Consider the following 57090-nt stretch of genomic DNA (forward strand, 5'->3'; position numbering starts at 1 on the left):
GCAGAAGGATTACCAACGGCTACACCACGCATTGGGGCTTGACCGTTGCCGCCGTAGATGGACGTAGCGTTCGCCGCGGGCGGTGAGCGAAAAGGCACCCTGACCGGGGGGATAAAGAAACCCCCGTGTGTAGAAGCCACACGAGGGTTTCAGTGGCTCCGACGGGCGTCGATCCCGTGACCTCACGATTTTCAGTCGTGCGCTCTACCAACTGAGCTACAGAGCCGAGTGGCATCCGAGAATGTCACTCCTGAAACGAAAGGCCCTCTCATAAGAAAGGGCCCGTCGCTCAGAGCGACCCTGACGGGACTTGAACCCGCGACCTCCGCCGTGACAGGGCGGCACGCTAACCAACTGCGCTACAGGGCCATGCGTATTGAATTGTATGCGGTATGTGTGACCCCAACGGGATTCGAACCCGTGCTACCGCCGTGAAAGGGCGGCGTCCTAGGCCGCTAAACGATGGGGCCGAATGAACCCTGGACCGTTCAGACCCGCCGTTCACCTACCGACGCTCAAGCATACGAGATGAATCGGCAATGTGCCAATCGAGCGCGCGCCGCCGCCTCTGCGGGGGTGTCACGGGGGAGACTTGCCTGGTTCTGAGCCGCGGAAAGTTGCGGGCGGACTCGTTGCGTCTGTGAACGGTGTTGCTAGTGTGATCGAGGTTGTTTCTCTCGGCAGGAGGTTGCGGTGGACTCCGAGCAGGCCCACGACGAGTGCGGTTGCGCGCCCTCCGAGAAAGAGCGACGCAGCCTCTGGCCGTCGCTCAGCCGGCGCTCCGCGCTCGGCCTCGGTGTGCTCGGTGCCGCCGTCGTCGGTGGCCTCGGCGGACCCCTCGTCGCCCCCGCATTCGCCGCTTCGTACCCCACGTGGGACGAAGTGCAGCGTGCCAAAGCCAGTGAAGCGGCCAAGGCGGCACAGGTCGCGAAGATCGAGGGCCTCATCTCGTCGCTCACGACCGAGGTCGCCCGAAAGAATCAGCTCGCCGAGCAGGCCGCCGATGAGTACTTCGTCGCACAGCAGGAGTACCTCGAAGCCGCCTATCGCACGGACCAGCTGCAAGCCGAAGCCGACGCCCAGGCGGGTGTCGCGAAGGATGCCGCCGACAAGGCCGGCCGCGTCGCAGCCCAGCTCTACCGCAACGGCGGAGATGACACGGCGCTCGAGCTCTTCTTCGCAGGGTCAGCCGCCTCGGCCGATGACCTTCTGGCACGGCTCGGCACGATGGACAAGCTCCTCGAGCGCAACAACGATGTCTACGCGCAGGCGGTCACAGCTCGCGACGCCGCGCAGGGGATCACCGACCGAGCCGAGATCCAGCGCCAGGAGCGCGACCGGCTGCGGGTGATCGCAGAAGACAAGATGGCTGCCGCGCAGCGGGCGGCCGACGCCGCTGCCGCCGCGCTCGCTGAGCAGCAGCAGTACCTCGGCACCCTCGAAGCGCAGCTTGCGGCGCTCAAGGACACGACGGCCAAGACCGTCGCCCAGTACGAAGAAGGCGAGCGGATCCGCAAGGAAGCCGAGCGCAAGGCCCGTGAAGAAGCTGACCGCAAGGCCCGCGAAGAAGCCGCCGCGATCGGTGGCGGTGGTGGTGGCGGCGGCGGCGGTGGTGGCGGCGGCGGTGGCGGCGGCGGCTCCGTCGGCGGAAGCGGGTGGGCGCGGCCGTCGGGCGGACGCCTCACCTCGGGGTACGGACCTCGCACCGGCCAGTGCGGCCACCAGGGCTGCGCGAGCACGTGGCACCTCGGCACCGACATGGCAGCAGGCTGCGGAGCGGGGATCTACGCCGCGGCGGCAGGCACGGTCTCGATGTCGCAGGTCTACAGCGGGTACGGCAACTACATCCGCATCGAGCACGGTGGCGGCATCGCCACGGGGTACGCCCACGCGTCGCAACTGCTGGTCGGCCGCGGGCAGTGGGTCAACGCAGGACAGCTCATCGCCCGCGAGGGAATGACCGGGCGCTCCTTCGGATGCCACCTGCACTTCGAGGTCTACACCCCTGGCGGCACCGTCAACCCGCAGAACTTCATGGCGGCCCGCGGCGTCTGGCTCTGATCGCCCTCGCACGACCCGCAACGAAACTGCGCCCTATCCCTGCGGCGCACGGGGCGGCGCAGGGATAGGGCGCGAGTCGACTCAGGAGTGCGCGTCAGAGCGTGTTCGGCGCGACGCCGCCACCCTGGGTCTTGGTCTGTCCTTCGTGCTCGGCGAACCGCTGGAACGCCTCGGTCACGAGACGCTCGGCCTCGGCGGCGCCTGCCCAGTCGTCGACCTTGACCCACTTGTTGGGCTCGAGGTCCTTGTAGTGCTCGAAGAAGTGCGCGATCTCGTTCTTGGTCCACTCGTCGATGTCGTCGACGTCTTGGATGTGGGCCCAGCGCGGGTCCTTGGCGAGCACGGCGACGACCTTGTCGTCGCCGCCGGCCTCGTCGCTCATCTTGAGCACGGCGACGGGGCGCACGCTCGCGAGGATGCCGGGGTACAGGTCGCGGTCGAGCAGCACGAGCACGTCGAGCGGGTCGCCGTCTTCGCCGAGGGTGTTCTCGAAGAAGCCGTAGTTCGTGGGGTATCCGAACACCGTGTAGAGGATGCGGTCGAGGAAGACGCGGCCCGTGCCGTGGTCGACCTCATACTTGACGCGGCTGCCCCGCGGGATCTCGATGACTGCGTCGTACGCGCCCATGCTGCTGCTCCTAGGGTCGGGGAAAAGTCCGCGACCAGCCTAGTCGCGGGCACTTGGCCGCGCAGACGGCGCGGCTGCGCCGTCGCGGCCCGGATCGCCCGAAGCCGCGCACACGGCCCCCCCGGTACCGTGGTGAGGTGACCGAGCACAGACCGGGCCTGCACCCCGCCGTCGCCGAGGTTCGCCGTGCCGTGCGCGGCGCGCTCGCCGCGGTGCCCGCTGATTCTGCCGTCGTCGTGGGGCTGTCGGGCGGGGCCGATTCGCTGGCGCTCGCCGCCGCGACGGCGTTCGCCGCCCCGGCTCGGGGCATCCGGGCGACGGCGGTCGTCGTCGATCACGGGTTGCAGGACGGATCTGGCGACGTCGCCGCCGCGGCGGCCGGTCAGGCCCGGCGTCTCGGCCTCGACACCCGGATCGTGCGCGTCGACGTCGGAGACGCGGGCGGTCCCGAGGCGGCGGCGCGCGCCGCGCGCTATGGCGCTCTCGGTGCTGCGGCGCTCGAACTCGGGGCGGCCGCGATCCTCGTCGGCCACACGCGCGACGACCAGGCCGAGACCGTTCTTCTCGGGCTCGCGCGGGGATCGGGCGCCACGAGCCTGTCGGGCATGGCGCCCTCGTCCGACCTCGGGGGAACCCCGCTGCTGCGCCCCCTGCTCGATGTGACGCGTGCGACGACCGAGGCGGCGTGCGCCGCCGAAGGACTGACCCCGTGGCGTGACCCGCACAACACCGACGTACGGTTTGCCCGCGTGCGGGTGCGCGAGACGGTGCTGCCCGTGCTCGAGCGAGAGCTCGGACCTGGCGTCGCCGACGCGCTCGCCCGCACGGCGGCGCAGTTGCGCGAAGATGCCGAAGCGTTCGACGAGATGATCGCCGAGACGATCGAGGACATCGTCGAACACGCTGAGGCCGGCATCGCGGTCTCGGTCGCGGCGCTCGCCGCCAATCCCGCGGCGCTGCGGCACCGCATCATCCGGCACGTCGTGGCCAGTGAGTTCCACGAGAGCCTGACGCGCGCCCAGACCCTCGAGGTCGCCCGCCTCGTGACCGGATGGACGGGTCAGGGCCCTCTCGACCTGCCGGGCTGCACGGCCCGCCGCGTGGGCAGCCGCGTCATCTTCACCGCCCGAGGCTGACAGAGACCGCGCGCCGCCTCGGTGGCGGCGGCGCGCGGTCGAGCAACTCTCGTGCGTGCACGAGGGCTGTCTGGCGCGCCTTGACACTCTCGCGAGCCTCGACCTACACTCGCCGATACACCCTCCATTCATATGTCGAATAAGTATGCGGGACGGTGGTTCGCAGTTCGAAGGTGAAAGCAGGGGCCATGAGTGCGTTCTCGGATATCGACGATCCCACTGATCTGACCGCGGTTCGCGCGGCGATCGCAGCAGGCGAACGGCCCGATGCGCTCACGCCGCTGGGCCTCAAGCGGCTCGTGATCGAAGACAACGCATCGGCGCGCGCAACGGCCGAGATGCGCGAGTTGCTGCGCGGCGAGCAGCACGGGTCCGGCGAGACCGTCATCGCCGTTCTCGTCGATGCCACGCCCATCCTGTCGGGCGAGACTCTGCTCAAACCGCGTGTCATCGAGCAGCTGTCGCGTGATTTCGAAGTGACCGAGGTCGTGCTGGGCACGCCCGGGCACCTCCACGTCGACGACGACGCGCTGCGCGCGGCGACCGACGCGGTTCGGGGGGCCCACGGCATCGTCTCGATCGGCTCAGGCACGATCTCAGACATCGCCAAGCTCGCTTCAGCGGCGGCCGGCAACCTCCCCCTGGTCATCATCCAGACGGCGGCGTCGGTCGACGGCTACACCGACAACGTCTCTGTCGTGCTGCGCGCCGGCGCGAAGCGCACGATCGACTCCCGCTGGCCCGAGGTCGTGCTCGCCGACACCGCCGTCATCCGCACCGCGCCGCGCGAGCTCAACTCCGCAGGCTTCGGCGAGGTGCAATCGCTCTTCACCGCTCCGGCGGATTGGTGGCTCGCGTCGCAGGTGGGCACCGACACGAGTTTCCACACGACCCCGCGCGATCTGCTGCAGGAATTCGCCGGCGATCCCGCGCAATGGGGCGTCGGGCTCGGCTCGGGCGCTCCCCATGCCGTTGAGCAGCTCACGCGGGTCCTCGCGATCCGGGGGATCGGCACGGGCATCGCAGGTTCGACCGCTTGCCTGTCCGGAGTCGAGCACCTCGTCAGCCACATGCTCGACATGTACGCCGTCGCGACCGGTCGTGAGGTGGGTCTGCACGGCGCTCAGGTGGGTGTCGCTTCGGTCGTGGCCGCGAGTGCCTGGGCGCACCTGCTCGAACAGATCCGCGCGGGGCGCGAGATCACAGCGCCCGAGGGCGACGCACGCGCACGCGTGCTCGAAGCCTTCGCCGTGTGCGACCCGAGCGGGGCGCTCGGCGAAGAGTGCTGGAAGGACTACTCCGCCAAGCGCACGGCCTGGGCCGCCGCCGGCAATGCCCCCCTGCGACTGCTGGCCGACGCGGACGCGCTCGTGTCGCGACTGGGGGGCATGCTTCCCGACGGCCAGGCGCTCGCTTCCGCGCTCGCTGCGGCCGAAGCTCCCCTGCGCGTGCCGGACCTCGGTGACTGGGTCACCCCAGAGGTATGGCACTGGGCCGTGGCGAACGGCCTGTACATGCGTAACCGCGTGACCGTGATCGACCTGCTCGCTGAAGCGGGCTGGTGGACCACGGGCGACGTCGCCGCCGTGATCGCCCGCGCCGAAGACGCCGCCGCGAAGGCCGCGGGAGCAACGCCGTGATCGACGTCGTGCTCGCCATCGACTGCTCGACGACGGGCGCGAAGTGCATCGCGTGGGACCTCGAGGGCCGTGCGATCGCGAGCGGGCGCAGCGAGCTGCCCCTGTCTATCCCGCAGCCCGGATGGGGCGAGCAGGACCCGCGTGATTGGTGGGGTGCCACGACCGCGGCCGTCCGCGAGTGCCTCGCGCAGATCGACCCCGGCCGCGTCGCAGCCCTCGCGGTCACGCACCAGCGCGAGAGCTTCGCGTGCGTCGACGCGGACGGCGAGGCGCTGCGTCCTGCAATGCTGTGGCTCGATGCCCGCGCTGGCGCGCAGGTCGATCGCTTCGGCTCCGAACGCATCCACGCGCTCACGGGCAAACCGCCCAACCCGACGCCCGCGCTCTACAAACTGCTGTGGCTCGCCGAGAACGAGCCGGACGCGCTCGCCCGCACGGCGAAGGTCGTCGAGGTGCATGGCTATCTCGTGCATCGCCTCGCAGGGCTGTGGGTGACCTCGACCGCGAGCGCGGATCCGCTCGGGCTCATGGACTTCGCCGCGGGCGAGTATGCGCCCGAGGTGCTCGACCTCGTAGGTCTCACCACGGACCACCTCGCCGATCTCGTGGCGCCGGGCACCCCCATCGGCACGCTGACCGCCGCCGCTGCCGACGAGCTCGGGCTCGCTGCATCCGTCCTCGTGGTCGCCGGTTCCGGGGACGGCCAATCCGCGGGCCTCGGTGCGGGCGTCACCGCACCCGGAGATGCCTATCTCAATCTTGGAACCGGACTCATCGCAGGCATCTTCAGCCCGACCTATCGGCCCCGTCTGTCACATCGTTCGATGGCGGGGGCCATGGCCGGGAGCGTCAACAACGAACTCTTCGTCGGAGCAGGGACCTTCCTGGTCTCGTGGTTCCTCAATGAGATCGCCGCCGGGGAGCCGGCCGATGTTTCGCGCGAGGAGTACTGGCAGACTCAGGCCGCCGCCATCGCGCCCGGGGCCGAGGGTCTGTTCGTCGCGCCGTACTGGAACGGCCAGCTCACTCCGCTGTGGGACCACCGGGCGCGGGGCGTCATGATCGGGTTCGGTGGCGTCCACACGCGCGCGCACATCTATCGGGCGGTGCTCGAGGGCATCGCGTTCGAACTGCGCTGGTGTCTCGAGCACGCCGAACCGCACTTCGACGAGCGCGTACGCGAGTTCGTCGCGATGGGCGGAGGCGCGCGCAGTCCGCTGTGGTGCCAGATCTTCGCGGACGTGCTCGGTCGGCCGCTCGTGCTCGCCGGTCACGATGAGGCGACGGCGCTCGGTGCGGGCATCCTCGCGGCCGCGGGCGCGGGGCTTCACGCAAATGTGGCGGATGCCGCGGCGACGATGACGCGGCGTGGGCGTCGGTACGAACCCGACCCCGCCGCGGTCCGGCGATACGACGCGCTCTACGGGGTGTATCGCGAGGTCTATCCCGCCGTTCGCCCCCTGTTCCCGGCCATTGCGGAGGTGGCCGATGTCTGACGCAGACGTGCGGCGCCGGCGCCCCGACGACTGGTTCGACGCCTACCTCTTCGACCTGGACGGGACGGTCTATCTCGGCGATGAGCTGCTTCCGGGCGCTCGGGAGCTGCTCGACGGGTTGCGAGACCGCGGGGCTCGGCGCGTGTTCCTCTCGAACAACCCGACGCGCGATCCGCAGATGTACCTCGACAAGCTCACGCGCCTCGGCATCGCGGTGTCGCACGAGGAGATCGTCAATACCATCGTCAGCACCGTCGCGTGGTTGAAGGCGCAGCATCCGAAGGCCGTCGTCTACCCCATCGCCGAAGCGCCCCTCGTGCGGGCGCTCGCCGCGGCCGGGATCGCGATGAGCGACGATCCCGCCGAGATCGACATCGTGATCGCGAGCTACGACCGCGCATTCGACTACAGCAAGCTGCAGATCGCTTTCGATGCGCTGTGGCAGCACGGGCGAGCAATCCTCATCACGACCAACCCGGATCGGTACTGTCCTTTTCCGGGTGGGCGAGGAGAACCCGATGCCGCGGGCATCATCGCCGCTCTGGAGGCGACCACCGGGGTGCGCTGCTCGGCCAACATGGGCAAACCCGACCGCATCATGATCGAGTCCGTCCTGGGGCTTCTCGGCCCTGACGTCGGGCGCGTCGTCATGGTCGGCGACCGCCTCGAGACCGATGTGCGGATGGGAATCAACGCCGGCATCAGCACGGCTCTCGTCCTGACCGGCGACTCGCAGCTTGCCGATGTCCAGCGCTGCGAGCCCCGCTTGCGGCCGGACTTCATCCTCGACCGCATCGATGACCTTGTACCTGCCGGGGCGCTTGCACGGCCAGGGCACGCCACATAGAATACTCATACACACGCGGAATAGTTATTCCCACGACGGAGAGGGTCGACCGATGGACGGTTTGTCCGACGAGTTCCTGCTCGAGATGCAGCGCCGGATGCTGCGCATCCGCGCGTTCGACGAGCGCGCATCCAAGATGGTCAAGCGTGGGCACATCCCCGGCACCGTGCACACGTCGATCGGTCAGGAAGCCCAGGTCGTCGGCGCGACGATGGCGCTGCGCGACGGCGACTACATGACGGGCAACCACCGCAGTCACGGCCACCCCATCGGCAAGGGCTCTCCGCTCGGACCGCTCATGGCCGAGCTCCAGGGCAAGGCCACGGGCGTCTGCAAGGGCAAGGGCGGTTCGCTGCACCTCGCCGACTTCTCGGTCGGCAGCCTGGGCGAGTCTGGCATCGTCGGCTCCTCCATCCCGATCGCGATGGGCGCTGCGCTGTCGTCGCAGGTGCTGGGCCGCGACTCGGTCGCGCTCGCCTTCTTCGGTGACGGTGCCGCCAATCAGGGTGTGCTCTACGAATCGATGAACATGTCGGGCGTGTGGAAGCTCCCCGTGATCTTCCTGTGCGAGAACAACCAGTACGCACTGTCGACCCCGGCGCACACCGTCACGAGCGGCGTCATCGCCGACCGCGCCGCCGGCTTCGGGATGCCCGGTGTCCGGGTCGAAGAGGGCCAGGACGTGCTCGCGGTCTATGCGGCCGTCGCGAGCGCCGTCGAGCGCGCGCGCAGTGGTGGAGGGCCCACCCTCGTCGAGGTCGTCACCTACCGCTACAACGAGCACTCCGAGGGGCTGCGACTGGGCACCGACTATCGTCCCGCCGACGAGCGCGAGGCATGGCTCCAGAAAGACCCGCTCGTGCTCTTCCGCGAGCACCTCGTCGCGAACGGTCACTCCACCGAGGCGATGGATGCCCTGGAGGCCGAGGTCCTCGCCGAGGTCGACGAGGCGGTCCGCTTCTCTGAAGAGAGCCCCTTCCCCGATCCTTCTGTCGCCTTCGAAGACCTCTACACGGATACGGAGTACTCAGCATGAGCGTCATGAGCTTCCTCGGCGCGATCGGCGCCGCCCAGCGCGAGGCGATGGATGCCGACGAGCGCGTCATCATCATCGGCGAAGACGTCGAGGCCAACGTGTACGGCACGACCGGTGGCGGGAAGGCGCGTCGTGAGACGGGTGACTTCGTGCAGATGTACGGGTCGAACCGCATCCGCAACACCCCCATCTCTGAAGAAGGCATCGTCGGGGCGGCTGCCGGTGCCGCGATGACGGGCCTGCGCCCGATCGTCGACCTGTCGTATTCGAGCTTTCTCTACATGGCGATGGACCAGCTCGTGAATCAGGTCGCCAAGAACCGCTACATGTTCGGCGGTCAGGCCTCGATGCCCGCGGTGTTCCGCTCGGCGATGTTCTACGGCCTGAACACCGGCGCCCACCACTCCGACCGTCCCTACCCGATGTTCATGAACGTCCCGGGCCTGAAGATCATGGTGCCGTCCAGCCCGACCGACGCGAAGGGCCTCCTGCGCGCCGCGATCGACATGGACGACCCCGTCCTCACCTTCGAAGCGTGCCTCCTGTGGGGCAGCAAGGAAGAAGTGCCCGACGAGGAGTTCCAGATTCCGTTCGGTGTCGCTCGCACGGCCCGTGAGGGAACCGACGTGACGATCGTCGCGATCTCCAGCTCCGTGCCTGAAGCCCTCGCCGCTGCCGAAGAGCTCGCCGCCGAGGGCGTGTCGGCAGAGGTCATCGACCCTCGCACGCTCGTCCCGCTGGACCGTGACGCCATCCTTCGCTCGGTCGCCAAGACCGGCCGACTGGTGATCGCCGAGCCCGCGCACCGCACGTGCGGTGCGGCCGCCGAGATCAGCGCGATCGCCTCGGAAGAGGTCTTCGACGCGCTCACCGCGCCGATCGTGCGCCTCACGGCTCCCGACATGCAGATCCCCTTCAGCCCTTCGCTGGAGAAGCAGATGTACCCCAACAAGGACGGAATCGCCGCCGCTGTACGTCGCGTGACCGGCCTGACGGCTCCCGCCGCAGCGGGCGCCTGATTCGACGCAGAACCAAGGAGAGAACGATGGCACGAGTAGAAGTCCTGCTCCCGCAGTGGGGCATGGGAATGAGCGAAGGCTCGATCATCGAGTGGCACAAGAAGGTCGGGGACCGGGTCACCGAAGACGAGCCCTTGGCCGAGGTCGAGGCAGAGAAGGTCGAAGAGACCCTCGAGGCGCCCGCGACCGGCACGCTGACCGAGATCCTGGTCGACGAGGGCGACTCCGTCGAGGTGCGCAGCATCGTCGCGATCATCGAGACGGACTGACCCGCACGAGTGTGGATGGGCGAAGAAGCCCAGAAGGAGAAAAGCATCATGGCTCGAGTCGATCCTCTAGGTCTGATCACCGCCGCGCAGGAAGGCGGCTACGCCGTCGGCGCGTTCAACATGCACAACCCCGAGACGACGCAGGCGCTGATCCGCGCGGCTCAGGCTGCCCAGGCGCCGGTGTTCCTGCAGGTCGGTCGGGCGATCGTGCCGCACATGGGTCTGCGCGCGGCCTATGAGATGACGCGCCGCGAGCTGGACGCATCCGGCCTGCAGGCGCCCATCCATCTCGACCACGGCACCTACGACGAGGTGTTCGAGGCGATCCGGCTCGGGTTCGACTCGATCATGTTCGACGGCGCGCACCTCGACTTCGAGGAGAACATCCGCGTCACGGCAGAGGTCGTCCGCGTCGCCCACGCCTTTGGCATTCCGGTAGAGGCCGAGCTCGGCCGCATCCCGGATGCCGCTGACGACATCCGCTGGGAGGACTACTACACGAGTGTCGAAGAAGCGGAGCGCTTCGTCGCCGAAACAGGTGTGGACCTGCTCGCGATCTCAGCCGGCGTCATGCACGGCGTGACCGGAATCGAACCGCAGCCGCTCGACATCGACCGGATCCGCGCGATCCGCCATGTCACCGGCATCCCGCTCGTGCTGCACGGTGCCTCGGGGGTCCCCGTCGACCAGCTGCGCGCGGCTACCGAGGCAGGCGTGCACAAGTTCAACGCCGACACCGACCTGCGGCACGCGTTCCGCGCCGGCATCGAAGAGACATGGTCGCAGGGCGACCGTCAGTTCGAGGAAGCCATGGCCGTCGGCCGTGACCGCATGATCGAGGCAACCGTGCAGAAGATGCAGGAGTACGGATGCGCGGGTCGGGCATCCGCGACCGCGGCCTCGGCGGACGCAGCGGTGCCGGCGTGAGCGAGGCCGTCGAAGAAGGCGTCGTCGAGCCGCTCAAGGGGCTTCGCCGCACGGCTGCGCGCCGAATGGTGCAGGCCTGGGCAGCCCCGGTCTTCCACGTCACGGCCGAGGTCGACATGACCGCCGCACTGCGCGTGCGCGCCGCAGAGCCGACCGCCAACGTCACCGACGCGATCCTGCGTGCCGTGGCCCGAGCGCTCGCCGAGGTGCCCGACCTCAACGTGCACGTCGCCGAGGACGCCGTCGTGCGCTTCTCGAAGGCGAACATCGGTGTTGCGGTCGACACTCCCAAGGGGCTCGTCGTGCCCGTCGTGCACGACGTCTCCCGTGACGATCTCGCGTCGATCGCGCGGGTCCGCGCCGACGTTGTGACCCGCGCCCGTGACGGAGCCCTGACCCGTGACGACATCACGGGCGGCACCTTCACCGTCTCGAACCTCGGGATGATGGGCGTCACGCGCTTCGACGCGATTCTCAACGTGCCGCAAGCGGCGATCCTCGCCGTCGGGGCGACGGTGCAGCGCTTCGTGCAGCGCGACGGAGAGGGCGTCTGGGCGCCGATCGCCGAGTACACGCTCACGTGCGATCACCGCGCCATCGACGGAGCCACGGGCGCGCGCTTTCTCGCGGCGTTCAAGACCGCGCTCGAGGAGCCGCTCTCCTGAGCCGCGACACGGCATCCGACGCATCAGGGTGCAGTCTCCTCGAGAGGGGGACTGCACCCTATGCTCGTGGCATCGACACGCAGCATTCCGCCACCGCCGTCGTCCGCTCCGTCCCGGTTCCGGGTGAGCGGGGCGCCGGCGCCGATGTTCTCTCGTCGCTCGACCTGCTGTACGCCCTCGCCGAGCATCGTGCTCCCGACCGGGTCGTGCGTGTCTTCCGGCCCGCGCCGACCCTCGCCTTCAGTCGCAGGGAGAGCCTGCACCCGAGCTTCGCCGCCGCCGAGAAGGCCGCGCGCGAGGCCGGATACGAGCCGATCATCCGCCCCGCCGGGGGGCGCGCCGTCGCGCTCGACCCGGACTGGGTCGTGCTCGATATCGTGACCCTGGAGCCGCAGCGGCTCGACAACCGCGACGTCTTCATGGACCACGGCGAGGAGTTCGTCGCGCTGCTGCGGGAGTGGGGGGTCGACGCGCGTTTCGGCGCCGTGCCGGGGGAGTACTGCCCCGGTGATTACAGCGTCAACGCGCGCGGTCAGGTCAAGCTCGTCGGCACGGCGCAACGTGTCGCCCGTGGCGTGCGCCTCTACAGCGCGAGTGTGCCTTTGCGGGTCACCTCCGCCGCGCGCACAGTTCTGACGCGGGTGAACGCGCTCCTCGAGCTCGACTGGAACCCGGATACCCTCGGCTCGCTCGCCGACGAGATCGACATGACGGATGCCGCCGTCGAAGAGGCGCTGTGCGCGCGCTTCGCGGGCCCACACGTCGTCCACCGCACGCTTGATGACGTCCTGCGTGGTGGCTGAGCCCGGGTAGGGACTCGGGCGCTACGAGAGCCCACCAGAAAGAGGAGGTCCCGCCGTCCGTCGGCAGGACCTCCTCTTTCTGCGTCGAGTGCTACCTGCCGCCGTTCTGCGCCTTCGAGGACTGGCGGTCGGTCATGACGGCCGCGACGATGACGGCACCGAGGACGACGGGCTGCAGGTTCGGTGAGACGCCGAGAAGTGACATCCCGTTGTTCAGTACGCCGATGATGAGCAGACCCACGAACGTGCCGAGCACCGAGCCCGTGCCGCCCGCGAGACTCGCGCCGCCGATCACGACGACCGCGATGACGTTCAGCAGATCGGCGGCACCGGCCGTCGGCTGGGCCGAGTCCAGGCGCGACGTGACGAGCAGGCCGGCGACAGCGGCGAGAAGCCCCGCAATCGTATAGACGAGCAGCTTCATGCGGCGGACGGGAATGCCTGACAGGCGGGCGACTTCCTCGTTGCCGCCGATCGCGTAGAGCGCGCGCCCACCGGGGCGGAAGCGCAGCCAGAAGGCCGCGATGAGGAAGACACCCACCAGGATGATGCCCTGGATCGGCACGCCCAGGACGCTCATGCGCGTGAGGGCCGTGAACCACTCGGGGAAGCCGTTGACGGTGTTGCCGCCCGTGATGAACACGGCGAGTCCCGTCGCGGCCGACATCGTCGCCAGAGTCGCGATGAAGGGCTGCAACCTGCCGTAGGTGATGAGGATGCCGTTGAGCAGCCCGATGCCGGCGCCAGTGGCCAGCCCCAGCACAAGCGCGAGCTCGAAGGGCAGGCCCGAGTAGCTGTACAGGTAGGCCATCGTCATCGAGCTGAGCGCCAGCACGGCGCCCACCGACAGGTCGATGCCGGCGACGATGATGACCATCAGTGCCCCGACCGACATGACGCCGATCGCCGAGATCTGCGTGAGGATGTTCAGCAGGTTCCGCGACGTGAGGAAGTACGGCGAGAGGAACGACAGCAGGATGAAGATCACGACGAGCCCGACGAGCGGACCGGGGATCTTCGAAAGGATGCGACGGACACGGCCCTCGCCGGACGCACCGTCCGTGGGGACGGTGCGCTGCGCGACCGTCGCGGGACTCGGAGTCGACGGGTTCGTCGAGGTCGAGGGTTCGGAAACGCTCATCGTTTCATCTCCAGGGAAAGAGTTCGGGATCAGAGGTGGGCGGTCTCGGCGTGCTGGGGCAGCGCGAGACGCATGACGGCTTCGGGAGTGGCCGCATCGCGGTCGAGGATGCCCTGCTGGCGACCGCCGGACATCACGAGCACGCGGTGCGAGAGGCCGAGGACCTCTTCGAGCTCGGAGGACACCACGATGATGGCGACGCCGTCATCGGCGAGACGGCGGATGGCGTCGTAGATCGTCATCTTCGCTCCGACGTCGACGCCGCGCGTCGGTTCGTCGAGGATGAGGACCTTGGGCTGCTTGATGAGCCACTTGGCCAGGAGCACTTTCTGCTGGTTGCCGCCCGAGAGGTGGCCGACACTGGCATCGGCCTGGCCCCGGATGTCGAGCTCACGGCGCTGCGTGCGGTAGGTCTTGGCGAGCTCCTTGTGGGTGACGATGCCGCGCCGTGACAGTTCCTTCTGCCACGGGAGGGTCATGTTCTCGGTGCTGTCGCGACTGAGCAGGAGCCCCTGCGACTTGCGGTCCTCGGGCACCATGGCGATGCCGGCGCGGATGCCGTCACGGGGATTTCGGATCGTCACCGGACGGCCGTCGATGCGGATCTCACCCGTGTCAGCGCGGTCGGCGCCGGCGATGGCTCGCACGACTTCGCTGCGCCCTGCGCCGACCAGGCCGGCGATCCCGAGGATCTCGCCCGCGCGGACGGAGAAATCGATCCCCTCGAAGGCGCCGGTGCGACCGAGCCCGGAGACCTGGATGATCGTCTTCTCGGCCGCCGCGGGTGGTGTGTCGTGGCCGTAGGTGAAGTCGCGGCCGACCATGGCGCGAACGATGTCATCCCGCGGCACGTCGCCGGTATCCCACCGAGCCGCTTCGTGGCCGTCGCGCAGGCAGAGGATCGCGTCGGAGAGGCGCGTGATCTCCTCGATGCGGTGCGAGATGTAGACGATGCCGGCGCCCGCCGACCGCAGCGCGTCGATCTGGTCGAAGACGCGGGCGGTCTCGGACTTGCCGAGTGAGGCGGAGGGCTCGTCGAAGATGATGTAGCGGGGTTCGCGGCTGAGAGCGCGCGCGATCTCGATCTCCTGCTGGGCGGCGATCGAGAGGTCGCCGACGCGCTGGCGCGGGTCCATGCGCGAGCCGAGGCGGTCCAACACGGCGCGGGCCTCCGCATTGAGGCGGTTGCGGTCGATCCCTCCGCGCTTGCGCGGCAGGCGTCCGATGAAGATGTTCTCGGCAACGGAGAGTTCGGGCACCATCCGAATCTCCTGGTGAATGAGCACGACGCCGGAGCGGAGCGCATCGCCGGGTGAACCCGGTGCATACCGTTCACCGTCGATCGTCATCGTGCCGCCGTCGGGCTGGACGAGACCGGCGATCATGCCCGAGGTCGTCGACTTGCCCGCGCCGTTCTCGCCGACGAGACCGAGCACCGACCCCGGCGTCAGGGTGATGTCGATGTCCTTCACGACGGTGACGCCGCCGTAGCGCTTCGTCAGACCCGTGCAGACGAGGCCAGTCGCGGCGGATGCTGCGCGTTCAGCCATGGCATGGCTCCTTCCGGATGAGGGTGGTGCGGCGCGGGGCCGCACCACCCATCAGGGGCGTCGGGTCAGCGAGTGCCGACGTTCGGGCCGTAGAACTTCGTCGGGTCGTTCTCGGCGACGTTCGCCTTGTTCACGAGCACGGCGTCCTGATACTGCTCGGCCGGGATGTCGTCGCCTTCACCCTCGAGGAGCGCGATGGCGTTCTCGACCGCGAGCTGGCCCATCATGTAGGGCTGCTGCGCCATGGTGGCGTGGGTGAGGCCGTCCGAGATGGCGTCGAACATGGTCGGGAAGCCGTCGATGCCGACGAAGAACATGCCGTCGCGGCCCGCCTGCTGGGCGGCCTTGGCCGCGCCCATCGCCATAGCGTCGCTCTCGCCGAAGATCGCCTTGAGGTTCGGGTGCGCCGTCAGGATGTTCTGCGAGGCGTCGAACGCCTGGCTCTCATCCCAGTTGGCGCTCTCCCACTGCACGTCGTTGATGCCCGGGTTCTCGTCGATCGCCTGCTGGCATCCCTCGGAGCGCTGGAGCTCCGCGGTCGAGCCGAGCGGCCCCTGCAGCACGGCGATGTCGCCCTCGTTGCCGATCTGTTCGAACATCCAGGTGCAGACCTCGTATGCGGCCTTGACGCTGTCCGTCGCGATGAAGGTGCGGATCTCGGCGTCGTCGGTCTCGGGCTTCTGGTCCACCGCGACGACCGGCACGCCGGCGTCGTTCGCGAGGCGCACACCGGCGGCGGCCGCCGTGGCGTCCTGCGGGGTGTAGATGAGCACGCCGACCTGCTGCGTAAGCAGGTTCTGCACCTGGTTGACCTGGCGGCTGGCGTCATTGTCGGCGGACTCGACGATGAGTTCGTAGCCCGCTTCCTCAGCCGCGGCCTTCATGCCATCAACCGCTGCGATGTAGAACAGCGACTTCTGGTCGGCGACCGAGACGCCGATCACCTTCGAATCGCTCGGCCCGCCGTCCGCGCCGCCACCGGAGTCGGTCGTGCTGCAGCCGGCGATGCCGAGTGCGGCGATCGCGAGTCCGGCGAGGAGCGTAGCCCCGCGGCGCTTGCTGTGATTGGTCATTGCGTTTCTCCCTCGAAACCTGTGTGGAGTGACATCTGAATACCTATGCGACTATCGAATTGAGATGCCGTTGGAGTGATGCTAGGCCTCGGTCCGTCGGGTGTCAAGCGGCTGCGACGGGCGCGAGAAGGCGCGCCGACGCGGTTGCGTCGACGTGGGGGCGCGGTTGCTCAGGCGGAGGATGGGCCTTGTTCGAGGAGGTAGCGCGCTGTCTCTTCGTCGGTCACGAGCACATTGATCCACCCGCCGCGTACGGCGGCGAGCACGGCGTCGTGTTTCCCGGCGCCGCCCGAGACTCCGATGCGACGCTCGGCGCGGCGAATCTGCTCGAGGCTCACTCCGAGCACGAGCTCGTCGAGTTCGGATGCGACGGGCCGCCCGTCGGCATCCATGAATCGCAGATTGATCTCGCCGACGGCGCCCAGTGATCGCGCCCTGTCGAACTGTTCCTGCGTGAAGAAGTTGTCACCGCCCACCAGCGGCGGCACGATCGTGCAATTGCCGATGCCGACGAGGGCGATGTCCAGCTGCGACATCGTTTCGAGCGCGCGCCGGGCGTGCGGGTCGTTCGCGAGGATCGCTTCGCGCATCTGTGGGGTCGGCACGACGCCCGGCACGCGCATGAACAGCGCCTCGGCGTCGGTGAGCTTCGCGAATCGCTCGGTCGCCACGGTGGCCACGTGCTGGATCGCGGGCTGTCCGACGCCGCCGAGCAGCTCGACGACCGCCCGCGCCTTCGCGCGAGGGAACCGCTGCAGATTGGCGACGAAACTGCGCAGCGATCGGCTCCACGATGTGAAGCCGATCGTCTTGCCGTCGATCGGAGCGACCTGGAAGATCGGGGCGAGTGCGCGGCCGACGTGGTCGGTGCGTTCGCGCTCGGACTCGTCGATCGCATCGACGACGTGGGCCTCGAGCAGTCCGAAGTCCTGCTCGAGGCGCTGCTCGAGATCCGCGTTGAGCCCGGGGGGCGGAACCACGATCGTGCGCACGATGCCGGCATCCTCTGCGGAAGAGAGCAGCCGCGAGACCCTCGCCTGCGAGAGGCCCAACGTGCGCGCGATCTCTGTCTGCACCATCCCGCGCGTGTGATAGAGGTGCGAGACCTTCGTCATCATGCGCTGGGCGTCGGGGTCGTTGCGGTCCTGGGGCATCGATTGCCTTTCCTGTCTCCGCCTGGGATTTGAGTCATTCTGTCAGACTGGGCCAGGGCCCCAGGCGTCCCAGGATCAGCTTGTCCCATTCCCCTCGGCGGTTCTCGCGCTACACTAGCGGAAGGCCATTCAGTCAACGACTGAATATTCACGCCATCGTCGAGGAGGCACCGTGACCAAGGCTGGACAGCTCACGTACGACGTCGTCGTGATCGGCGCAGGGATCAACGGGCTCGGCATCGCTCGCGACGCCGCCGAGCGTGGTCTCTCGGTGGCGCTGGTCGAGCAAGAGGACCTGTGCTTCGGAGTCTCGGCCTGGTCGGGCCGCCTTGTGCACGGGGGGCTGCGTTACCTCGAGCGCGGTGACATCCGTCTCGTGCGCGAATCGCTGCGCGAGCGCGAGCTCCTGTTCCGCGTCGCGCCGCATCTCGTGAAGCCCGTGCGCCTCATCATGCCCTTCTACTCTCGCAACACCCGCCCCTCGTGGATGATCCGCCTCGGCATGCTCGCGTACGACGTGCTCTCCGCGGACAAATCCGTGCCCTGGCATCGCGTGCTGTCTGCGCGAGCCATCAAGAACCGCTTCCCGGGAATGAACGCGACCGGCCTGAGTGGCGCGGCCCTGTTCACCGACGGCCAGGTCGAGTACGCCGAGCGGCTCTGTGCCGAGCTCGCGGTCGCCGCCGCCGACGCCGGTGCCCGAATCCACATCCACACGAAGGCCGTCGGCGTGCTGCGGGACGGCGGGGCCGTGACCGGCGTGCGCGTGCGCACCGACGACGGGGAAGAGCGCGACATCCGGGCCCGCGTCACGATCAACGCGGGCGGCCCGTGGGTCGACGACGTGCTGGCGGGTGAGTCCGGCCAGGCTGTGGCGTCGCCGCGCCTCATCGGCGGGGCGAAAGGCAGCCACATCATCGTCGACCGGTTCCCCGGTGCCCCGACGGACGTCGTGTACTACGAGTCGCAGACGGACGGACGCCTCGTTCTCGTGATCCCGTGGATGGGGCGATACCTCATCGGCTGCACCGACATCAAGTACGACCTCGAGCCGGACTCGGCCCGTGCGGAGAGCGACGAGGTCGATTACCTCCTCACCGAGGCGAACGCACTCATGCCCGACGCCAACCTCACGGCCGACGATGTGCTTTACACATACAGCGGTGTGCGCCCACTGCCGTATGCGCCGGACATCCCGGAATGGAAAGTGCCGCGCAGCCACATCGTCCGTGACCATGCGCAGGACGGATACCCCGGCATCCTGTCCATCGTCGGAGGCAAGCTCACGACGTATCGGCAGCTCGCTGAGGACGCCACCGACCTCGCCGTGAAGAAGCTCAAGGCTCGCGCTCGCAAGAAGCCGATCAGCAAACAGCAGCCGTTTCCCGGCGCGCGCGCCGCCGACCTCGCCGCGTTCGAGCGGGCCTTCCTGGCGAACACGACGATCGACTCGGACACATCGCGCCGCCTCTGGTCGTTGTACGGCACCCGCGCGCAGCAGGTCCTCGAGCTCGCCCAGCGGGACCCCGCCCTTGCCGAGCGCTTCGATCCTGACAGCCCCGCCATCGCCGCCGAACTCATCTTCGCGGTCGACGACGAGTTCGCCGAAACCCTCACCGACGTCTTCGCGCGCCGCATCCTGCTGGCCTTCGAACCCGGCCACGGGCTCGGTGGCGCCGAGCGCGCCGCCGAGATCCTCGCCGCTCACCGCGGATGGGACGATGACCGCCGCTCGGCCGAGATCGCGGGCTACCGTGAATGGCTCGATCACTTGCGCGTTCCCGAGCGCGTCTGACTCGAAAGGGAGTCCGCCGTGACCGGCAGATACGTCGTCGCCCTCGATGAGGGGTCCAGCAGCGCCCGAGCGATCGTCATCGACGATGCGGGTCGCACCGTCGGTGAGGCTTCCGCGTCGATCGCCACGATCTTCCCCCACGAAGGGTGGGTCGAGTTCGACCCGCAGGAGATGTGGGATGCACCGCGCCGCTCACTCGCCGTCGCGCTCGAACGCGCCGGTCTCACGGCGGCCGACATCGCGGCCGTCGGGGTGACGTCGCACCGAGAGACCATCGTGATGTGGGACCGTTCGACGGGGGTGCCCGTCTACAACGCCATCACGTGGATGTCGAAGCAGACCGACGGCATCGTGCGGGAGTGGTCCGAGCGGGGCCTCGACGACGAGTTCCGCTCACGCACGGGTGTGCGCAACGATTCGTTCTATTCGGCGGCCAAGATCGCCTGGCTGCTCCGACACGTGCCCGGGGCCCGCGAGCGGGCGGAGCGCGGTGAGCTCGCGATCGGCACACCCGACACGTGGATGCTGTGGAACCTGACCGGTGGCACGGCGCATCGTACCGAGCCCAGCGCGGCATCCCGCACGGGACTGATGTCTCTCGCGCGAGCCCGGTGGGACGAAGAGTTCTGCGCCATGCTCGACATCCCCACGAGTCTGCTGCCTGAGATCGTGCCGTCCGCGGGGTGGTTCGGCGACGTCGCGCACGACCTACTGCCGGCGCCGCAGCCGGTTCCTGTGACCGCCGTGCTCGGCGATCAGCAGGCGGGGCTGTTCGGTCAGGCCTGCCTCGAGACCGGCAGCGCCAAGAACACGTTCGGCACTGCGGGTGTCCTGACCGTCAACATGGGCGACGTGCCGCGCACGCTGCCCGGCATGTGCAGCAGCGTCGCGTGGCAGTTCGGTGACGCCGTGACCTACGAGGCGGAGGGCGTGGTCTTCCACAGCGGGCAGACGATGCAGTGGCTGCGCGACCGCTTGGGCATCTTGACCGACGCCGCCGACAGCGAAGCCATCGCATCGACCGTGCCCGACACAGCCGGGGTCTACCTCGTTCCCGGCTTCGCTGGGCTGTTCGATCCGCACTGGGACCGAGATGCGCGAGGAGCCATCCTCGGGCTCACGCTCGAGTCGTCCGCGGCGCATGTCGTGCGCGCCGGTATCGAGGCGATGGCCTACCAGACCCGGGACAACGTCGACAATCTCCGGCGCAATGGCGTCGAGATCCCCATGCTCAAGGTCGACGGCGGCGCGACACGCAACAACCTGCTGTGTCAGTTCCAAGCCGACATCCTCGGCATCCCCGTGGCGCGCCCTGTCGGTCTCGAGCGCACCGCGCTCGGCATCGCCCACCTGGCGGGCAGTGAAGTGGGCATGTGGGCTCGCGATGACATCCACGATCGATGGCAGCTCGAGCGCGTCTTCGAGCCCCGCATGCAGGCCGACAGGCGCGAAGAGCTCTACCGCGGGTGGACTGATGCGGTGGCGGCGGCGCGCGGTCTTCCTCCGCGCGTGCAGGGCTGACACGCCGATGGGGATTCCTCCCCATGTCGCCCGCGGCGGGGAGAAATAGTCTGGGCGGGTGACAGGCGTGCAATACAGCGACTCCGATTTCACCACCGCGGTGGCGGAGCTCCGTGCTGCGGCGGCCCGCGCCGCCGACGGCTCGCGCCCCGACAACGGCGTCGTGAAGTCTGACGTCGTCGAGGCGGCGCTCGGTGACGTCGATGAGCTCATCCGGGCGGCCATGGACGCCCTGTCCGAAGCGGGCGACGAAGTCGCGACCGACACGGGCATCGTGCACAGCGAACTGCAGCGCACCGACGCGGCACTGGCGGGCGGTGGGTCATGAGTCTTCCCGGAATCGACGGTGACCCGGCGCAGGGCGATGTCGGCGGCATCCGCGACCTCGCGAGCCTCTTCCGCTCGCGGGCGACCGCGCAGCGCGATCGCAGCACCGCGTCGGGCCGCGCGCTCGCTGCGCTCGGTCCTGTCATCGCCGAGAGCGCGGACGCGCTGCGCCCGCGCATCACGGTGCTGTCGGAGCGGTTCACGCGAACAGCGGATGCCGCCGAATCGGCCGCCGGGATTCTCGACGGTTACGCCACGGGGCTGCAAGAGCTGAAGGGTCGCGCCGCGACGGCGCTCGCGACGGCGCAGACCCGCTACGACGCGATCTGGGCGCGCCGCGGTGAAGCGCTCAATCAGGCCTCGGAGACGGTCGTCGGCTGGGCGCTGAGCTGGGACGACGTGCTGCCCGACTGGCTCTACCTCGACAAGCCCTCTTATCTTGAGCGGTGGCGCGGTGCGATCGAGTCCTATCGCGGCGCGAGCCAGGCCTACAACGATCTGCAGATCGAGCGCGACGATCTCGATCGCGAGACGGCGAATCAGCTGCGTCAGATCGACCTCGTCGCCGCGCTGACCGATGACGGCCGGATCGGCCGCGGCGGGTACTTCGCGTCGGCCGCCTTGTGGGCCGAGGACACGGATTCGATCACGGCAGAGCAGCTGGCGGGCCTCGGCGATCCGAACCTCATCCGACAGGTCTGGGACAGCCTCGACCGCTCGCAGCGCGACGCCCTCATCGAGAAGTCGCCCAGGGTGATCGGCAACCTCGACGGCATCCCCATCGCCGACCGGGTCAGCGCCAACCGCATCAACCTGCGCACCGAGATCGCCGCCCGCGAGGCCGAGATCGAGCGCATCGAGCAGCTGCGCGCCGACGCCCACGCGAAGGCATACTACGGACACGACGGCATCGACGCCGAGTACGACAAGCTCGTCGCCGAGCAGCAGACGCACATCGACTACTACCGGGGACTGCTCACCGACGACGTGCGCTACGTCGACGCCCACGGTGTACCGCGCTCGTACGAAGGCTCGCGCGTCGTCGTCTTCGACCCGGCGCAGGGCGCGATCGCGACCTACCACGGCCCCATCGACCCCGTCACGGGAGACATCCCGTCATGGGTCACGTCGGTCGCGATCTCGGTGCCCGGCACGGGCTCGAACATGACCGATTTCGGCGACTCCCGCGCCGCCGACCTCTACCAGGCGGCGGGTTCGACATCGGCCGTCTTCCAGTGGGCGGGCGGCCCGTTCCCGCAGGACATCCCCGCCGCGATGGACCCGTCGTATTCGCGAGAGCTCGCGCCGCGGCTGCGCGACTTCGCGGCCGGCATCGTCGTGCCGGGGGCGGCGACGCTCACGGTGCTGGGCCACAGCTACGGCGGGGCGACCGTCGGCATGGCCGAGCAGGAGGGCCTGCGCGCCGACCGCATCCTGTATGTCGCCGCCGCCGGCATGGGGCACGGTGTCGACGGCATCGACGACTTCCCGCACACGTCAGGTGTGCCGCACTACGCGATGATGAGCCGCAACGACGCCGTAGTCGGACTCATCCAGGGCAATAGTGGCGACTGGCACGCTCTGCACGGGCAGTCCACGCTGACCGCCGACGGCGTCACCCGCCTCGAGACCGGCTTCATCGAGGCATCCGATCCTGACAGCGGAAACATCGAGCGCCACAATGTGCCCGGCAACGGCATGCCCGCCGCGATCGACAGTCACAGCTCGCTCTACACACCCGGCTCGACCGCGTTCAATAACATGGTCGCCGTGATCACCGGCGGACAGGCAGAGCTCTTCGCGCCGAGCCAGACCATCGTCACGACCGCCGGGCCCATCACGATCGACGGGCTCGACCGCGATGACTACGCGCCCGCATATGCGCAGGTGGAGTGACGGATGCGACGCCTCATCGCCCTCGTCGCGGCCGCCGCGCTCGCCCTCACCCTCGGAGGCTGCACCATGACACCGACCAGCCGGCTCGACGAGTACGCCGCCGCGACGGACGAACTCATGGCCACGACCGTCGCCGCGATCCCCGAAGCGCTCGTCGACGAGGTGGGGTTCTCCGAGTCCGAGCCGCGCTTCGAGTCGCCCACGGGCGGGGCTTCTGCTCAGGATGCCGCGTGGTGGCAGGCGCTGAGCAGCATCGTGCTCGTGTCCGAGCCCGACGCGTCCGCGGAGGCCGCCGCCGCGGTCACCGAACACCTCACCGCCGAAGGCTGGACGATGTCGCGCGTACGCGAGACCGACGGCGGCCAGCGGGTCGCCGACGGCTTCCGCCGCGAGATCGACGGCGGCGACTGGTACATCGAGCTCACGTGGGGTCTGACGGCGCCTGACAGGGCCGAGGTCGTCGAGGTGCTCGTCGTGAGCCCGCAGACCGTGCGTGGCGGCGCCTAGAATCGTCGTATGCGGGCTGCGGACATCCAGAGCGAACTCACCCACGTCCTCCACACCGAGGAGGAGATCGTCGAGAGGTTGCAAGAGGTCGCCGCTCGCGTCGCCGAAGACTACGCCGGCAAGGATCTTCTGCTGGTGGGCGTGCTCAAGGGCGCGATCATGGTCATGGCCGACTTCTCGCGGGCACTGCCCATGACGGCGCCGATGGACTGGATGGCCGTCTCGTCGTACGGCACCGGCACGAAATCCAGCGGAGTCGTGCAGATCCGCAAAGACCTCGACACCGACCTGCACGACAAGCACGTGCTGATCGTCGAGGACATCATCGACTCGGGGCTGACCCTCAGCTGGCTGCTCGAGAACTTCGAGGCCCGGGGCGCGGCATCCGTCGAGGTCTTCGCGCTCCTGCGCAAGCCCGAGGCTGCCAAGGTCGAGGTGCGCTGCAAGTACGTGGGCTTCGACATCCCGAACGAGTTCGTCATCGGATACGGCCTCGATTACGCCGAGCGCTACCGCAACCTGCGCGATGTCGCGGTCCTGGCGCCGCACGTCTACAGCTGACGACGCGTCGGCGCCGCTCGAGGGCCGGTACGCCGTAGGCGAATGCACAGGATCGGCATAGCGTGCCCGCGATACCCTGAACACACTGTCGCGGGGGCACGTGCGCCCTTTTTCGACGGTTCGTTCGACGAAAGGGACCGGCGCTCGCCGTCACCATGAAGGCCAAGAAGCTCACCCGCAATCCGTTCGTGTACGTCGTGCTCATCGGCGTGCTGCTCATCGTGGGCTTCACGCTCATCTCGAGCCTCGGCGGGGCGAAGCAGATCACGACGCAGCAGGGTCTTGAGCTTCTGCGCGGCGGCACCGTGACCGAGGTCACGACGACCGACGGCGACCAGCGTGTCGACATGACGCTGTCCCGGCCCTTTGAGGGCGCGAACGACGTGCAGTTCTACTACGTCTCGGCGCGCGCCGACGAGGTCGTCACGGCGATCAACGCCGCGAATCCGAAGGACGGCTTCAACGACGCTGTCCCGCGCGCGTCATGGGTCGACGGCATCCTGTCCCTGCTCATCCCGATCCTGCTGCTGGGCCTGCTGTTCTGGTTCCTGATGTCCAGCGCCCAGGGCGGCGGCTCCAAGGTCATGCAGTTCGGCAAATCGCGAGCCAAGCTCGTCACGAAGGAGATGCCGCAGGTCACCTTCCAAGACGTCGCCGGTGCGGACGAAGCGCTCGAAGAGCTGCAGGAGATCAAAGACTTCCTGAAGGATCCCGCGAAGTTCCAGGCCGTCGGCGCCCGCATTCCGAAGGGTGTGCTGCTGTACGGCCCTCCCGGCACCGGCAAGACGCTCCTCGCGCGCGCCGTCGCGGGCGAGGCGGGGGTGCCCTTCTACTCGATCTCGGGATCGGACTTCGTCGAGATGTTCGTCGGTGTGGGTGCGTCGCGCGTTCGTGACCTGTTCAACCAGGCCAAAGAGAGCTCGCCCGCCATCATCTTCATCGACGAGATCGACGCCGTCGGACGCCACCGCGGCGCCGGCATGGGCGGCGGGCACGACGAGCGCGAGCAGACGCTCAACCAGATGCTCGTCGAGATGGACGGCTTCGACCCGAAGGTCAACGTCATCGTCATCGCGGCGACGAACCGCCCCGACATCCTCGACCCGGCGCTCCTGCGTCCGGGCCGGTTCGACCGTCAGATCGGTGTCGACGCTCCCGACCTGCAGGGTCGCAAGCGCATCCTCGAGGTGCACGGTCGCGGCAAGCCGCTCGCCGACGGCGTCGACCTCGAGGTCGTCGCCCGCAAGACTCCCGGCTTCACGGGTGCAGACCTCGCCAACGTCCTCAACGAGGCGGCGCTGCTCACCGCTCGCTCCAACGCGCAGCTCATCGACAACCGCGCGCTCGACGAGGCGATCGACCGCGTGCTGGCCGGTCCGCAGCGGCGCACGCGCGTCATGAAGGACAAGGAGCGGCTCATCACCGCCTACCACGAGGGCGGTCACGCGCTCGCCGCGGCGGCGATGAACCACACCGACCCCGTCACGAAGGTCACGATCCTCCCGCGCGGCAAGGCCCTGGGCTACACGATGGTGCTGCCGCTCGATGACAAGTACTCCGTCACGCGCAACGAGCTGCAGGATCAGCTCGCGTACGCGATGGGCGGCCGCGTCGCCGAGGAGATCGTGTTCCACGACCCCACGACGGGCGCCTCGAACGACATCGAGAAGGCCACCGGCATCGCCCGCAAGATGGTGACCGAGTACGGCATGACGATGGACGTCGGGCCGGTCAAGCTCGGACAGTCCTCGGGCGAGGTCTTCATGGGCCGCGACATGGGCCATGGCCGTGAGTACTCGGAGCACGTCGCCGAGCGCGTCGACACCGAGGTGCGTGCGCTCATCGAGCAGGCACACAACGAGGCGTACGAAGTCCTCAACGCCAACCGCGAAGTGCTCGACAAGCTCGCCCTCGAGTTGCTCGAGAAAGAGACGCTGGACCACCTGCAGCTCGCCGAGATCTTCAAGGACATCTCGAAGCTGCCGCCGCGCCCGCAGTGGCTGTCGAGCGAGCAGCGCCCCGTATCGCAGCTGCCCCCCGTCGACGTTCCTCGCCGCCGCGAAGACGCCGGGCTCGCGGCATCCGTCGAGTCGGGTCCGCAGGGTGCCGCCGAGAAGCCGGCGACGCGCCGTCCTGCCGGACAGGCTCGCCCGGCAACCGCGTAGGCTCGCGGCGTGGCCGTCGATCGTGAGCGCGTTGCGGGCCTGGTCCGCGAACTTCTCGAGGCGATCGGGGAGGATCCCGATCGGCCTGGCCTGCGCGTGACGCCGCAGCGCGTCGCCGATGCGTACGCCGAGTTCTTCTCGGGAGTGGGGCAGGATGCCGGCGAGCCACTGGCCCACACGATCTCGGTCGCGCGCGGGCCGGCTCCCGACACGCTGCCGTCCGGCGCCGTGATGCTGCGCGACATCCGCTTCCGCTCGGTGTGCGAGCATCACCTGCTGCCCTTCCGCGGGCGTGCGCACATCGCGTACCTGCCCGGCGAGGAGGTCGTGGGCCTCGGCGCCCTGCCCAAAGTCGTCGACATCCTCGCGTCGCGCCCGCAGGTGCAAGAGCGTCTGGGCGAGCAGATCGCCGACACGATCTCGGCCTCGCTCGACACCCGCGGTGTGCTCGTCGTGCTCGATGCGGCGCACGAGTGCGTCACGATGCGCGGGGGACAGCAGACCGACGCCACGACCGTGACGATCGCCGCCCGCGGCGCGTACACCGATGCCGCGGCCCGCACCGAGATCATGGTGCTCATCGGAGCGACGCGCGAATGACCCTCGTCATGGGGATCGTCAATGTGACGCCCGACTCTTTCAGTGACGGCGGGCGGTACCTCGACGCCGACGCCGCTGTGGCCCACGGTCTGAGCCTGCTCGCCGACGGCGCCGATCTGCTCGATGTGGGCGGCGAGTCCACGCGACCGGGATCGGAGCGCATCGACGCCGCCCTCGAACGCGAACGCGTGCTGCCCGTCGTGGCGGCGCTCGTCGCTGCCGGCGCGACCGTCAGCATCGACACGCTGAACGCGTCTACCGCCCTCGCCGCGGCCGAGGCCGGGGCGAGCATCGTGAACGACGTCTCGGGCGGCCTCGCCGACCCCGACATGCTCGCCGCCGTCGCCACGACCGACGCCGACATCGCTCTCGGGCACTGGCGCGGCCCGTCGGCCGACATGTACGCGCGGGCGACCTACGACGACATCGTCGCCGAGGTGCTCGGCGAACTGCGCGAGCGGGTGGCCGCGGCAGGTGCCGCCGGCATCCCGCCCTCACGTGTCATCGTCGACCCGGGCATCGGATTCGGCAAGCGCGGGGAACAGAATTGGACCGTGCTCCGCGGGACGCCGCACATCGCGGACCTCGGCCATCGGGTGCTCATCGGCACGAGTCGCAAGCGATTCCTCGCCGACGCCCTCGACACCGATGAGCAGGGGCGCCGCGATCTCGCGACCGCCGTCACGAGCGTGCTCGCCACCCAGGCCGGCGCGTGGGCCGTGCGCGTGCATGATGCTCGGGCGACGCGCGATGCCCTGCGCATCGCCGCCGCATGGGAAGGAGACGATCGATGGATGCCGTCGACGAGATCACGCTGACAGGGGTCCGCGCGTTCGGGCGCCACGGGGTGTATCCCGATGAGCGTCGCGACGGGCAGGAGTTCGTCGTCGACGTCACGATGCGGGTGGATGCCTCGCGCGCGGCCGCGTCGGACGACGTGGCCGACACCGTGCATTACGGCGAGCTCGCGCAACGTCTCGTCGAGATCGTCGAGGGCGACCCCGTCGACCTCATCGAGACCCTCGCGAGCCGGATCGCCGACGATGTGCTGGCGCACGACCTCGTGCACGCCGTCGTCGTGACGGTGCACAAGCCGAGCGCACCGATCACCGTGCCCTTCGGCGATGTCGCCGTCACGGTGCGCCGCGGAAAGGCACCGCGATGAACCGCCGTCTCGCACAGGGCATCGAGGTCGCACCCGCGCCGCCAGCACCCGCCGTCGACGCCGTCGTCGCGCTCGGCGCGAACCTCGGCGACCGCGCCGCGACCCTCAGCAAGGCCATCGCCGCGCTCGGGCGTCTTCCGCTCACAGAAGACGTGCGTGCGTCGGCGCCGATCGAGTCTGTCGCCGTGAAGCCCGAGGGTCCGGATGCCGCCGCGCCCGCCTACCTCAACGCCGTCGCGCTGCTGCGCACGCGGCTCGCGCCGTCAGTTCTTCTGTCGTACCTGCACGCGATCGAGGCCGAGTACGGCCGCGAGCGACGCGCGCGGTGGGACGACCGCACGCTCGACCTCGACCTCATCGCCTACGGGGACCTCGAGAGCGACGATCCGCACGTCACATTGCCGCACCCCCGCGCCGCCGAGCGCGACTTCGTGCTGATCCCGTGGCTCGCTGTCGCGCCCGATGCCGTGGTGCCCGGCCGCGGACGCGTCGACGACCTGCTCGCCCGCCTGCGGGAGCAGAAGTGAAGCGCACGGGACCCGGTGTCCTGATCGGCGCGGCCGTGCTGGGCGCGGCGAGCGGATTCGCGCTCGACCAGGTGCTCACCGCAACAGGACGGCCGACGTTCACGCCCGCCGTCACGCTGCCGATCCTGCTCATCTGCCTGGGTGGGCTGGTCCTCGCGCTGGCGATCCCCATTCGCCGCGCGACTCGGGGCACGACCGCGGTGATCGTCAATCCGTTCCGCGCCCTGCGCACCGCCATGCTGGCGAAGGCGTCCTCGATCGTGGGTGCGGCGATGACCGGGTTCGGTGCGGGGCTCGGGGTCTTCCTCGTGACGCTGCCCGTGACGCCCTCGCTAGGCTCGATGGGTACCGTCATCGCGACGGCCGCCTGCGGGGCAGTGCTCACAGGAGCAGCCCTCGTGGCGGAGCACCTGTGCACGATCCGGAAGGACCACGATGACGAACAGCCCGGAGGCGACGACCCCGGACTCCAACCCCATCGCCACTGACGCCGCAGCGGCGGCGCCCGTGGAGGCTGGGGTTCCGGGCCCGGAGGGCGGTTCCGAGCCAGTGACCGCTGTGGACGCCGAGGCGACCGAGGCGGCCGCGGTTCCGGCGACCCGCGCCGAGCGCCGGGCTGCTGTTGCGGCATCCGAATCGGAGAGCGTGCCGTATGGGCCCGACGAGACGCTCGATGCGGGCACGTTCGATCGGATCAAAGAGCCGCGCGGCGAGGGTCGGCTGCCGCTCGGTGACGGCACATGGCATCAGCTCGCCCGGCAGTACGTGCGGGTGCAGCTCATCGTGGGGGGATTCTTCCTCCTGGTCGTCGTCGCCGCGATGCTCGTGCTCGGTCTCGTCTTCCACCAGGGCTGGGTGTGGATTCCGGGCGGCATCGGCACGGCGGCGCTGGCGTTCACGCTCATCATCACGCCGCGCCAGGCCCGCTCGTACGGCTACCAGCTGCGCCGCGATGACCTCGTATTCCGCCGTGGGATCCTGTGGCAGCGCGTCGTGGCCGTACCGTACGGCCGCATGCAGCTCATCGACATCACGCACGGCCCGCTCGACCGCGGATTCGGGATCGCCCAGCTCAAGCTGGTCACCGCGGCCGCTGCCACGGGCGTCACGATCCCCGGGTTGACGCAGGAGGCCGCCGACCGCCTGCGCAACACCCTGATCGACGTCGCCGAGACCCGCCGGACCGGCCTGTGACCGCCGTCCCCGCCGACGGCGCGTCGCCCCCCGAGCCCCGCCTCGCGCGGTCGCCCTTGAGCGACGGCGAGTGGCACCGGATGCATCCGCTCACACCGCTGCTGCGCGGCGGGTTCGCGCTCGTGGTCGTGGCCGGCGTCATCATCGCGAACTTTCGCGACCGGCTCATCGAGGTGTTCCTGCCCGCGATGGACGGGTACGGCGACCACTCCGGCGACCCCATCGACTGGGTGGTGTCGAACAACCTGCTGCTCGTGGCCCTGTTCGTCGTGCTCGGCGTCGTTCTCGTGCTCATCGGGATCTTCTACGTGTCGTGGCGGTTCCACACATTCCGCATCACGGGCGATGACGTCGAGGTGCGAAGCGGCGTGCTGTTCCGCACGCACCGACGGGCGCCGCTGGACCGTGTGCAGGGGGTCAACCTCACCCGCCCCATGATCGCCCGGCTGCTGGGCCTCGCCAAGCTCGAAGTCATCGGTGCGGGGCTGGACTCCAACGTCAAGCTCGAGTACCTGTCGACGCAGAACGCCGAGGCCGTGCGCGCCGACATTTTGCGCCTCGCCTCGGGGGCGCAGCTGGGCGACGCGGCACCGGATGCTGCGCACCACAGCGGCTCGCGGGTCTCTGCCGCGGCATCCGTCGTCGGTGCCGGCATCTCGGGGATCATCGACGGTGCGGACCAGGCCGACGTCGAACCCGAATCCGTCGTCCACATCCCGGTGGGGCGGCTGATCGGATCGCAGCTGCTGAGCGGGTCGACCATCGCGCTCGTCATCGCGATCATCGCGATCATCTTGGGGTCGATCTTCGGGACGCCGTGGATCCTTTTCGCGATGGTGCCCGCCGTGATCGGCTTCGGGGCGTACTGGGTGCGCAGCATCACGCGGTCGCTGCGCTATTCGATCGCGCCGACCTCGAGCGGTGTGCGCATCACCTTCGGCCTCTTCACAACGGTCACCGAGGTGCTCCCGCCCGGGCGCGTGCACGCCGTGCAGGTGTCGCAGTCGATCCTGTGGCGCCGGTTCGGCTGGTGGACCGTCTCGGTCAACCGACTGTCGGGCCGCAGCGCCACCGACGTCAGCGCGGACCAGTTCGCCGCCGTGCTGCCCGTCGGGACGCGTGCCGATGTCGAGCGCGTGCTCGCGCTGCTGCTGCCGAGCTTCGATCAGTCCGACTGGCCGGCGATCTTCGAGCACGGCCTGCTGGGGCCGCGTGAGGACGATCCGTTCACGACGACGCCCCGGCGGGCACGCCTGCTGCGGCCGCTCACGTGGCGGCGCAACGGCTTCCACCTCACCGCGCACGCGCTCTTCGTGCGTCGCGGCGCGATCTGGCGCAAGCTCGGGATCTTCCCGCTTGCGCGCCTGCAGAGCATCGCGATCGCACAGGGCCCCGTCGACCGGCGGCTGCGGATCGCGAACCTGCAGCCGCACACGATCCTCGGGCCCGTCTCGGGGTCGCTGGGCATCATCGACCGCGATGCCGCCCTCGACGTCTTCGGCGAGGTGATCGCCGGCGCGAACGCCGCAGCCGCCGCCGACAGCAGTCACCGCTGGGCCGGTACCGGGGAGCCCGCCGCGGTCGGTGCGAACACCGTCGCGGACGTTCCGCCGATGGGACCGGCCGCCGCTGCGCCGCTGATGGTCGCCCCCGCGCCGGGCACGCCCGTGGTGGGCGGCGAGACCGAGGAGCCGCGCGCATGAATCGCGACGGACGCCTCGGAGTCGGCATCATCGGCTCGGGTCGGGTGGGCCCGGTCGTGGGCCTCGCTCTGGCGGGTGCGGGTCACGCGCTCGTCGGGGTGACGCGCGGGTCCGATGACGCCCGTATCGAGGCGATCCTCCCCGGAGTGCCGCTGCTCGATCCGCTCGAGGTCGTCAGGCGCAGCGAACTCGTCGTCGTCGCCGTGCCGCACGACCAGCTCGCAGGGCTCGTGTCAGGGCTCGCCGATGTCGGCGCATGGCAGGCCGGGCAGCTCGTCCTGCACACGGATCCCTCCGAGGGGACCGGCATCCTCGCTCCCGCTGTCGCCTGTGGGGCCATCCCGCTCGCGGTGCATCCCGCGATCGCCTTCACGGGCACATCGATCGACCTGCGTCGCCTCGCGGGCGGCTTCGCCGCCGTCACCGCACCGGCGCCGGTACTGCCCATCGCGCAGGCGCTCGCCGTCGAGCTGGGCTGCGAACCCGTCGTCATCGCCGAGGCCGACCGCCCCGCGTACGCCGAGGCGATTGCCACGGCGACCGACTTCTCGCGCTCGATCGTGCACCAGTCGACGTCGCTGCTCGCCGCCGTCGGGGTCGAGAACCCCGGCTCGTACCTGTCGACGCTCGTCCACGCGACGATCGACGACGCCCTCGCGTCGGGCCCCGCTTCACCCGAGCCGTAACCGCGGTCGCGGCGGGGCGGGCTGGGGTCGCGGATAGACTTGGCGGCGACTTCCGAGGAGCCTCGATATGACCGAAACGCCCGTCGATCCGACCGACCCCGACGCCGATCTCGCCGACGCGCACGAGCAGAAGCTCGTCCGCCTCGCCAAGCGCGAGCGGCTCATCGAAGAACGGGCGGATGCCGCGGGCGGGGCGTACCCCGTCGTGGTGCCCGTGACCGATACGATCCCCGCGCTGCGCGAGCGGTACAGCGACCTCGAGGCGGGTGCCGAGACCGGTGAGACGGCGGCCGTCGCGGGCCGCGTCGTGTTCAGCCGCAACACCGGCAAGCTGTGCTTCGCCACCCTGCAGGCCGGTGACGGCAGCCGCATCCAGGCCATGGTCTCGCTCGCCGTCGTGGGAGAGGAGGCACTGCAGCGCTGGAAAGACCTCGTCGACCTCGGCGACCACGTCTTCGTCTCGGGCGAGGTGATCTCCAGCCGCCGCGGCGAGCTGTCGATCATGGTCGCCGACTGGCGGATCGCGTCCAAGGCGATCCTGCCGCTGCCCAACATGTACGCCGAGCTCAGTGAGGAAAGCCGCGTGCGCAGCCGCTTCCTCGACCTCATCGTGCGCGATCGCGCGCGCGAGACCGTGCTCGCCCGGTCCAAGGTCAACGCGAGCCTGCGCGCGACGTTCGCGAAGCACGACTTCGTCGAGGTCGAAACGCCCATGCTGCAGGTGCAGCACGGCGGTGCGTCGGCTCGCCCGTTCGTGACCAATTCGAACGCGTTCGACACCGACCTCTACCTGCGCATCGCGCCTGAACTGTTCCTCAAGCGCGCCGTCGTCGGCGGCATCGACCGCGTCTTCGAGATCAACCGCAACTTCCGCAACGAGGGTGCCGACTCGACGCACAGCCCCGAGTTCGCGATGCTCGAGGCCTACCAGTCGTACACCGACTACAACGGCATCGCCGATCTGACGCAGGAGCTCGTGCAGCAGGCCGCCATCGCGGTCGCCGGTTCCACGACGGTGACGTGGGCCGACGGCACCGAGTACGACCTCGGCGGAGACTGGGACCGCCTGCCCATGTACGGCTCGCTCAGCGAAGCATCGGGCCGCGAGGTCACGCCCGAGACGAGCCTCGACGAGCTGCTCGCCTTCGCCGCCGAGGTGGGCGTCGACGCGCCGCCGCACGCGACGCACGGAAAACTCGTCGAAGAGCTCTGGGAGCACTTCGTCAAGCCCGGACTCACCCGCCCGACCTTCGTCATGGACTTTCCCGTCGACACGAGCCCGCTCGTGCGCGAGCACCGCACGACCGCCGGCGTCGTCGAGAAGTGGGACCTCTACGTGCGCGGGTTCGAGCTCGCGACGGGCTACTCCGAGCTCATCGACCCCGTCATCCAGCGCGAGCGCTTCGTCGAGCAGGCCATCCTCGCGGCTCGCGGTGACGTCGAGGCGATGCGGATCGACGAAGAGTTCCTGCGTGCACTCGAGCACGGCATGCCGCCCACCGGCGGTATGGGGATGGGCATCGATCGACTGCTCATGGCCATCACGGGTCTCGGCATCCGTGAGACGATCCTCTTTCCTCTCGTGAAGTGACCTGACGGCGGTTCACGGCTCTTCCCGCCGGAAGGCCCAATCGGGCAGGTGCCCCATCGCCACGAACGACAGCACGATCTCGGCGAGGCCGTGCTCGGGTTCGATGTCGGCCGCGCTGCGCGCGTAGCGGTCGGCATGGGTCGAGCGGCCGAGCGCCCACGACAGCCACGCGGCCGTCGCGAGCGCACCCGCCCGGTCGCTCGGGGGCGCGACGGCTGCGACCCGGCGTACCACTTCGAGCGCCTGCGACAGCCGGGCGGCGTGCGGGCGCTCGCCCTCGCCCCACATCATCATCGCGAGGTGCGCCGGATACTCCTCGCCGTCTTCCCACCGCAGCTGCGCGTCCAGCGCCTCGTCGCCCGCCGACATCCCGCGGCACCACTGCACCAGCGCGATGTCCCGCAGCGCGGGCCGGGTGAGACACCACGCCAGAGTCGCAGCGCGGTACGGCGGCAGGCTCGCGGCCTCCCAATCGAGAACGTCCTCGAACAGGCCGGGCAGATCGTCGATCGTGCAGACGGCGGCCAGCGCCTGCGGGTCGACGCGGTCGTCTGCGGATGCCGAGGAATCGGGTCGGGACACCGCGTCGGGCCCGCACAGCACTCCGACGGCCCGCGAGAAGGCCGTCATCGCGGTTGCCACGGCATCCCGCTCATCGTCTGAGGTCTCGGGCAGGTCGGCGCCGCTGGCCTGATCGCCCGGTGGAAGATCGCCCGAAGCGCCGACCGCCGCGAGATCGTGAGGGCGGGTGTCGCCGTCGAGGTACGGACACCACGCATCGGCGGCGACGCAGAGCGCATCGACGAGACGCAGCCCGCACGCGTCGGCGCGTCCGGCGAGTGCGGCGATGAGTCGGTCGTGCGGCAGTGCGGGGACGGGCGCCAGGTCGCCGATGTCGGCGTCGGTATAGACGACGAGGGCGACGGCATCGGCGTTCGAGACCCGGCACGCCATGCCGATCACCGTCGCCGCGATGCGATCCACGTCTGCGTCGTCGTGGGGCAGGTCGAAGCGCATCGCACCGAGCGTGCGGGATCGCGCGAACGGCACGACGACGAGGCTGCGGTTCGGTGCGAAGCCGAGCATGCCGGGCACGAAGGACAGGAACTCCGCCGCGTTCGCGGCTTTCATGATGGTCGTCATGCCGAGAGCATCCTCGTCCGTGCGGTCCGCCGGGGCCGCCACAGCGCCAGGACGGCGATCCTGCGCGCCGAACTGAGCTGTGGAGGGCGCGATGCAGCGCGGGGCGCGTATCCTGGAGGGTATGGACAGCTACTGGAGTGCCGTGGTCTGGTCGCTGCTGCCCACGATCGTCGTCGCGTTCATCTTCTACGTCATCCTGCGCAGCATCATCCGCGCCGACCGCACCGAGCGCCGCGTCTACGCGCGCGTCGAGGCGAAGGAGCGCGCGCGCATGGGTCTGCCCCCGCGCGAGGTCGTCACCGAGCCTGTCGGGGCGGCATCCGCAGCGGCCGGCGAAACGGCGGCGTCCGACCGCTGACCCACCTCCCGCTACGCTGGGCACCAGGCCGAGCGAAGGGATGCCGTGGCGGTCAGCATCACATTCGACTGGACCTGGTGGGTCATCGCCGTCATGTTCGTCGACATCGGCGTGCGTATCGCCGCGATCATCATCGTCCCCCGGAACCGCCGCCCCACGGCCGCGATGGCCTGGCTGCTGGCGATCTACTTCATCCCGCTCATCGGCGTCTTCCTCTTCCTGCTGATCGGAAACCCGCGTCTGCCGCGCAAGCGCCGCAAGAAGCAGGAGCAGATCAACGAGTACATCCGCGAGACGAGCGCCTCGCTCGATTTCGGCACGCTGCGACCGAACGCTCCCACGTGGTTCACGTCCCTCGTGACCCTCAACCGCAACCTCGGTGCCATGCCGCTGGCCGGCGACAACTCGGCGCACATCATCTCGGATTACCAGGAGAGTCTCGACACGATGGCGGAGGCCATCCGCGCGGCCGAGCGCTACGTGCACGTCGAGTTCTACATCCTGCAATCCGACACCGCGACAGACAACTTCTTCCGCGCGCTCGAAGAAGTCACGGCGCGCGGCGTCACGGTGCGCGTGCTGATGGACCACTGGGCCAACCGCGGCAAGCCGTACTACAAGGCGACGACCCGCCGGCTCAACGCGATGGGCGCGCACTGGCGGCTCATGCTCCCCGTGCAGCCGCTGCGCGGCAAATACCAGCGCCCCGACCTTCGGAACCACCGCAAGCTGCTCGTCGTCGACGGACGCGTCGCGTTCACCGGTTCGCAGAACGTCACCGATTCGACCTACAACCTGCCGAAGAACATTCGTCGCGGTCTGCACTGGGTCGACCTGATGGTGCGCATCGAAGGCCCGGTCGTGGCATCCGTCAACGCCGTCTTCTTGTCGGACTGGTATAGCGAGACCGACGAGGTTCTCACCGACGAGATCGACCTGTTCGCCGTGCAGTCCAGCCCCGGCGACCTCGACTGCCAGATCATCCCGTCGGGACCCGGATTCGAGTTCCAGAACAACCTCAAACTCTTCGCCGGGCTTCTCTACGCCGCGCAGAGCAAGATCATCATCGTCAGTCCCTACTTCGTCCCGGACGAGGCGATGCTCTTGGCCATCACGACGGCCTGTCAGCGTGGCATCCGCGTCGATCTGTTCGTGTCCGAAGAGGGCGATCAGGCCCTGGTGTACCACGCGCAGCGCAGCTACTACGAGGCGCTGCTGCGGGCAGGCGTGAAGATCTGGATGTACCAGAAGCCGTACATCCTGCACTCGAAGTCGATGACGATCGACGACGAAGTCGCCATCATCGGGTCGAGCAACATGGACATGCGCTCGTTCGGTCTCAACCTCGAGATCTCGATGCTCGTACGAGGTGGCGAGTTCGTGCGCGAGATGCGCGACGTCGAGCAGCAGTACCGCGCGCTCAGTCGCGAGCTCACCCTCGAGGAGTGGGAGCGTCAGCCCTTGCGGTCGACGGTGCTCGACAACCTCGCCCGTCTCACCTCGGCGTTGCAGTAAGGCGTATTCCAGGGCATTCGTGACCCGAGCGTGACCCAGTTCCCTGAGATTCCGGGGCGGTGTGCGACACCATAGGGCTGATGGATGCTGCAGTTCGCGGCATCGAGGTCTCTTGTTCACCCGTGAAAGGCCAACATGATCCGCACCACCCGCACTCTTCTCGCCGGCCTCGGCATCGCCACCCTCGCGGCCGCCCTCATGGGCTGCGCGACGGGCACTCCGGGCGGCGATGCTTCCGCGCCCGTCATCCCCGCGCCAGACACGACGAGCAGCGCCGCCGCCGAGATCGAGGTGGACGCGGCGTGGCTCGACGGCGGCCGCATGATCGGCCTCGTCACGCAGGGCAGCTCGACGTGCGTGCCGATCGCCGAAGAGGCGACCTTCGCGAACGGCGTCATCGACGTGACGTTCGTCGAACCGGACGCCGGCACCGCGTGCACGAGGGACCTCGTTCCCCGCGTGACGCTGGTCGCCACGCCCGAGGGTGTCGACCCGACTCAGGACGTCGAGATCCGCGTGACGGGTGAGGGCTTGGTCGGCGACGCCGACCTCGACGGTGCGCCCGGCCTCGTCGTCGGCGGCGAGACCGACTACCTGCCCAGCGCCGGGTGGACCGATGAGGACGGCCAGTTCGTCATTCTCACGTGGGGCTCGTCGACGTGCGTGCCCGTACTCGAGTCGGTCGCCGCTTCGGGGCCCGCCGAGGTGACCGCGACCTACGCCGAGCCCGCCGCGGACCAGGCCTGCACGATGGACATGGCCCCCCGCGGAACGATCGCGTTCGTCGACGACCTCGAAGCCGACGACGACGTGACCCTCGTGATGCAGGGCGCCGAGTTCGACGGCGTGAGCATCCCGATCGTCGGCTCGGACTGAGTCCGCAGCGCCGCTGGCTCGTAGGGTCCGGCGGCGCTGGGATCTTTGCGGCCTGGGTTGCTGCGGCGTGGGTTGCTGCGGCTGGGTTTGCGGCATCCTTTCTGTTCATTTGCCTCACTCTGTCGCGCACCCGCCGGTGCGACGACAGAGTGAGGCAATCGAACGCGAGGCCCTGACGTTCGCCTGGGTCATCAGACGGCCGCCCCGATGTTCGTTTGCCTTACTGTGCGCTTCTCGCACAGGGAGCACTGCAGTTTGAGGCAAACGGACAGGCGGTGACTCAGGGGAGGGTCATCGCCGCATCGGGTGACGCCCACGGGCTGTAGATAGATTCGGGTTCTCCACAGATCCGGCCCGGTATCACCTCGGAGCGGGCGGGGCGCCCACTCTGGTGCGGTGACTCTGCCGTCCTTGCCTGAATCTCTCGGCATCCCGTTCGCCGTCTCGTCTGCTCTGGCTCTCGGAGTCAGCGCGGGCCGGTTGCGCAGTCGTGGCCTTGGTCGTCCGTTCTACGGTGTGCGCGGTGAGGTCCCGCCCCCGGCGGAGAGCCGCGAGGCGAGCGTCCGCCGACGGGCCGGCGCGTTCGCTGTCCGCATGCGGCCGACCGAGTTCTTCTGCCTCGTTTCGGCGTGTGTTCTGTGGGGAGCGCCGCTGCCGAACCGGGTCTTCTCTGAACGGGATGCCGCGGGGGTGCTCATCGATCGTCCACTCGATGTCGGGGTGCTCCTGCCCGCGCGCGCACCACGCGGATGCGGCGTGCGCAGCCGCTCGGTCACCCCGGGTTTGGCGCACCTCGCGGCAGAGCCGAGCACGGGGCACCGCGTGACGGCTCCGGCCACGACGTGGGCCATGATGGGCGCCCTGCTCGGCACCGGGGACCTCGTCGCGCTCGGCGACCACTTCGTGCGCGAACCGATGCGACCGACGGATGCACCGGCGATGGCAACCGTCGACCAGCTCGCGACGGCGATGGAGGCGGGCCGGCGGCGGGGGATCGCCGCGCTTCGTGAAGCGCTCCCGCTCATCCGCATCCGGTCGCGGTCCCGCCAAGAGACGCGCACCCGGCTGGCATTCCTCGAGGGTGGACTGCCCGAACCTGAGCTGAACTGGCCTGTCGTCGTCGACGGCAGGATCGTCGCGCTCATCGACCTCGCCTATCCCGAGCGACTGCTCGGGTTCGAATACGAAGGCGAGCACCATCTGACCGACCCCGAGCAGTGGGCGACCGACATCGCTCGGATCGAGATGCTCAACAGCCTGGGCTGGCGGATCATCCGCGTCATCAAGAAGGACCTCGATGCCGATCGTGCGTCGTTCCTCGCGCGTGCTCGAGGGGCCTACCGCGCCGGATCGTGACTCCGTGTGGATACGGCCGTGCTGCCGGCATCCCCTGGGGAGCCTGAATCTGCTGGGTGCGCGTGCGTGCGTGACAGGTTGGGGCAACTGAACCGGGGGACTGTGGGTTGGGTTGCCTGAATCTGCTGGGTTCGGGCGCGTGAGCGACAGGTGGGGCAACTGAACCGACGCGCCGTGCGCTTCGGTTGCCTCGAGCTGCTCACCGGACGCGGGGCGACGACCGAGTGCGGCAAGTGAACCTATCGGCGGCGGTCAATCGATGCGCACCAGGAGGTCGCCGACCTCGCAGTCCAGCACGCGGCAGATCGCCGAGAGGGTCGAGTAACGGATCGCGCGGGCGCGGTCGTTCTTGAGCACCGAGAGGTTCACGACCGACACCCCGACCAGCTCCGACAGTCGGGTGAGGGTCATCCCGCGCTCGGCGAGCAGCTCGTCGAGTCGGCAGTGGATGCCGGTGACCTCGTCATCGTCTGCGGGAGTCACACGAGCCCCTCGGTGTCGCGCTGCAGGTGGATGCCGCGACGGAAGGCGATCGAGACGAGCCCCAGCACCATGGCAGCGAACCAGAACGGGACGAACTCCGCCGTCACCGCCCAGGACGGCGGCGAGTATCCGGCGAGTCCGACGGCGGCCAGCACCCCGTTGCGGCCGAAGGATTCCAGTGTGAAGACCGCCAGGGCACCTCCGAAGATGATCCATCCGGCGGCATCCAGCAGCCGAGGCGTGCCGGGGTCGAAGAAGCGTCCGCGCAGGAATCGCATCGCGATCACGGCGAAGAGGGCGATCACGGTCAGCCAGGACAGTCCGCCGATGGCGATGGATGTCGCAAGCGAGAACTGCGACACCGCATTGACTCCCTCGGCGACGATGACACCGTCGGTGACCTGCACCGTCGTGGCCGGCAGATCGTCGGCGGCGGTGAGCTGCACGGGCACGCCCGAGAACGGCACGCTGACCGCCATGCCCGAAGGCGTGAACGCGTCGAAGTATCGCAACGCGGTGACGACCACCGCCGCGATCGCGACGAGGCCGGCCACAACGAGGGTCACCACGATGTCGGTGCGCTCCTTCTGGGAGGTTTCGTTCATCACACCAGTCCTTCCGTCTCGTGCTGCAGGCGTGCGCCGAGCGAGAACGCGCCGGCGATCAGCGCGAGAGCGAACCCCCAGCCGAAGGGGGCGAGGTCGAGGTCGAGGACATAGATCCAGAAGACCTCGCTCACCTGCGAGTCGACCGAGGTGAGGTCCGCGACGAGCACCGCCCGCCCGATCGAGCCGAGCAGCTGACCGCCGACCCCGCCGACGAGCACGAGGCACGCGACCAGTCCGAAGGCCCCGGGCATCGCCGGGCGGAAGGGCCGCGACCTCATCAGAGAGAGGGCGAGCCACCACGCCACGACGCACACGCCGATCGTGGCGATGGCGGGGAGGGCACCCTCTGCGAACAGCAGCCACCGCACGCTGTCGGGCAGAGCGGCGAAGACCACCTCGGCGGCGGTGTAGTCGGCGGATTCGATGCCGGGGATGGCCTCGATCGCGGGTGCGTCGCCCCCTCGGATCGGCATCACGACGGGCGGCTCACCGCGGAACGTGCTCAGGGCGCCGCTCACGATGGCGATCACCGAGGCCACCGCGACGCCGACCGCGCCGACCGCGATGATCGCCAGCGCGACGCGGTCTCCTCGGGAGACGCGGGTGTGCGGTGCGATATCCATGGGCAGGCTCCTGTACTTATCGATAATCGTTGTTATCGAGAAACGATATGAAACCGGATGCGACGAGTCAAGGGCGACCTCCGCGCTCGCTATGCCGACGGCGAACACGGGCATGTGGCATCCGTGCCCTCGTTACCCTCGATTTGTAGGCGCCAGAGGAGCGTCTGGCCGGAGGTAGATGATGTTCGAGAGATTCACGGACCGCGCTCGACGCGTGGTGGTGCTCGCCCAAGAAGAGGCGAAGATGCTCAACCACAACTACATCGGCACGGAGCACATCCTGCTCGGGCTGATTCACGAGGGCGAGGGCGTTGCCGCCAAGGCCCTCGAGAGCCTCGGCATTTCGCTTGATGCCGTGCGCGAACAGGTGCAGGACATCATCGGCCAGGGGCAGCAGCAGCCGACGGGCCACATCCCCTTCACGCCGCGCGCCAAGAAGGTGCTCGAGCTCTCGCTGCGCGAAGCTCTGCAGCTCGGCCACAACTACATCGGCACGGAGCACATCCTGCTGGGCCTCATCCGCGAGGGCGAGGGCGTCGCCGCTCAGGTGCTCGTCAAGCTCGGCGCTGACCTCAACAAGGTGCGCCAGCAGGTTATCCAGCTGCTCAGCGGCTACCAGGGCAAGGAGCCCGCGGGCGTTGCCGCCGGCGCCGGCGAGCAGAGCTCGCAGGGCGCCCAAGGCGGTTCGGCGGTTCTCGACCAGTTCGGCCGCAACCTCACCCAGGCTGCCCGCGACAACAAGCTCGACCCCGTCATCGGGCGCGAGAAGGAGATCGAGCGGGTCATGCAGATCCTCTCGCGTCGCTCCAAGAACAACCCCGTCCTGATCGGTGAGCCCGGCGTCGGCAAGACCGCCGTCGTCGAGGGCCTCGCGCAGGCGATCGTCAAGAACGACGTGCCCGAGACGCTCAAGGACAAGCAGGTCTACTCGCTCGACCTCGGATCGCTCATCGCCGGTTCCCGCTACCGCGGTGACTTCGAGGAGCGACTCAAGAAGGTCACGAAGGAGATCCGCACGCGCGGTGACATCATCGTCTTCATCGACGAGATCCACACGCTCGTCGGTGCCGGTGCCGCCGAAGGCGCCATCGATGCAGCCTCCATCCTGAAGCCGCTCCTGGCTCGTGGTGAGCTGCAGACGATCGGTGCTACGACGCTGGACGAGTACCGCAAGCACTTCGAGAAGGATGCCGCGCTCGAGCGCCGCTTCCAGCCGATCCAGGTCGCCGAGCCGAGCCTGCCGCACGCGATCAACATCCTGAAGGGTCTGCGCGACCGTTACGAGGCGCACCACAAGGTGCAGATCACCGACGGCGCGATCGTCGCGGCGGCCAACCTCGCCGACCGCTACGTGTCCGACCGATTCCTGCCCGACAAGGCGATCGACCTGATCGACGAGGCCGGCGCACGCCTGCGGCTGTCGATCCTGTCGAGCCCGCCCGAGCTGCGCGAGTTCGACGACAAGATCGCCGACGTGCGCCAGCAGAAGGAGCAGGCCTCCGAGGACCAGGACTTCGAGAAGGCTGCGTCGCTGCGCGACGAAGAGAAGTCCCTCCTCGCCGAGCGACTGCGCCTTGAGAAGCAGTGGAAGTCGGGCGACGTCGCGACCCACGCCGTCGTCGATGAAGGACTCATCGCCGAGGTGCTCGCTCAGGCCACCGGCATCCCGGTCTTCAAGCTCACCGAAGAAGAGACCAGCCGCCTGGTCTTCATGGAGAAGGCGCTGCACCAGCGCGTCATCGGCCAGGAGGAGGCGATCGCTGCGCTCTCGCGCACGATCCGCCGCCAGCGTGCGGGACTCAAGGACCCGAAGCGTCCGTCGGGATCGTTCATCTTCGCCGGCCCGACGGGCGTCGGAAAGACCGAGCTCGCCAAGGCGCTCGCGGAGTTCCTCTTCGACGACGAGGCTGCGCTGATTTCGCTCGACATGTCCGAGTTCGGTGAGAAGCACACCGTCTCGCGCCTGTTCGGGGCCCCTCCCGGGTTCGTCGGGTTCGAAGAGGGCGGCCAGCTCACCGAGAAGGTGCGCCGCAAGCCGTTCTCGGTCGTGCTCTTCGACGAGATCGAGAAGGCCCACCCCGACATCTTCAACTCGCTCCTGCAGATCCTCGAAGAGGGTCGTCTGACCGACGGTCAGGGGCGCGTGGTCGACTTCAAGAACACCGTCATCATCATGACGACCAACCTCGGCGCGCGCGACATCGCGGGCGGCCCGGTCGGCTTCCAGGTCGAAGGTGACAGCGCGACGTCGTACGACCGGATGAAGGGCAAGGTGCAGGAGGAGCTCAAGCGTCACTTCAAGCCCGAGTTCCTCAACCGCGTCGACGACATCATCGTCTTCCCGCAGCTGTCCAAGGCCGAACTCGTGCAGATCGTCGACCTGTTCACCAAGCGCCTGGCCGAGCGTCTGCTCGACCGCGACATGACGATCGAGCTGTCGCAGTCGGCCAAGGAGAAGCTCATCGAGATCGGTTTCGACCCGGCCCTGGGTGCTCGTCCGCTGCGTCGTGCGATGCAGCAGGAGATCGAGGACCGCCTGTCCGAGAAGATCCTGCACGGCGAGCTGAACTCCGGCGACCACGTCAAGGTCGACACCGAGAACGGCGCCTTCCGGTTCGAGCACGGACCGCGCGGTGACAAGGTCGCCGTCGGTATCACCTCGGGCGGCGAGATCTCGGCAACACCCGACCTCGCGATCGGATCCTGACCGGCTGAAACGAAGAGCGGATGCCGCGGGCTCAGCCCCGCGGCATCCGCTTTCGTCATTCCGGCAGAAAGCCGGGGTTATCGCCCGACCGGGAACGCTCCGAAGGGAACGGTCCTGACCTCGGTGAGGGGCTCGCCGTTGATCATCCGGGTCGCCGTGACGGTGGCGTTGCCGGCCGGGATCGACGCGAGGCGGGTGTTCACCGAGAGGGCCACGGTGGCGCCCGGCGCCACGGCGGTGAACGTCTTGTCGCCGTACTCGGTCGCGATCGTGATGTCCGCCGGCTGACCGCCGTCATTGGTCGCCGACACGCTGACGTACACCTTGCCCGCAAGCGTGCGGGGCGTGGCATCCAGGGTGAGGGCCGAACTATCGACCGTGCGTCCGCCGACCACCGGCAGTTCGACGGAGCTTCCGCCGAGGTCGATCGAGATCTCGGTGCCCGGTTGGGGGCGCAGGGTGAACTCGCGGTCGGTCGAGAAGATCACGAGCCCGATCTGCTGCCCGGCGCGGATGATCTGGTCGTCCGGCTGCAGTGGGATCGTCACGTCGACGAACTCGCCGGGCGTGATGGGGTCCTCCCGCGTGAGCGAGTTGCGGTTGAGCGGGTCAGCCCAGGCGCGTGTGATCACGCTCGTGGATGAACCGGTCGTGCTGGAGTTGCATCCGGATTGGCCCGTCCAGGGGAGCTTGACGAGCGCGACCGAGAGGTTCGCCCGCGGTGCGTCCATCGCCATGCGCAGCGTCACGGAACCGGTTCCCGAGATGTGCATGTCGTTGAGCAGCTTGGGGCTGACGTACATCCGACGGTTCTGCGAGGGAGTCGTCGCGAGGTTCGCGAGCGTGCACGTCGTGTTGCCGGCATCCACGAATCGGTGGACCGCGGAATCGCCCCGGGCTCGCGACGTCAGGCCGACGTCGTTGCCGGTGCCCGAGCCCTGCAGTGTGAGCGTCACCGGCTCTGCGGCCGGGTTCGGGAAGTCCGCGTACGGAGTCACGGTGCTCGGCACTCCCTCGTTGCGCGTGATCCATGCGCGATTCACGTCGGTGTCGATGCCGTTGTCGATGCCGTACAGGTAGTGGCTCCACCAGCGGTTCAGCAGATCGGTGGGCGGGTTTCCGCCGTGTCCGCCCTGGTGGTAGTACTGCAGCGTCTCGACGCCGTTCTGCTTGAGAACGTCGGTGATGCGCAGGCTGTGCTCGGGCATCACGTTCCAGTCGTTGAACGCGTGCGCCATGAACACCGCGGCCTTCACGTCGTCGAGCTGGTGGATGTAGTCGCGTGCCTCCCAGAACTCGTTGGAGTCACCCGTGACCCGATCCTGGTTCGCCTGCATCACGTCGCGCACGGTATCGATGCAGTACTGACGCTTGTCGAGCGCTCCGCTGTTGATGTAATCGAAGAGGAAGTCGATGTCTTCGCCGGCCCAGCCGCCGGGTGCCCGGACGAGCCCGTTCGAGCGGTAATAGGGGTAGTAGCCGGTGTTCGGGGCGACGGGCACGATCGCTTCGAGGCCGTCGACGCCGGTCGTCGCCGCGGCAAGCGGAAGCGTGCCGTTGTACGACGTTCCCGTCATCCCGACCTTGCCGGTGGACCAGTCGGCCGACACCTCGACGTCGCCGTCGATCGACGTGAAGCCCTTGGCCCGGCCGTTGAGCCAGTCGATGACCGCCTTGGGTGCCAGCGACTCATTGGCGCCGCCGACCGTCGGGCAGCCCTGCGAGAGCCCGGTGCCGGGCGACTCGGAGTGCACGACGGCGAATCCCCGTGGCACCCAGGTCGAGATCAGGCTGGTCGAGATGACAGGGCTCGTGCGCCCTGGGGCGACGACGAGGGGCGGTGAGGTCCGAAGCGGAGGGGTGACGCCGAGTTCGACGTCGCTCTGCCAGAAGTACTGCGCCTGCGTGCTGGATGTTCCCGCGTAGTACGGGCTGGTCTCGTACAGCACGGGGACCTTGAGTCCGTCGGTCTGGGTCTCACGAGGACGCGTCACATCCACGTGCATCCGGTCGAGCTTGCCGTCTCCGTCGGTGTCGAACTCGCTTTCCACCCACAACTCCTGAGTGACCCAGGGACCGGTGAAGACCGGCTGGGCGAGTCCGTCGTGGAAGACGGGGACGGTGCTCTCATCGGGTGCGCCGGCTGCTGCCGTCGGTACGGCGAAGCCGGCGCCGATGAGGCCAGCGACGGCCGCTGTCGCGACCCATCTCCTGCGGGATCGGGGGGGACGAATGGTCAGGGTCATGGCTCTCCTCATTGAGATGGCGGACGAGGCTCACAGTAGCGGGACTGATGTATCATGCGCGATGCCTCGGGATGCGGCGCATCTGCTCTCGCTGTCCGAAAAGCCGAAGGCCGGCCGTCTCGAGTGAGACGACCGGCCCCCGGGCGCACCGGACGGGATCAGTCGACCGGGAAGAGCGACACGTGCACGGCGCCCCGGTAGGTGCCCTGCTGAGCGCCGATCGGCGCCTCGAGCGTGACGTCGGCGCCGAGGCGCGTCGTTCCCCAGCGGGCGTGGTCGTCGGCGCCGGCGAGCATCTGCGCACCGACCAGGCCCTCGCCGCCGGACAGGGTGCTCCGCACGGGCTGGCCGGCGCGAGCCGTCGCCGCGTCGAGGACGCGGGGGAACCAGCCGAGGTGTGACGACTCGATAGTGCCGCGGTGTCCGACGAGATCGTCGAAGCTGACCGAGACGCTCCACCCTGCCGCCTCGGTGCGCGTGTCGGTGACGCTCACGACGGGCAGCTCAGCGGCGAACGACCAGCGGTCGCCGTCATTGACCGCGTCACCGAGGGCGAGGGTCTCACCCTCGCCTGCGACCGCGAGGCTCAGTGCTCCCTCGCCGAGGCTCGGGATCTCGGCCTCGACGACCAGGTCGCCGCCGATCGGCTCGCCGGCCTCGCCGAGACCCGTGGCGACGCGGCGCTGGATGCCCTCGGTCACGCTCTTCGAACCGTCCGCGTGACGCACGATCGTGAACGCGTCACCCGTCTCGCCGACCTGCAGGTCGGTGTTGGGGTTCGCGCCGCGGCCCGTCTGGGCGACGACCGCTTCGTACTCGAGTGTCGTGGGCGTCACGCGGATGCCCTGCGTCAGGGAGATGTGCTGGTACTTCGTGACCTGTGTCGCGCCGTTGTTGAGCCACACGTTCGACGCGTCGTCGGCGAGGCTGTAGTGCTTGGGGCCTGAGTTCGACACGGCGAACACGGGGCCGTCCGTCGCGCCCTCGGCGGCGTCCGCATTGAGGTAGCCGCGACCGTAGGTGTGGTCGTGGCCTGAGAGCACGAGGTCGACGTTGTGCTTCTGGAAGATGGGCAGCCACGCCGCACGCTGGAGCGGCTGGTTGCGGCCCTGCGAGACCGAGAAGGTCGGGTGGTGGAACGTGACGATGTTCCAGTTGGCGGTCGATTCCTCGAGCACGCGGTCGAGCCACTTCGACTGAACGCCGAGGTAGACCTGCTGCCAGGCGGCGCTTTCGAGGTTCGGCAGGTCGACCCCGAGCGATGCCTCGACGGCGGACTGGCCGACCAGCTGCGAGTTCAGCTGGATGAAGCGCACGCCCTGGTAGTCGGTGTAGTACGCCTTGTCGGTGAGGTGGTCGACGACGAGCTGTTCATAGGCTTGCGTGCTCGCGTCCGCAGCCGCGTCGACCGTGGGGCCGTTGTCGGCAGCGGTGAAGCTCGCGTCCCAGAACTCGGCGGCAGCGTCGCGGGAGTACTCGTGGTTGCCGGGGGCGACCAGCCAGTTCTCGGTCTGGCGCTCGCCATCGAGGATGTTGAACCACTCGCCCCACTCGTTGTCTACCGAGAGGTTGATGAGGTCGCCGGACTGCAGCGAGAGCGCCGAGTTGGGGAACGCGGTCTTCGTGGTCTCGACGATCGGCGTCCAGAACTCCGTGAGGTCGTTCTGGCCGTCGGCGTACCACGTGAAGGTGTACGGGTCGTCGGACGCGGATGCCGTCGTGAACGTGTTCCACTCGTCGGCGACCTCACCCGTGATCGCGCGGTACGCATAGCTCGAGCCCGGCTGGAGGCCCGTGAGCTCGGCCGTGAAGGTGACAGCGGTCTTCGCGGCGTCGGCGGCGCTCGCGGTGACCTGGTTGTCCTGGCCGATGTGCAGCACCCGCTTGGTGACGGCGGGGACGGTCGTGATGTCGCCGGCGGCGTCGCGAACCTCGACCGTGGCGGGGGTGTCAGCGGGCACGTCGATCGAACGCCACGTCACGAGCTGCGACGTTGCGGGATCGGCGGGCGGGTTGAGGATGACGCGCTCGGGAGCGCCGGTGGCGGTCTCATCGGCGGCGACTGCTGCCGCGGCGCCGAAGGGGCTGGCGACGACGGCAGCGGTGAGGATGCCGGCGCACAGGGCGAACGTTCTCTTGCGAGTTCTGAAGTTCATCGTGTTCTTTCGTCGGGGGTGGACCTTGCGGACACGATGCTTCCGATGGTGAGTGTCGGCCCGTCGACGCCGATGCGACGCGGCGTCGACGCCCCGGTGAACGCGGGGTGACTCAGGCGTCCGTGCGGGGTGCGGCATCCGTTGTCGGTCTGCCGCCGCGCCGGGAGCGGGTTCGACGGACGACGACCGCGACGAGCAGACCCGCCCCGACGATGACCGCCAGGTGCACCCAGGGGATGGCGACCACCGTCGCCGATGCAACGCCCGTCGGCAGAGTCGTCTCGACGAGGTCGTCACCGACCAGGGTGGGAGCGATAACCGTGTCAGCGGTGAGGGCGAACAGTGGCCACGCGTCGACCGTCGTGACACCCGCGCGCGCTCCCTCGGGCAGGAGTTCGCGGAACTGCTCGAGTCGTTCGCCTTCCAGCTGCGGAGCGAGGCCGCCCAGGGCCGCGACCGACAGGGTCGGCGTGCCGCCCAGGCGCACGTTGCCGGTGTTCGTGACCTGCCACGTGACGCGCAGGCGGCCAGGTTCGAGCGGGTTCCAGCTCGGCTCGTAGTCGAGGCCGGTGATGTGCGGTGTGAGGGCAGGGGCAAGCTCACCCGCGACGCGCAGGTGCAGACGCACGCCCGTGCGGGCAATGACGGCGACGCCGTCCTCGGCCGCGGCGTCGCGCGCAGGGGTCGCGACGATGCCGGCGGGGTGGTCGCCGGGAAGCGCGTCGGCGGGCACCGCGATCGATACGGGCACGACCGTGCCAGATCGCGGTGGCACGGTCACGCGCGGGGGAACGTCGATCCAGAGCCCGGCGCGCGTCGAGGCCGTGCTGTCGGCGAGCACGTCGAAGTCGCCCTCCGCGGTGATGGTGCCATCGGCACCCGCCAGGGCGAAGGTGAGCGGGGTGTCCGAGAGGTTCGACAGCTCGACGTGCTCGGTCACGACGGTGCCGGGGTCGAGGGTCGCGCGGATCGAGACGCGGCCGTCGGCGCCCTCGGTCGAGGCCGGGGCGATGGCCCAGGCGAGGGATGCGTCGGCGGATGCGGGCGCGGCGGCGGCCGCTGATCCGGCGAGCAGGCCCGCGGCGATTGCCGCAGCCAGCCGTGCCGTGTGCTTTCTCATGACCTGTCGCGCGCGCATGGTGCCTCCTGGTGGTGTCGCGCGACGGTACGGCGCCGGGGTGAACATCCGGCGACGGGCGGGTGACGGGATGGAGTGTCCCCGGCCCGGTGAGGCGATATCCGCCCGCATCCGTTCCTGCACTGCGCACAGGTGCGGCGTGCGCCGTAGGCTGGGGGAATGGCCGAGTACACCGTGCGCCAGGCGCGCGCCGCCGACGTGCGCGGCATCCAGGCGATGCTCGAGCCCTATGTGCAACGCCGGATCCTGCTCGGGAAAGACCTCGTCGTGCTGTACGAGGCCGTGCAGCAGTTCGTCGTCGCCGAAGACACGGACGGACAGCTGATCGGCTGCGGCGCGCTCCACGTCATGTGGGAAGACCTCGGTGAGGTGCGCACCCTCATCGTCGCCGACGACTGGCTGCGCCACGGCGTCGGTCGCCGCATCGTGGAGCGACTCGAGGGCAACGCGCGCGAGCTCGGCCTCACGCGGCTGTTCTGCCTGACGTTCGAGGTCGACTTCTTCACGCGTCGCGGGTTCGAGACGATCGGCGAGCAGGTCGTCGACCCCGACGTGTACTCGCAGCTTGTGCGCAGCCCCGACGAGGGCGTCGCGGAGTTCCTCAACCTGGCGCACGTGAAGCCAAACACGCTCGGCAACACGCGCATGCTGAAGCATCTCTGAGAAGGGCGCGCCGCGGCGAGAACGCCGAGCCGAGGTGCCTACCCTGGATCTATGAGCGGCACTTCTCCGCGCCGGCGGCACTCCCCGGCGGTCTATCGACGGCGGCGACTCGTGCTTCTGCTTGCCCTGGTCCTCGTCGTCGCGGTCGTGTGGGTGCTCATCGCCCAGCCGTGGCGTGGCGCCGCCTCGACTCCGCCCGCGTCGTCGGGCGTGCAGCAGACTCCGGATGCCGCGACCGAACTGCCTGTGCCGAACGCCTCGTCGCAGGAAGCGACAGGCGAACCGGCGGCGACGACCGAATCCGCAGCGCCTCCGGTGGGTGCGGCACCGTGCGTCAAGGAAACCCTCACGGTCGAGCCGCTCACCGACCAGGACTCGTACGGCTCGGGCCAGAACCCTGAACTGTCCATGCGCCTCACCAACACCGGCGAGGAGGACTGCGCGCTCAACGTCGGCACGAGCACGCAGGTGTTCACCATCGCCAGCGGCAACGACGTGTGGTGGCGCTCGACCGACTGCCAGTCCGAACCGAGCGACATGGTCGTGCTGCTCGCCGCAGGGCAGAGCGTGACGAGCGCGACCCCGATCGTGTGGGACCGAACCCGGTCGGCCGTCGGCACTTGCGACGACGCTCAGCGCCAGGCCGCTCCCGGGGGCGGCGCGTCGTACCGCCTCTCCGTCGAGATCGGCGGAATCTCCTCTGCGCAGGAGAAGAACCTCCTCTTGTACTGAGCAGGTTTCGCTGCGCGATCGGCGCCGTCGACCTTCGCGGCGGCATGCCCTTCTGTCCCCCGAAATGGGGACAGAAGGTTATGGGGCGCTCGGGTATCCTTAAGTTAGCTCCCGTATCGGTAGCGACACGTTGTCCCCAGCAATGTCTCGTCCCCCAGCGAGGTGTCGTGAACGATGAGTTTTCGGTGAGCATTTATGGCCCTCTTCGGGTCGACCCCGGCCAGGGTCGACCCGAGGGGGCCAGATCTTTTCGCGGCGGCGGTCTGCGTAGGCTTGGGTCATGGCATCCGGTAAGAAGCGCGGGAAGAAGAAGGAACCGCCCGAGTTCCGCAACACGCAGCTCGCAGACGCGCTGCAGACGCAGGACATGGCCGCCGTCGCGCTCGCTCTGCGCCACGGGCCGACGGTCGTTCCGCTCATGAAGCCCGGCAGCCGCGACAGCCCTCTCGATGTGGGTGAGGTGTGGACGTACCGCGATCCCAGCACGGGCGACATCGCTCTGCTGCTGTTCAGCGATGCCACGCACAAGCCGGCGACGCTGCCGCCGGCCGTCGCGCTGCAGTCGCCCGGTGCGCTTCGAGCGTTCCTCGGCACGCACGCGAACACGATCACGACGGTGTTCTTCGACATCGCGGGACCGCACCCGATGCAGGCCTCACCCGCCGACCTGATCGCCGCGCTCGACGCCTAGAAGGTCGGCTCTTCGTCGCGGGGGCGACCGCGAACGCGGCGGCGCACATCATCGAGCGCGCCGCGAAGTGTTCCGGAGCGGTTGTCGATCACGTCGGTGTAGCCGAGCCGAGCCGCTTCGGATCGCCGTTGCGCCGCCTGGGTCACGGGGCGGATCTCGCCCGCGAGACTCAGTTCGCCTACCGCGGCGAGCGTGCGCGGCGTGGCTTCGTTGCGCAGGGCGCTCGCGACGGCGACGGCGATCGCGAGATCAGCCGCCGGTTCGGTGAAGCGGACGCCACCGACCGTCGAGACGTAGACGTCTTTGTCGCTCGTGACGAGCTCGGCCTTCTTCTCGAGCACCGCGAGCACCATCGCGACGCGGGCGCCGTCGACGCCGTTGACGACGCGCCGCGGATTCGGTCCGCTCGCCTTGATCGTCAGCGCCTGAACCTCGACCGGGAGCGCTCGCCGCCCCTCGAGGGCGATGGCGACGCACGTGCCCGGCTCGGGCGTGCCGTGGCCGAGGAAGAGGGCGCTGGGGTCGGGTACCTCGGTGATGCCGGTGCCGGTCATGTCGAAGCAGCCGACTTCGTCTGTGGGGCCGAACCTGTTCTTGAGCGCGCGCACGAAGCGGAGCGACGTCTGCCGGTCGCCCTCGAAATGACAGACGACGTCGACGAGGTGCTCGAGGACGCGCGGACCCGCGATCGTGCCGTCTTTCGTGACGTGGCCGACGATGATCGTGGGGATGCTGCGGTCCTTCGCGACGCGGATGAGCGTGGCCGCCACCTCGCGAACCTGCGCCGGCTGGCCCGCGATGCCGTCGGACAACGCGGACGAGACCGTCTGGACGGAGTCGACGATGAGCAGAGAGGGCCGAACCTCGTCGATGTGTCCGAGGATCGTTGCGAGATCCGTCTCGCTCGCGATGTAGAGCTCGTCGTGCAGGGCACCTGTGCGCTCGGCGCGCAGTCGTACTTGCGCCGTCGATTCTTCGGCGCTCGCGTACAGCACGCGATGTCCGGCGCGGGCGGACTGGGCGGCGACATCGAGCAGCAGCGTCGACTTGCCGACGCCCGGCTCGCCCGAGAGCAGGACGGCCGCGCCCGGCACGATGCCGCCGCCGAGTACGCGGTCCAACTCACCCACGCCCGTCGTGCGGCGCGGCGCGTCGCTCGTGTCGATGTGCGTGATCGGTCGCGCGGTGCGCTTCGCATCGGGGGCGACGGGCACCATCGTGCGCAGAAGACCGGTCGGTTCGGATGCCTCGACGACGGTGCCCCACTGCTGGCATTCGCCGCAGCGTCCCGCCCATTTCGCGGTCGTCCACCCGCATTCGGTACACCGGTACGGTGCGGTCTGGGTGGGTCGCCGTGTCGCCATGGGACCAGGCTATGTCGGGGGTGCGACATAGCCGGTCGTCGTGGCCGAAGCCGGTGACGGAGCCCGGGGTTGCGATCTCGTCAGGACCGCAACGAGGCCGCCACTTCTCGCAGGGTTTCGGCCGAGCGGCGGAAGAGCTCGAGCTCGCGGTCGTCGAACCGCGTCTCGCGGATGGGTACCGCACCGCCCGCGCTCACGATCGAGGGGACCGACAGGGCGACGCCGGATACGCCGTGGAAGTCGTCGAGCACGGGCGAGACGGGCATGACCGCGTGCTCGTCGCGCAGGATGGCTTCGATGATGCGGGCGGTCGTCAATCCGATCGCGTAGTTCGTGGCTCCCTTGCCCTGGATCACCTTGTAGGCGGCATCGCGCACATCGGTCGCGATCTGATCGAGTTCCTCTTGCGTCATGCGGGGGTGGTGCTCGGTCTCCCAATCCAGGATGGGCACGCTGCCGATCGAGGCGCGGGACCACAGGGGAAACTCCGTGTCGCCGTGTTCGCCGACGATCGAGGCGTGCACGCTCGATGTCGCGACCCCGGCGCGCTGGCCGAGCTTCCAGCGCAAGCGCGAGGTGTCGAGCACCGTGCCTGACGCGAAGATCCGCTCGGGCGGAAGCCCGGACGCTTTCTGCGCCAGGACAGTGAGCACATCGCACGGATTGGTCACGATCACGTAGATCGCGTTCGGTGCGACGCTCAGCAGGTCGGGCATCATCGAGGCCATGATGCGCGCGTTGGCGCCCACGAGATCCGTGCGTGTCTGACCGGGCTGCTGCTTCGCGCCGGCGGTGATGACGACGACGTGAGATCCTTCGGCGACCGACAGATCGCTGCCGCCGATGATGTCACTCGTGCCGGTGAACTGGGTGCCGTGGGCCAGGTCGAGTGCTTCGGCTTCGACCTTCACAGTGGCGATGTCGTACAGGGCGACGTGCCGCGCAGATCCGCGGATCAATGCGGCGTAGGCGGCGCTCGAGCCGACGCTTCCGGCTCCGACGATCGTGACTTTTGAGTTCTCGATGACTGCCATGCGGCCAGTGTGACAGGGTGACGTGCTGCGGACCAGGCCCCTGGTGCGCAGGGCGCGACAGGCCGCCACCGCAGCCCGATGAATCGTCAGGGTCCCTCGGACCGTGGCCGATTGCGGATGCCGACGAACGAGACGACACCGCCGCCGATCATGAGGCCCGCCGTGACGACGGCGGCACGGTGAAAGCCGGCCAGATCGAGCTCGCCACCCAGAATCGTGGCGAGCACGGCGATCGCGAGCAGTCCGGCGACGCGTGCGACGGCGTTGTTGACGGCCGACGCGATGCCTGAGCGGTCGGTGTCGAGCGCTCCCAGGATGGCCGAGGTCAGCGGTGCGACGGTGATCGACAGGCCCAGGCCCATGACGAGCATGCTGGGCAGCACCTGCCACCAGTAGGAGAAGTCCCCGGAAACCGTGAGCAAGAGCAGCGAACCCGCGCCCATCAGCAGCGGCCCCACCGTCATGAAGTGGCGTGGGCCCCACCGGCCGGCGAGATCGCCGACACGTGAACTCAGCAGGATCATGAGGATCGTGATGGGCAGGCTCGCGAGTCCCGCCAGGGTCGCCGAGAGCCCGGCCCCCTGCTGCAGGTAGACCGCGACGACGAAGCCGTTGAGGGCGAGTGCGCCATAGATGAACAGCGTCGCGAGGTTACCGGTCCAGAAGTTTCGCACGCGAAAGAGGTCAAGCGGCAGGATCGGCGCGGCCGCGGTCCGCTGGCGGATGAGAAACCCGGCGAAGAGGGCGGCGCCGATCGTGAACGGGGCCCAGACAGCGGGGGAGTGCCACCCGAGGCGGGGCTCTTCGATGAGTGCGAACACCATCGCCCCGAGCCCCAGCGTGCAGAGCGCCGCGCCGAGCCAGTCGATCGTGGCATCCGGTTTTCGGGTGTCGCGCACATCGGCCCGCGCCATGAGCCACAGCGTCACCCCGATGGGCACGATGTTGATGAGGAACGCCACGCGCCACGACAGCAGGTCGACGAGGATGCCGCCGACGACGGGCCCGAGCACCATCGCGCCGGTGGTGAGGGCGGTCCAGGTGCCGATCGCGCGGGCTTGTGCTGCACCGCGGAAAGTCGACGTGATGAGCGCGAGGGAACTGGGCACGAGAAACGCGCCTGTCGCTCCTTGGACGGCGCGTGAGACGACCAGGAACTCGACCGTGGGCGCCGCAGCGATCGCGATCGAGGCGATTCCGAACCCGACCAGACCGATCCGCAGCACGAGAAGGCGGCCGAACGCATCGCTCACCGAACCTGCGACGAGAATCAGAGCGGCCAGCGTGATCAGGTAGGAATCCACGACCCACTGCTGCGTCGTCAGGCCGCCGCCGAGCTCGCTCGCGATCGCGGGAAGGGCGACAGTGACGACGGTGCTGTCGAGGAACGCGACGAACGATGCCATCACGGCGATGGCGAGCACGAGACGCTGGTTCGTGCGCAGGGTGGTCGCCATGCAGACACGGTACGCCCGTGGACAGGGCACGCGGCGAAGTCCGATTCGCGGCAACCGGCTGCGTGCCGTAAACTCTTCCGCGGTGACGTGTCCGAGCGGCCGAAGGTGCAACACTCGAAATGTTGTGTAGGTTCACCCCTACCGTGGGTTCAAATCCCACCGTCACCGCCACTTGCAAGGCCCCGAATCCCTGTGGATTCGGGGCCTTCGCCATTCCGTCGTTCGCATCCGACAACTTTCCGACAGCCATTCCGGAGATCCAGCTATCGGAGCGGGGTGAGTGTGCTCTTGTGGAGGCACTCATACCTCGCGCGTGCAGCAGATGCCTCTTCGGTGCTGGCTCCCGTGCTCGGAGTGGCTGAACGCGGGCTGTCATGCGCCGCGCGCCCGCAACCAATGTCAGGCGCTCACGCTAGGCTCATTTTTTGACACGGTCCGCCTACATCTGTTCACGGATCGCCGCAGATTGAATACGTTTGAGGGAGGTCGGAGCATCGAACACTTGTCGGAGGTCGTAAAGATCCTCGAGGGCTCCTTGAGGCACGACCCGCGTCAGTCGTTGAACTATGCATTGCTGCTCGCGGAGAAGCTGGAGCGTGGAGGTCACGCAAGGCAAGCTTCGCTCCTGCGGTCGGTCCTTTCCAAGGCGCCTGCACAGGCGGTCGCTCGTGCGTCAAACCTGACCCCGGTGGACCAGGACAGCAGGATCGCGACCGTCGACGTCAGCACACCCAACGACGAGCATCGCGAGGTGGTTCTCCCGCCGTATACCCAAGAGCAGGTCGAACGGTTCACTCAATCAGTACGCGCCTTCGACCGGTTGCAGGCGCGCGGGCTCTCCGCACCAAACCGCCTGCTGCTTCACGGACCACCCGGCACTGGCAAGACGACTATCGCTCGCGACCTCGCTGCTCAGTTTGAGCTCCCTCTCGTGACTACGCGGAGTGACGCACTCGTTTCATCCTTGCTCGGCCAAACAAGCCGCAACATTCGAGAGGTGTTCGACTACGCCGCGCGATTGCCGTGTGTCTTGTTCCTCGATGAGTTTGACGCTCTTGCGAAGAATCGTGCGGACAACCATGAGATCGGCGAGCTTCAGCGCGTAGTAATCGCCCTGCTGGAGAACATCGATGCGTTGGGCGACTCGACTGTGCTAATCGCGGCGACCAACCATCCTCAGCTTCTTGACCCGGCGGTCTGGCGCAGATTCCCCCACAAGATTCAGACCGAACTTCCCGGGCACGATGAACGCGTGTCCCTGTGGCGGACGTATATAGGCGACCTTCCTCTCACCGAGAGGCAGGCGGATCGGCTGGCGGCTGCTTCGGCTGGGCTATCGCCGGCAGCAATCGAGTCGGCAGCTATCGACATCGCGAGAGACGCAGTTCTGCAAGGTAGTGACACGATCGAGTTGCCACGTGCATTTCGGCGGTTGGCTCGCTTCATGCGGTATGAAGAGTTCGAGCTCTTTAACGATGAAGTGAACGAGATCCGATACCTGCGGTCCTGGGCGCCGGACGTCTTCACGATGAGAGTGCTCGCTTCGACATTCCGAACAAGCGCCCGACGCGTGGGCTCTATCATCAACGGGGACGAGAATGGCCGAGTTCAACCCGATCCTGTTGCTTCCTTACAGCCGCAGTGAACTGGGGCGAAAAAGCGGCGGGGGAAACACTCCCGCCCCACTGGTCGACCTCACTCCGGCAGTGCGAGCCCGTATGGCTTCGAATCTGCGACGGATTGCTGATGAGGCGGACGAGCTAGCCGCAACAGCATCTCGACCTCTTCCCGTGAAGATTCGGCTCCATGAGCGAGCGCTAGCGAAGTCAAACAGACCGTATGCCCTGCTAACTCTCGCGGAGCTGCCCGTCGAGGCGGTGGAGGATGCAGGGGAGCTCGTCGTCCCGGCGACCGGGACCCGCTTGCGGGCACTCGCTAGCAAGGTTGTTTCCGCTACCTCGAAGCCGGATCTCTACGCAATATCGACACTCTCTGAGGTCGATCGTTGGGGTCCGGACGATATCTACCGACGGTCGGGCGATGCTGATTCGGACGCCTTTGTGGAGAAGTCGCGTAGTCATCTTCAACCGATCAAGATCACGTTATTCCCTTGGATGACGTCCGTGATCGCAGAACTCGGCGAGATGGGTGCTGCGCCGCGGCGGCAGGTGTCAGGCTACGACCCAGTTGAAGGGCGGCCGGGCACTGAGCTTTCGCGACGGGTGAGCGAATTGCTATCGACCGCCGACCTGGAGGT

At 68.6% G+C, this 57090-nt stretch carries 52 protein-coding genes and 4 tRNA genes (1 of these 56 only partly in view); 38 read left to right on the plus strand and 18 right to left on the minus strand.

Annotated features, from left to right (window positions below; all coding sequences use genetic code 11):
- Positions 1 to 153 precede the first annotated feature (153 nt).
- From AC25YV_RS11820 to AC25YV_RS11830, 3 genes are all read right to left on the minus strand, one after another.
- A tRNA-Phe gene (locus AC25YV_RS11820) sits at positions 154 to 226 on the minus strand.
- A gap of 69 nt (positions 227 to 295) precedes the next feature.
- Positions 296 to 369: transfer RNA gene (locus tag AC25YV_RS11825), tRNA-Asp, on the minus strand.
- Positions 370 to 397: 28 nt separating this feature from the next.
- Positions 398 to 470, minus strand: a tRNA-Glu gene (locus AC25YV_RS11830).
- A gap of 223 nt (positions 471 to 693) precedes the next feature.
- Here AC25YV_RS11830 and AC25YV_RS11835 point away from each other — a divergent pair.
- Entirely contained in the window at positions 694 to 2061 is a 1368-nt protein-coding gene (locus tag AC25YV_RS11835) for a M23 family metallopeptidase (RefSeq protein WP_488124055.1), read from the plus strand.
- A gap of 94 nt (positions 2062 to 2155) precedes the next feature.
- Here AC25YV_RS11835 and AC25YV_RS11840 read toward each other — a convergent pair whose 3' ends face one another.
- Positions 2156 to 2689, minus strand: a complete 534-nt coding sequence (locus AC25YV_RS11840) for an inorganic diphosphatase (RefSeq protein WP_488124056.1) — start codon at positions 2687 to 2689, stop codon at positions 2156 to 2158.
- A gap of 137 nt (positions 2690 to 2826) precedes the next feature.
- Here AC25YV_RS11840 and tilS point away from each other — a divergent pair, with 137 nt between their 5' ends.
- The 10 genes from tilS (at position 2827) to AC25YV_RS11890 (ending at position 12527) form a co-directional block, all read left to right on the plus strand.
- On the plus strand, positions 2827 to 3825 hold the full coding sequence (gene tilS / locus AC25YV_RS11845) for a tRNA lysidine(34) synthetase TilS (protein WP_488124057.1): 999 nt from the start codon (positions 2827 to 2829) through the stop codon (positions 3823 to 3825).
- Positions 3826 to 4013: 188 nt separating this feature from the next.
- Complete coding sequence (locus AC25YV_RS11850; RefSeq protein WP_488124058.1) at positions 4014 to 5465, plus strand: iron-containing alcohol dehydrogenase; 1452 nt, start codon at positions 4014 to 4016, stop codon at positions 5463 to 5465.
- A complete protein-coding gene (locus AC25YV_RS11855; RefSeq protein ID WP_488124059.1) occupies positions 5462 to 6961 on the plus strand; it encodes a xylulokinase in 1500 nt (499 codons plus the stop codon). Before AC25YV_RS11850 ends, AC25YV_RS11855 begins: the two co-directional genes overlap by 4 nt.
- Entirely contained in the window at positions 6954 to 7808 is an 855-nt protein-coding gene (locus AC25YV_RS11860; protein ID WP_488124060.1) for an HAD-IIA family hydrolase, read from the plus strand. The genes AC25YV_RS11855 and AC25YV_RS11860 overlap by 8 nt, the downstream gene beginning before the upstream one ends.
- Positions 7809 to 7860: 52 nt before the next feature.
- Positions 7861 to 8844 carry a thiamine pyrophosphate-dependent dehydrogenase E1 component subunit alpha gene (locus AC25YV_RS11865; RefSeq protein ID WP_488124061.1) on the plus strand — a complete coding sequence of 328 codons (984 nt, stop codon included), beginning with the start codon at positions 7861 to 7863 and terminating at the stop codon, positions 8842 to 8844.
- Positions 8841 to 9863: an alpha-ketoacid dehydrogenase subunit beta gene (locus AC25YV_RS11870; RefSeq protein ID WP_488124062.1), complete on the plus strand. Its 1023-nt coding sequence runs from the start codon at positions 8841 to 8843 to the stop codon at positions 9861 to 9863. The genes AC25YV_RS11865 and AC25YV_RS11870 overlap by 4 nt, the downstream gene beginning before the upstream one ends.
- A 26-nt stretch (positions 9864 to 9889) precedes the next feature.
- Entirely contained in the window at positions 9890 to 10132 is a 243-nt protein-coding gene (locus AC25YV_RS11875) for a lipoyl domain-containing protein (RefSeq protein WP_488124063.1), read from the plus strand.
- Positions 10133 to 10180: 48 nt separating this feature from the next.
- On the plus strand, positions 10181 to 11059 hold the full coding sequence (locus tag AC25YV_RS11880; RefSeq protein WP_488124064.1) for a class II fructose-bisphosphate aldolase: 879 nt from the start codon (positions 10181 to 10183) through the stop codon (positions 11057 to 11059).
- Complete coding sequence (locus tag AC25YV_RS11885) at positions 11002 to 11724, plus strand: 2-oxo acid dehydrogenase subunit E2 (protein ID WP_488124065.1); 723 nt, start codon at positions 11002 to 11004, stop codon at positions 11722 to 11724. The genes AC25YV_RS11880 and AC25YV_RS11885 overlap by 58 nt, the downstream gene beginning before the upstream one ends.
- Positions 11640 to 12527: a lipoyl protein ligase domain-containing protein gene (locus AC25YV_RS11890; protein ID WP_488124066.1), complete on the plus strand. Its 888-nt coding sequence runs from the start codon at positions 11640 to 11642 to the stop codon at positions 12525 to 12527. The genes AC25YV_RS11885 and AC25YV_RS11890 overlap by 85 nt, the downstream gene beginning before the upstream one ends.
- A 91-nt stretch (positions 12528 to 12618) precedes the next feature.
- Here AC25YV_RS11890 and AC25YV_RS11895 read toward each other — a convergent pair whose 3' ends face one another.
- The 4 genes from AC25YV_RS11895 to AC25YV_RS11910 all read right to left on the minus strand — a co-directional run bounded on the left by AC25YV_RS11895 (position 12619) and on the right by AC25YV_RS11910 (position 17445).
- A complete protein-coding gene (locus tag AC25YV_RS11895; RefSeq protein WP_488124067.1) occupies positions 12619 to 13668 on the minus strand; it encodes an ABC transporter permease in 1050 nt (349 codons plus the stop codon).
- Positions 13669 to 13697: 29 nt separating this feature from the next.
- Positions 13698 to 15218, minus strand: a complete 1521-nt coding sequence (locus AC25YV_RS11900; RefSeq protein ID WP_488124068.1) for a sugar ABC transporter ATP-binding protein — start codon at positions 15216 to 15218, stop codon at positions 13698 to 13700.
- Positions 15219 to 15283: 65 nt separating this feature from the next.
- On the minus strand, positions 15284 to 16291 hold the full coding sequence (locus AC25YV_RS11905) for a substrate-binding domain-containing protein (RefSeq protein ID WP_488124069.1): 1008 nt from the start codon (positions 16289 to 16291) through the stop codon (positions 15284 to 15286).
- A 170-nt stretch (positions 16292 to 16461) separates the two neighbouring features.
- On the minus strand, positions 16462 to 17445 hold the full coding sequence (locus AC25YV_RS11910) for a sugar-binding transcriptional regulator (protein ID WP_488124070.1): 984 nt from the start codon (positions 17443 to 17445) through the stop codon (positions 16462 to 16464).
- A gap of 172 nt (positions 17446 to 17617) precedes the next feature.
- Between AC25YV_RS11910 and glpD the strand changes: the two genes are divergently transcribed.
- The 16 genes from glpD (at position 17618) to lysS (ending at position 33683) form a co-directional block, all read left to right on the plus strand.
- Positions 17618 to 19240 (plus strand): glycerol-3-phosphate dehydrogenase, encoded by a 1623-nt coding sequence (gene glpD, locus AC25YV_RS11915; protein ID WP_488124071.1) that lies wholly within the window; start codon positions 17618 to 17620, stop codon positions 19238 to 19240.
- A gap of 18 nt (positions 19241 to 19258) precedes the next feature.
- Entirely contained in the window at positions 19259 to 20761 is a 1503-nt protein-coding gene (locus AC25YV_RS11920; RefSeq protein ID WP_488124072.1) for an FGGY family carbohydrate kinase, read from the plus strand.
- Between the two features lie 58 nt (positions 20762 to 20819).
- A complete protein-coding gene (locus tag AC25YV_RS11925) occupies positions 20820 to 21089 on the plus strand; it encodes a hypothetical protein (protein WP_488124073.1) in 270 nt (89 codons plus the stop codon).
- Entirely contained in the window at positions 21086 to 22984 is a 1899-nt protein-coding gene (locus AC25YV_RS11930) for an alpha/beta hydrolase (protein ID WP_488124074.1), read from the plus strand. The genes AC25YV_RS11925 and AC25YV_RS11930 overlap by 4 nt, the downstream gene beginning before the upstream one ends.
- Before the next feature lie 3 nt (positions 22985 to 22987).
- A complete protein-coding gene (locus tag AC25YV_RS11935; RefSeq protein ID WP_488124075.1) occupies positions 22988 to 23491 on the plus strand; it encodes a hypothetical protein in 504 nt (167 codons plus the stop codon).
- A 9-nt stretch (positions 23492 to 23500) separates the two neighbouring features.
- A complete protein-coding gene (hpt, locus tag AC25YV_RS11940; RefSeq protein ID WP_488124076.1) occupies positions 23501 to 24052 on the plus strand; it encodes a hypoxanthine phosphoribosyltransferase in 552 nt (183 codons plus the stop codon).
- A 155-nt stretch (positions 24053 to 24207) separates the two neighbouring features.
- On the plus strand, positions 24208 to 26217 hold the full coding sequence (gene ftsH, locus AC25YV_RS11945; protein WP_488124077.1) for an ATP-dependent zinc metalloprotease FtsH: 2010 nt from the start codon (positions 24208 to 24210) through the stop codon (positions 26215 to 26217).
- Between the two features lie 9 nt (positions 26218 to 26226).
- Complete coding sequence (gene folE, locus AC25YV_RS11950) at positions 26227 to 26817, plus strand: GTP cyclohydrolase I (protein ID WP_488124078.1); 591 nt, start codon at positions 26227 to 26229, stop codon at positions 26815 to 26817.
- Positions 26814 to 27635 (plus strand): dihydropteroate synthase, encoded by an 822-nt coding sequence (gene folP, locus AC25YV_RS11955; RefSeq protein ID WP_488124079.1) that lies wholly within the window; start codon positions 26814 to 26816, stop codon positions 27633 to 27635. Before folE ends, folP begins: the two co-directional genes overlap by 4 nt.
- Positions 27608 to 27982, plus strand: a complete 375-nt coding sequence (folB, locus tag AC25YV_RS11960; RefSeq protein ID WP_488124080.1) for a dihydroneopterin aldolase — start codon at positions 27608 to 27610, stop codon at positions 27980 to 27982. The genes folP and folB overlap by 28 nt, the downstream gene beginning before the upstream one ends.
- Positions 27979 to 28509 (plus strand): 2-amino-4-hydroxy-6-hydroxymethyldihydropteridine diphosphokinase, encoded by a 531-nt coding sequence (folK, locus tag AC25YV_RS11965; protein ID WP_488124081.1) that lies wholly within the window; start codon positions 27979 to 27981, stop codon positions 28507 to 28509. The genes folB and folK overlap by 4 nt, the downstream gene beginning before the upstream one ends.
- Positions 28506 to 28997, plus strand: a complete 492-nt coding sequence (locus tag AC25YV_RS11970; protein WP_488124082.1) for a DUF3180 domain-containing protein — start codon at positions 28506 to 28508, stop codon at positions 28995 to 28997. Before folK ends, AC25YV_RS11970 begins: the two co-directional genes overlap by 4 nt.
- Before the next feature lie 205 nt (positions 28998 to 29202).
- A complete protein-coding gene (locus tag AC25YV_RS11975; protein WP_488124112.1) occupies positions 29203 to 29703 on the plus strand; it encodes a PH domain-containing protein in 501 nt (166 codons plus the stop codon).
- Complete coding sequence (locus AC25YV_RS11980; protein ID WP_488124083.1) at positions 29700 to 31406, plus strand: PH domain-containing protein; 1707 nt, start codon at positions 29700 to 29702, stop codon at positions 31404 to 31406. The genes AC25YV_RS11975 and AC25YV_RS11980 overlap by 4 nt, the downstream gene beginning before the upstream one ends.
- Complete coding sequence (locus tag AC25YV_RS11985; protein WP_488124084.1) at positions 31403 to 32092, plus strand: Rossmann-like and DUF2520 domain-containing protein; 690 nt, start codon at positions 31403 to 31405, stop codon at positions 32090 to 32092. The genes AC25YV_RS11980 and AC25YV_RS11985 overlap by 4 nt, the downstream gene beginning before the upstream one ends.
- A gap of 67 nt (positions 32093 to 32159) precedes the next feature.
- Complete coding sequence (lysS, locus tag AC25YV_RS11990) at positions 32160 to 33683, plus strand: lysine--tRNA ligase (protein WP_488124085.1); 1524 nt, start codon at positions 32160 to 32162, stop codon at positions 33681 to 33683.
- 12 nt (positions 33684 to 33695) lie between these two features.
- Here the strand turns inward: lysS and AC25YV_RS11995 are convergent, their stop codons facing one another.
- Positions 33696 to 34826, minus strand: coding sequence for a DUF4192 family protein (locus AC25YV_RS11995; protein WP_488124086.1), 1131 nt, complete (start codon positions 34824 to 34826; stop codon positions 33696 to 33698).
- A 121-nt stretch (positions 34827 to 34947) separates the two neighbouring features.
- Here AC25YV_RS11995 and AC25YV_RS12000 point away from each other — a divergent pair, with 121 nt between their 5' ends.
- The 4 genes from AC25YV_RS12000 to AC25YV_RS12015 all read left to right on the plus strand — a co-directional run bounded on the left by AC25YV_RS12000 (position 34948) and on the right by AC25YV_RS12015 (position 38931).
- Positions 34948 to 35184, plus strand: a complete 237-nt coding sequence (locus AC25YV_RS12000; protein ID WP_488124087.1) for a hypothetical protein — start codon at positions 34948 to 34950, stop codon at positions 35182 to 35184.
- A 93-nt stretch (positions 35185 to 35277) separates the two neighbouring features.
- Positions 35278 to 36699, plus strand: a complete 1422-nt coding sequence (gene cls, locus AC25YV_RS12005) for a cardiolipin synthase (RefSeq protein WP_488124113.1) — start codon at positions 35278 to 35280, stop codon at positions 36697 to 36699.
- Between the two features lie 135 nt (positions 36700 to 36834).
- Positions 36835 to 37575: a hypothetical protein gene (locus AC25YV_RS12010; protein ID WP_488124088.1), complete on the plus strand. Its 741-nt coding sequence runs from the start codon at positions 36835 to 36837 to the stop codon at positions 37573 to 37575.
- Between the two features lie 411 nt (positions 37576 to 37986).
- Entirely contained in the window at positions 37987 to 38931 is a 945-nt protein-coding gene (locus AC25YV_RS12015) for an endonuclease domain-containing protein (RefSeq protein ID WP_488124089.1), read from the plus strand.
- A gap of 252 nt (positions 38932 to 39183) precedes the next feature.
- Here AC25YV_RS12015 and AC25YV_RS12020 read toward each other — a convergent pair whose 3' ends face one another.
- The 3 genes from AC25YV_RS12020 to AC25YV_RS12030 are packed head-to-tail and all read right to left on the minus strand — an operon-like array spanning position 39184 to position 40645.
- Positions 39184 to 39414: a helix-turn-helix domain-containing protein gene (locus AC25YV_RS12020; RefSeq protein ID WP_488124090.1), complete on the minus strand. Its 231-nt coding sequence runs from the start codon at positions 39412 to 39414 to the stop codon at positions 39184 to 39186.
- A complete protein-coding gene (locus AC25YV_RS12025; protein WP_488124091.1) occupies positions 39411 to 40019 on the minus strand; it encodes a hypothetical protein in 609 nt (202 codons plus the stop codon). Before AC25YV_RS12025 ends, AC25YV_RS12020 begins: the two co-directional genes overlap by 4 nt.
- A complete protein-coding gene (locus AC25YV_RS12030; protein WP_488124092.1) occupies positions 40019 to 40645 on the minus strand; it encodes a hypothetical protein in 627 nt (208 codons plus the stop codon). The genes AC25YV_RS12025 and AC25YV_RS12030 overlap by 1 nt, the downstream gene beginning before the upstream one ends.
- Before the next feature lie 181 nt (positions 40646 to 40826).
- Here AC25YV_RS12030 and AC25YV_RS12035 point away from each other — a divergent pair, with 181 nt between their 5' ends.
- Positions 40827 to 43352: an ATP-dependent Clp protease ATP-binding subunit gene (locus AC25YV_RS12035; RefSeq protein WP_488124093.1), complete on the plus strand. Its 2526-nt coding sequence runs from the start codon at positions 40827 to 40829 to the stop codon at positions 43350 to 43352.
- Between the two features lie 77 nt (positions 43353 to 43429).
- On the opposite strand, the gene AC25YV_RS12040 is transcribed toward AC25YV_RS12035, so the two are convergent.
- The 3 genes from AC25YV_RS12040 to AC25YV_RS12050 all read right to left on the minus strand — a co-directional run bounded on the left by AC25YV_RS12040 (position 43430) and on the right by AC25YV_RS12050 (position 48874).
- Positions 43430 to 45598, minus strand: a complete 2169-nt coding sequence (locus tag AC25YV_RS12040) for a Xaa-Pro dipeptidyl-peptidase (RefSeq protein WP_488124094.1) — start codon at positions 45596 to 45598, stop codon at positions 43430 to 43432.
- Positions 45599 to 45756: 158 nt separating this feature from the next.
- A complete protein-coding gene (locus AC25YV_RS12045; protein WP_488124095.1) occupies positions 45757 to 47754 on the minus strand; it encodes a purple acid phosphatase family protein in 1998 nt (665 codons plus the stop codon).
- Between the two features lie 112 nt (positions 47755 to 47866).
- On the minus strand, positions 47867 to 48874 hold the full coding sequence (locus AC25YV_RS12050; RefSeq protein ID WP_488124096.1) for a hypothetical protein: 1008 nt from the start codon (positions 48872 to 48874) through the stop codon (positions 47867 to 47869).
- A 177-nt stretch (positions 48875 to 49051) separates the two neighbouring features.
- On the opposite strand from AC25YV_RS12050, the gene AC25YV_RS12055 reads away from it, so the two are divergent.
- The 3 genes from AC25YV_RS12055 to AC25YV_RS12065 all read left to right on the plus strand — a co-directional run bounded on the left by AC25YV_RS12055 (position 49052) and on the right by AC25YV_RS12065 (position 50978).
- Complete coding sequence (locus AC25YV_RS12055) at positions 49052 to 49555, plus strand: amino-acid N-acetyltransferase (protein ID WP_488124097.1); 504 nt, start codon at positions 49052 to 49054, stop codon at positions 49553 to 49555.
- 51 nt (positions 49556 to 49606) lie between these two features.
- Positions 49607 to 50287 carry a hypothetical protein gene (locus AC25YV_RS12060; protein ID WP_488124098.1) on the plus strand — a complete coding sequence of 227 codons (681 nt, stop codon included), beginning with the start codon at positions 49607 to 49609 and terminating at the stop codon, positions 50285 to 50287.
- Between the two features lie 280 nt (positions 50288 to 50567).
- Complete coding sequence (locus AC25YV_RS12065; RefSeq protein WP_488124099.1) at positions 50568 to 50978, plus strand: dehydrogenase; 411 nt, start codon at positions 50568 to 50570, stop codon at positions 50976 to 50978.
- On the opposite strand, the gene radA is transcribed toward AC25YV_RS12065, so the two are convergent.
- The 3 genes from radA to AC25YV_RS12080 all read right to left on the minus strand — a co-directional run bounded on the left by radA (position 50975) and on the right by AC25YV_RS12080 (position 54833).
- Entirely contained in the window at positions 50975 to 52342 is a 1368-nt protein-coding gene (gene radA / locus AC25YV_RS12070; RefSeq protein ID WP_488124100.1) for a DNA repair protein RadA, read from the minus strand. The two genes, AC25YV_RS12065 and radA, sit on opposite strands and share 4 nt — an antisense overlap.
- Positions 52343 to 52422: 80 nt before the next feature.
- On the minus strand, positions 52423 to 53376 hold the full coding sequence (locus AC25YV_RS12075; RefSeq protein ID WP_488124101.1) for an L-lactate dehydrogenase: 954 nt from the start codon (positions 53374 to 53376) through the stop codon (positions 52423 to 52425).
- A gap of 86 nt (positions 53377 to 53462) precedes the next feature.
- Positions 53463 to 54833 carry an MFS transporter gene (locus AC25YV_RS12080; protein ID WP_488124102.1) on the minus strand — a complete coding sequence of 457 codons (1371 nt, stop codon included), beginning with the start codon at positions 54831 to 54833 and terminating at the stop codon, positions 53463 to 53465.
- 81 nt (positions 54834 to 54914) lie between these two features.
- On the opposite strand from AC25YV_RS12080, the gene AC25YV_RS12085 reads away from it, so the two are divergent.
- The 3 genes from AC25YV_RS12085 to AC25YV_RS12095 form a co-directional block, all read left to right on the plus strand.
- Positions 54915 to 55004 (plus strand) — tRNA-Ser (locus tag AC25YV_RS12085).
- Between the two features lie 517 nt (positions 55005 to 55521).
- Complete coding sequence (locus tag AC25YV_RS12090; protein WP_488124103.1) at positions 55522 to 56478, plus strand: AAA family ATPase; 957 nt, start codon at positions 55522 to 55524, stop codon at positions 56476 to 56478.
- Positions 56432 to 57090, plus strand: the beginning of a protein-coding gene (locus tag AC25YV_RS12095; RefSeq protein ID WP_488124104.1) for a S8 family peptidase. Its footprint extends 1717 nt past the window's final position; only the first 659 of its 2376 coding nucleotides appear in the window; its start codon is at positions 56432 to 56434; its stop codon lies off the right edge, out of view. The genes AC25YV_RS12090 and AC25YV_RS12095 overlap by 47 nt, the downstream gene beginning before the upstream one ends.

Source organism: Microbacterium sp. Y832, assembly GCF_057669765.1.

Bases quoted from the DNA above. Each gene is read 5' to 3' on its own strand.
- AC25YV_RS11840 (WP_488124056.1), bottom strand. From the start codon at position 2,689: ATGGGCGCGTACGACGCAGTCATCGAGATCCCGCGGGGCAGCCGCGTC.
- AC25YV_RS11850 (WP_488124058.1), top strand. From the start codon at position 4,014: ATGAGTGCGTTCTCGGATATCGACGATCCCACTGATCTGACCGCGGTT.
- AC25YV_RS11860 (WP_488124060.1), top strand. From the start codon at position 6,954: ATGTCTGACGCAGACGTGCGGCGCCGGCGCCCCGACGACTGGTTCGAC.
- AC25YV_RS11865 (WP_488124061.1), top strand. From the start codon at position 7,861: ATGGACGGTTTGTCCGACGAGTTCCTGCTCGAGATGCAGCGCCGGATG.
- AC25YV_RS11870 (WP_488124062.1), top strand. From the start codon at position 8,841: ATGAGCGTCATGAGCTTCCTCGGCGCGATCGGCGCCGCCCAGCGCGAG.
- AC25YV_RS11875 (WP_488124063.1), top strand. From the start codon at position 9,890: ATGGCACGAGTAGAAGTCCTGCTCCCGCAGTGGGGCATGGGAATGAGC.
- AC25YV_RS11880 (WP_488124064.1), top strand. From the start codon at position 10,181: ATGGCTCGAGTCGATCCTCTAGGTCTGATCACCGCCGCGCAGGAAGGC.
- AC25YV_RS11885 (WP_488124065.1), top strand. From the start codon at position 11,002: ATGCGCGGGTCGGGCATCCGCGACCGCGGCCTCGGCGGACGCAGCGGT.
- AC25YV_RS11895 (WP_488124067.1), bottom strand. From the start codon at position 13,668: ATGAGCGTTTCCGAACCCTCGACCTCGACGAACCCGTCGACTCCGAGT.
- AC25YV_RS11900 (WP_488124068.1), bottom strand. From the start codon at position 15,218: ATGGCTGAACGCGCAGCATCCGCCGCGACTGGCCTCGTCTGCACGGGT.
- AC25YV_RS11905 (WP_488124069.1), bottom strand. From the start codon at position 16,291: ATGACCAATCACAGCAAGCGCCGCGGGGCTACGCTCCTCGCCGGACTC.
- AC25YV_RS11910 (WP_488124070.1), bottom strand. From the start codon at position 17,445: ATGCCCCAGGACCGCAACGACCCCGACGCCCAGCGCATGATGACGAAG.
- AC25YV_RS11930 (WP_488124074.1), top strand. From the start codon at position 21,086: ATGAGTCTTCCCGGAATCGACGGTGACCCGGCGCAGGGCGATGTCGGC.
- AC25YV_RS11935 (WP_488124075.1), top strand. From the start codon at position 22,988: ATGCGACGCCTCATCGCCCTCGTCGCGGCCGCCGCGCTCGCCCTCACC.
- hpt (WP_488124076.1), top strand. From the start codon at position 23,501: ATGCGGGCTGCGGACATCCAGAGCGAACTCACCCACGTCCTCCACACC.
- ftsH (WP_488124077.1), top strand. From the start codon at position 24,208: ATGAAGGCCAAGAAGCTCACCCGCAATCCGTTCGTGTACGTCGTGCTC.
- folP (WP_488124079.1), top strand. From the start codon at position 26,814: ATGACCCTCGTCATGGGGATCGTCAATGTGACGCCCGACTCTTTCAGT.
- folB (WP_488124080.1), top strand. From the start codon at position 27,608: ATGGATGCCGTCGACGAGATCACGCTGACAGGGGTCCGCGCGTTCGGG.
- folK (WP_488124081.1), top strand. From the start codon at position 27,979: ATGAACCGCCGTCTCGCACAGGGCATCGAGGTCGCACCCGCGCCGCCA.
- AC25YV_RS11985 (WP_488124084.1), top strand. From the start codon at position 31,403: ATGAATCGCGACGGACGCCTCGGAGTCGGCATCATCGGCTCGGGTCGG.
- lysS (WP_488124085.1), top strand. From the start codon at position 32,160: ATGACCGAAACGCCCGTCGATCCGACCGACCCCGACGCCGATCTCGCC.
- AC25YV_RS11995 (WP_488124086.1), bottom strand. From the start codon at position 34,826: ATGACGACCATCATGAAAGCCGCGAACGCGGCGGAGTTCCTGTCCTTC.
- AC25YV_RS12000 (WP_488124087.1), top strand. From the start codon at position 34,948: ATGGACAGCTACTGGAGTGCCGTGGTCTGGTCGCTGCTGCCCACGATC.
- cls (WP_488124113.1), top strand. From the start codon at position 35,278: ATGTTCGTCGACATCGGCGTGCGTATCGCCGCGATCATCATCGTCCCC.
- AC25YV_RS12010 (WP_488124088.1), top strand. From the start codon at position 36,835: ATGATCCGCACCACCCGCACTCTTCTCGCCGGCCTCGGCATCGCCACC.
- AC25YV_RS12025 (WP_488124091.1), bottom strand. From the start codon at position 40,019: ATGAACGAAACCTCCCAGAAGGAGCGCACCGACATCGTGGTGACCCTC.
- AC25YV_RS12030 (WP_488124092.1), bottom strand. From the start codon at position 40,645: ATGGATATCGCACCGCACACCCGCGTCTCCCGAGGAGACCGCGTCGCG.
- AC25YV_RS12035 (WP_488124093.1), top strand. From the start codon at position 40,827: ATGTTCGAGAGATTCACGGACCGCGCTCGACGCGTGGTGGTGCTCGCC.
- AC25YV_RS12040 (WP_488124094.1), bottom strand. From the start codon at position 45,598: ATGACCCTGACCATTCGTCCCCCCCGATCCCGCAGGAGATGGGTCGCG.
- AC25YV_RS12045 (WP_488124095.1), bottom strand. From the start codon at position 47,754: ATGAACTTCAGAACTCGCAAGAGAACGTTCGCCCTGTGCGCCGGCATC.
- AC25YV_RS12050 (WP_488124096.1), bottom strand. From the start codon at position 48,874: ATGAGAAAGCACACGGCACGGCTGGCTGCGGCAATCGCCGCGGGCCTG.
- AC25YV_RS12055 (WP_488124097.1), top strand. From the start codon at position 49,052: ATGGCCGAGTACACCGTGCGCCAGGCGCGCGCCGCCGACGTGCGCGGC.
- AC25YV_RS12060 (WP_488124098.1), top strand. From the start codon at position 49,607: ATGAGCGGCACTTCTCCGCGCCGGCGGCACTCCCCGGCGGTCTATCGA.
- AC25YV_RS12065 (WP_488124099.1), top strand. From the start codon at position 50,568: ATGGCATCCGGTAAGAAGCGCGGGAAGAAGAAGGAACCGCCCGAGTTC.
- radA (WP_488124100.1), bottom strand. From the start codon at position 52,342: ATGGCGACACGGCGACCCACCCAGACCGCACCGTACCGGTGTACCGAA.
- AC25YV_RS12075 (WP_488124101.1), bottom strand. From the start codon at position 53,376: ATGGCAGTCATCGAGAACTCAAAAGTCACGATCGTCGGAGCCGGAAGC.
- AC25YV_RS12080 (WP_488124102.1), bottom strand. From the start codon at position 54,833: ATGGCGACCACCCTGCGCACGAACCAGCGTCTCGTGCTCGCCATCGCC.